This is a genomic window from Thioalkalivibrio sp. ALJ4, assembly GCF_000377225.1.
In the GTDB taxonomy this organism is placed as follows: Bacteria; Pseudomonadota; Gammaproteobacteria; order Ectothiorhodospirales; family Ectothiorhodospiraceae; genus Thioalkalivibrio.
In genome coordinates this window covers 618416-675266 of the sequence record NZ_KB897917.1, presented here as the reverse complement: position 1 = coordinate 675266, position 56851 = coordinate 618416, and the positions used below count along the sequence as shown (strand labels likewise).

The 56851-nt window shown below is 65.8% G+C and carries 51 protein-coding genes and 1 tRNA gene (2 of these 52 cut by a window edge); 19 read left to right on the top strand and 33 right to left on the bottom strand.

Annotated features, from left to right (window positions below; genetic code table 11):
- The 4 genes from C936_RS0103225 to folB form a co-directional block, all read right to left on the bottom strand.
- On the bottom strand, nt 1-1045 hold the 5' portion of the coding sequence (locus C936_RS0103225; protein WP_018138249.1) for an ammonium transporter. Its footprint begins 209 nt before the window's first position; only the first 1045 of its 1254 coding nucleotides appear in the window; it begins with the start codon at nt 1043-1045; its stop codon lies off the left edge, out of view.
- 37 nt (nt 1046-1082) lie between these two features.
- Complete coding sequence (locus tag C936_RS0103220) at nt 1083-1421, bottom strand: P-II family nitrogen regulator (RefSeq protein ID WP_012981610.1); 339 nt, start codon at nt 1419-1421, stop codon at nt 1083-1085.
- 65 nt (nt 1422-1486) lie between these two features.
- Nucleotides 1487-2200, bottom strand: coding sequence for a TorF family putative porin (locus C936_RS0103215; protein WP_018175165.1), 714 nt, complete (start codon nt 2198-2200; stop codon nt 1487-1489).
- A 254-nt stretch (nt 2201-2454) separates the two neighbouring features.
- Nucleotides 2455-2820, bottom strand: coding sequence for a dihydroneopterin aldolase (gene folB, locus C936_RS0103210; RefSeq protein ID WP_018138247.1), 366 nt, complete (start codon nt 2818-2820; stop codon nt 2455-2457).
- Nucleotides 2821-2931: 111 nt separating this feature from the next.
- Here folB and C936_RS0103205 point away from each other — a divergent pair, with 111 nt between their 5' ends.
- Nucleotides 2932-3924, top strand: coding sequence for an amidoligase family protein (locus C936_RS0103205; protein WP_018175164.1), 993 nt, complete (start codon nt 2932-2934; stop codon nt 3922-3924).
- A 10-nt stretch (nt 3925-3934) separates the two neighbouring features.
- Nucleotides 3935-4744: a gamma-glutamyl-gamma-aminobutyrate hydrolase family protein gene (locus C936_RS0103200; RefSeq protein ID WP_018175163.1), complete on the top strand. Its 810-nt coding sequence runs from the start codon at nt 3935-3937 to the stop codon at nt 4742-4744.
- On the opposite strand, the gene C936_RS0103195 is transcribed toward C936_RS0103200, so the two are convergent.
- Genes C936_RS0103195 through C936_RS0103180 form a run of 4 tightly spaced genes read right to left on the bottom strand, consistent with a single transcriptional unit; the run spans nt 4684 to nt 7908 of the window.
- Nucleotides 4684-5331, bottom strand: a complete 648-nt coding sequence (locus C936_RS0103195) for a hypothetical protein (protein ID WP_018175162.1) — start codon at nt 5329-5331, stop codon at nt 4684-4686. The two genes, C936_RS0103200 and C936_RS0103195, sit on opposite strands and share 61 nt — an antisense overlap.
- A complete protein-coding gene (locus C936_RS0103190; protein ID WP_018175161.1) occupies nt 5331-5942 on the bottom strand; it encodes an SCO family protein in 612 nt (203 codons plus the stop codon). Before C936_RS0103190 ends, C936_RS0103195 begins: the two co-directional genes overlap by 1 nt.
- Nucleotides 5932-7383 (bottom strand): cbb3-type cytochrome c oxidase subunit I, encoded by a 1452-nt coding sequence (locus C936_RS0103185; protein ID WP_018175160.1) that lies wholly within the window; start codon nt 7381-7383, stop codon nt 5932-5934. The genes C936_RS0103190 and C936_RS0103185 overlap by 11 nt, the downstream gene beginning before the upstream one ends.
- 6 nt (nt 7384-7389) lie before the next feature.
- Nucleotides 7390-7908, bottom strand: a complete 519-nt coding sequence (locus C936_RS0103180) for a hypothetical protein (protein ID WP_018175159.1) — start codon at nt 7906-7908, stop codon at nt 7390-7392.
- 160 nt (nt 7909-8068) lie between these two features.
- Here C936_RS0103180 and argB point away from each other — a divergent pair, with 160 nt between their 5' ends.
- Nucleotides 8069-8947: an acetylglutamate kinase gene (gene argB, locus C936_RS0103175; RefSeq protein ID WP_018175158.1), complete on the top strand. Its 879-nt coding sequence runs from the start codon at nt 8069-8071 to the stop codon at nt 8945-8947.
- A 24-nt stretch (nt 8948-8971) separates the two neighbouring features.
- Here argB and C936_RS0103170 read toward each other — a convergent pair whose 3' ends face one another.
- Nucleotides 8972-9628: a DUF4124 domain-containing protein gene (locus tag C936_RS0103170; protein ID WP_038038475.1), complete on the bottom strand. Its 657-nt coding sequence runs from the start codon at nt 9626-9628 to the stop codon at nt 8972-8974.
- Between C936_RS0103170 and C936_RS0103165 the strand changes: the two genes are divergently transcribed.
- Complete coding sequence (locus tag C936_RS0103165) at nt 9621-10382, top strand: sulfite exporter TauE/SafE family protein (protein WP_018138241.1); 762 nt, start codon at nt 9621-9623, stop codon at nt 10380-10382. The two genes, C936_RS0103170 and C936_RS0103165, sit on opposite strands and share 8 nt — an antisense overlap.
- 75 nt (nt 10383-10457) lie before the next feature.
- On the opposite strand, the gene metH is transcribed toward C936_RS0103165, so the two are convergent.
- Nucleotides 10458-14249, bottom strand: coding sequence for a methionine synthase (gene metH / locus C936_RS0103160; RefSeq protein WP_018175156.1), 3792 nt, complete (start codon nt 14247-14249; stop codon nt 10458-10460).
- A 151-nt stretch (nt 14250-14400) separates the two neighbouring features.
- Here metH and C936_RS0103155 point away from each other — a divergent pair, with 151 nt between their 5' ends.
- Nucleotides 14401-15141, top strand: a complete 741-nt coding sequence (locus C936_RS0103155) for an arginyltransferase (RefSeq protein WP_018175155.1) — start codon at nt 14401-14403, stop codon at nt 15139-15141.
- Nucleotides 15142-15166: 25 nt separating this feature from the next.
- Here the strand turns inward: C936_RS0103155 and C936_RS0103150 are convergent, their stop codons facing one another.
- Complete coding sequence (locus C936_RS0103150) at nt 15167-16015, bottom strand: methyltransferase domain-containing protein (protein ID WP_018175154.1); 849 nt, start codon at nt 16013-16015, stop codon at nt 15167-15169.
- Nucleotides 16012-16830, bottom strand: coding sequence for a class I SAM-dependent methyltransferase (locus C936_RS0103145; protein WP_018862865.1), 819 nt, complete (start codon nt 16828-16830; stop codon nt 16012-16014). Before C936_RS0103145 ends, C936_RS0103150 begins: the two co-directional genes overlap by 4 nt.
- Nucleotides 16831-17326: 496 nt before the next feature.
- Here C936_RS0103145 and purH point away from each other — a divergent pair, with 496 nt between their 5' ends.
- The 3 genes from purH (at nt 17327) to C936_RS0103130 (ending at nt 22988) form a co-directional block, all read left to right on the top strand.
- The gene (gene purH / locus C936_RS0103140; RefSeq protein WP_018175152.1) at nt 17327-18892 is read left to right on the top strand and encodes a bifunctional phosphoribosylaminoimidazolecarboxamide formyltransferase/IMP cyclohydrolase; all 1566 of its coding nucleotides are present in this window, start codon (nt 17327-17329) and stop codon (nt 18890-18892) included.
- Between the two features lie 8 nt (nt 18893-18900).
- Nucleotides 18901-20190, top strand: a complete 1290-nt coding sequence (gene purD / locus C936_RS0103135) for a phosphoribosylamine--glycine ligase (protein ID WP_018138235.1) — start codon at nt 18901-18903, stop codon at nt 20188-20190.
- A gap of 311 nt (nt 20191-20501) precedes the next feature.
- Entirely contained in the window at nt 20502-22988 is a 2487-nt protein-coding gene (locus tag C936_RS0103130; protein ID WP_018862864.1) for a glycogen/starch/alpha-glucan phosphorylase, read from the top strand.
- A gap of 4 nt (nt 22989-22992) precedes the next feature.
- On the opposite strand, the gene C936_RS0103125 is transcribed toward C936_RS0103130, so the two are convergent.
- The 5 genes from C936_RS0103125 to C936_RS0103105 all read right to left on the bottom strand — a co-directional run bounded on the left by C936_RS0103125 (nt 22993) and on the right by C936_RS0103105 (nt 29009).
- Nucleotides 22993-23874 carry an NAD(P)-dependent oxidoreductase gene (locus tag C936_RS0103125; RefSeq protein WP_018175150.1) on the bottom strand — a complete coding sequence of 294 codons (882 nt, stop codon included), beginning with the start codon at nt 23872-23874 and terminating at the stop codon, nt 22993-22995.
- A gap of 9 nt (nt 23875-23883) precedes the next feature.
- Complete coding sequence (locus C936_RS0103120) at nt 23884-25509, bottom strand: BCCT family transporter (protein ID WP_018138232.1); 1626 nt, start codon at nt 25507-25509, stop codon at nt 23884-23886.
- 182 nt (nt 25510-25691) lie between these two features.
- Nucleotides 25692-26303: a 16S rRNA (guanine(966)-N(2))-methyltransferase RsmD gene (gene rsmD / locus C936_RS0103115; RefSeq protein WP_255325690.1), complete on the bottom strand. Its 612-nt coding sequence runs from the start codon at nt 26301-26303 to the stop codon at nt 25692-25694.
- The gene (locus C936_RS0103110) at nt 26287-27621 is read right to left on the bottom strand and encodes a pitrilysin family protein (protein ID WP_018175148.1); all 1335 of its coding nucleotides are present in this window, start codon (nt 27619-27621) and stop codon (nt 26287-26289) included. The genes rsmD and C936_RS0103110 overlap by 17 nt, the downstream gene beginning before the upstream one ends.
- The gene (locus C936_RS0103105; protein WP_018138229.1) at nt 27621-29009 is read right to left on the bottom strand and encodes a pitrilysin family protein; all 1389 of its coding nucleotides are present in this window, start codon (nt 29007-29009) and stop codon (nt 27621-27623) included. The genes C936_RS0103110 and C936_RS0103105 overlap by 1 nt, the downstream gene beginning before the upstream one ends.
- 89 nt (nt 29010-29098) lie before the next feature.
- On the opposite strand from C936_RS0103105, the gene ftsY reads away from it, so the two are divergent.
- The 4 genes from ftsY to rpoH all read left to right on the top strand — a co-directional run bounded on the left by ftsY (nt 29099) and on the right by rpoH (nt 32718).
- Entirely contained in the window at nt 29099-30142 is a 1044-nt protein-coding gene (gene ftsY, locus C936_RS0103100) for a signal recognition particle-docking protein FtsY (protein ID WP_018138228.1), read from the top strand.
- Nucleotides 30143-30147: 5 nt separating this feature from the next.
- Nucleotides 30148-30819, top strand: coding sequence for a cell division ATP-binding protein FtsE (gene ftsE / locus C936_RS0103095; RefSeq protein ID WP_018138227.1), 672 nt, complete (start codon nt 30148-30150; stop codon nt 30817-30819).
- Entirely contained in the window at nt 30816-31745 is a 930-nt protein-coding gene (locus C936_RS0103090; RefSeq protein WP_018138226.1) for an ABC transporter permease, read from the top strand. Before ftsE ends, C936_RS0103090 begins: the two co-directional genes overlap by 4 nt.
- Before the next feature lie 103 nt (nt 31746-31848).
- A complete protein-coding gene (gene rpoH, locus C936_RS0103085; protein WP_018138225.1) occupies nt 31849-32718 on the top strand; it encodes an RNA polymerase sigma factor RpoH in 870 nt (289 codons plus the stop codon).
- A 291-nt stretch (nt 32719-33009) separates the two neighbouring features.
- On the opposite strand, the gene ccoS is transcribed toward rpoH, so the two are convergent.
- The 10 genes from ccoS to C936_RS0103030 all read right to left on the bottom strand — a co-directional run bounded on the left by ccoS (nt 33010) and on the right by C936_RS0103030 (nt 43749).
- The gene (gene ccoS / locus C936_RS0103075) at nt 33010-33231 is read right to left on the bottom strand and encodes a cbb3-type cytochrome oxidase assembly protein CcoS (RefSeq protein WP_018138224.1); all 222 of its coding nucleotides are present in this window, start codon (nt 33229-33231) and stop codon (nt 33010-33012) included.
- A gap of 31 nt (nt 33232-33262) precedes the next feature.
- Entirely contained in the window at nt 33263-35824 is a 2562-nt protein-coding gene (locus tag C936_RS0103070; protein WP_018175147.1) for a heavy metal translocating P-type ATPase, read from the bottom strand.
- A 15-nt stretch (nt 35825-35839) separates the two neighbouring features.
- Nucleotides 35840-36667, bottom strand: coding sequence for a FixH family protein (locus tag C936_RS0103065; RefSeq protein ID WP_018138222.1), 828 nt, complete (start codon nt 36665-36667; stop codon nt 35840-35842).
- A gap of 276 nt (nt 36668-36943) precedes the next feature.
- Nucleotides 36944-38344 carry a cytochrome c oxidase accessory protein CcoG gene (gene ccoG / locus C936_RS0103060; RefSeq protein ID WP_018175146.1) on the bottom strand — a complete coding sequence of 467 codons (1401 nt, stop codon included), beginning with the start codon at nt 38342-38344 and terminating at the stop codon, nt 36944-36946.
- Between the two features lie 160 nt (nt 38345-38504).
- Nucleotides 38505-39428, bottom strand: a complete 924-nt coding sequence (gene ccoP, locus C936_RS0103055; protein WP_018138220.1) for a cytochrome-c oxidase, cbb3-type subunit III — start codon at nt 39426-39428, stop codon at nt 38505-38507.
- The gene (locus tag C936_RS0103050) at nt 39425-39643 is read right to left on the bottom strand and encodes a cbb3-type cytochrome c oxidase subunit 3 (protein ID WP_018138219.1); all 219 of its coding nucleotides are present in this window, start codon (nt 39641-39643) and stop codon (nt 39425-39427) included. Before C936_RS0103050 ends, ccoP begins: the two co-directional genes overlap by 4 nt.
- Nucleotides 39644-39672: 29 nt before the next feature.
- Nucleotides 39673-40407: a cytochrome-c oxidase, cbb3-type subunit II gene (ccoO, locus tag C936_RS0103045; RefSeq protein WP_018138218.1), complete on the bottom strand. Its 735-nt coding sequence runs from the start codon at nt 40405-40407 to the stop codon at nt 39673-39675.
- An 18-nt stretch (nt 40408-40425) separates the two neighbouring features.
- Entirely contained in the window at nt 40426-41913 is a 1488-nt protein-coding gene (gene ccoN, locus C936_RS0103040) for a cytochrome-c oxidase, cbb3-type subunit I (protein WP_018138217.1), read from the bottom strand.
- A 206-nt stretch (nt 41914-42119) separates the two neighbouring features.
- Entirely contained in the window at nt 42120-42992 is an 873-nt protein-coding gene (gene bioC / locus C936_RS0103035) for a malonyl-ACP O-methyltransferase BioC (protein ID WP_018138216.1), read from the bottom strand.
- A 10-nt stretch (nt 42993-43002) separates the two neighbouring features.
- A complete protein-coding gene (locus C936_RS0103030) occupies nt 43003-43749 on the bottom strand; it encodes an alpha/beta fold hydrolase (RefSeq protein WP_018175145.1) in 747 nt (248 codons plus the stop codon).
- 105 nt (nt 43750-43854) lie between these two features.
- On the opposite strand from C936_RS0103030, the gene plsY reads away from it, so the two are divergent.
- Nucleotides 43855-44475, top strand: a complete 621-nt coding sequence (gene plsY / locus C936_RS0103025) for a glycerol-3-phosphate 1-O-acyltransferase PlsY (RefSeq protein ID WP_018175144.1) — start codon at nt 43855-43857, stop codon at nt 44473-44475.
- Nucleotides 44476-44484: 9 nt separating this feature from the next.
- On the opposite strand, the gene tsaD is transcribed toward plsY, so the two are convergent.
- Both tsaD and C936_RS0103015 read right to left on the bottom strand, forming a co-directional pair.
- Complete coding sequence (tsaD, locus tag C936_RS0103020; protein ID WP_018138213.1) at nt 44485-45495, bottom strand: tRNA (adenosine(37)-N6)-threonylcarbamoyltransferase complex transferase subunit TsaD; 1011 nt, start codon at nt 45493-45495, stop codon at nt 44485-44487.
- Nucleotides 45496-45565: 70 nt separating this feature from the next.
- Nucleotides 45566-46699, bottom strand: a complete 1134-nt coding sequence (locus C936_RS0103015) for a class I SAM-dependent methyltransferase (RefSeq protein ID WP_018175143.1) — start codon at nt 46697-46699, stop codon at nt 45566-45568.
- Between the two features lie 133 nt (nt 46700-46832).
- On the opposite strand from C936_RS0103015, the gene C936_RS0103010 reads away from it, so the two are divergent.
- The 3 genes from C936_RS0103010 to C936_RS0103000 are packed head-to-tail and all read left to right on the top strand — an operon-like array spanning nt 46833 to nt 49433.
- Complete coding sequence (locus C936_RS0103010; protein ID WP_018138211.1) at nt 46833-47555, top strand: pteridine reductase; 723 nt, start codon at nt 46833-46835, stop codon at nt 47553-47555.
- A 58-nt stretch (nt 47556-47613) separates the two neighbouring features.
- Nucleotides 47614-47868 carry an accessory factor UbiK family protein gene (locus C936_RS0103005; RefSeq protein ID WP_012981566.1) on the top strand — a complete coding sequence of 85 codons (255 nt, stop codon included), beginning with the start codon at nt 47614-47616 and terminating at the stop codon, nt 47866-47868.
- A gap of 59 nt (nt 47869-47927) precedes the next feature.
- Complete coding sequence (locus tag C936_RS0103000) at nt 47928-49433, top strand: YifB family Mg chelatase-like AAA ATPase (RefSeq protein ID WP_012981565.1); 1506 nt, start codon at nt 47928-47930, stop codon at nt 49431-49433.
- Nucleotides 49434-49497: 64 nt separating this feature from the next.
- Here the strand turns inward: C936_RS0103000 and C936_RS0102995 are convergent, their stop codons facing one another.
- Nucleotides 49498-50361: a c-type cytochrome gene (locus tag C936_RS0102995; protein WP_012981564.1), complete on the bottom strand. Its 864-nt coding sequence runs from the start codon at nt 50359-50361 to the stop codon at nt 49498-49500.
- 190 nt (nt 50362-50551) lie between these two features.
- Between C936_RS0102995 and C936_RS0102990 the strand changes: the two genes are divergently transcribed.
- Together C936_RS0102990 and C936_RS15175 are read left to right on the top strand one after the other, a co-directional pair.
- Nucleotides 50552-50628 (top strand) — tRNA-Arg (locus C936_RS0102990).
- 636 nt (nt 50629-51264) lie between these two features.
- Complete coding sequence (locus C936_RS15175; protein WP_012981562.1) at nt 51265-51399, top strand: hypothetical protein; 135 nt, start codon at nt 51265-51267, stop codon at nt 51397-51399.
- 136 nt (nt 51400-51535) lie between these two features.
- On the opposite strand, the gene C936_RS0102980 is transcribed toward C936_RS15175, so the two are convergent.
- The 3 genes from C936_RS0102980 to C936_RS0102970 all read right to left on the bottom strand — a co-directional run bounded on the left by C936_RS0102980 (nt 51536) and on the right by C936_RS0102970 (nt 56280).
- Nucleotides 51536-52585 carry a DmsC/YnfH family molybdoenzyme membrane anchor subunit gene (locus C936_RS0102980; protein ID WP_012981561.1) on the bottom strand — a complete coding sequence of 350 codons (1050 nt, stop codon included), beginning with the start codon at nt 52583-52585 and terminating at the stop codon, nt 51536-51538.
- Between the two features lie 25 nt (nt 52586-52610).
- Nucleotides 52611-53306 (bottom strand): 4Fe-4S dicluster domain-containing protein, encoded by a 696-nt coding sequence (locus tag C936_RS0102975; protein ID WP_018175142.1) that lies wholly within the window; start codon nt 53304-53306, stop codon nt 52611-52613.
- 67 nt (nt 53307-53373) lie between these two features.
- Nucleotides 53374-56280 carry a molybdopterin oxidoreductase family protein gene (locus C936_RS0102970; protein WP_018175141.1) on the bottom strand — a complete coding sequence of 969 codons (2907 nt, stop codon included), beginning with the start codon at nt 56278-56280 and terminating at the stop codon, nt 53374-53376.
- Between the two features lie 229 nt (nt 56281-56509).
- Here C936_RS0102970 and moaA point away from each other — a divergent pair, with 229 nt between their 5' ends.
- A protein-coding gene (gene moaA / locus C936_RS0102965) for a GTP 3',8-cyclase MoaA (RefSeq protein WP_018175140.1) crosses the window boundary here: on the top strand, nt 56510-56851 show its beginning. It continues 663 nt past the right edge of the window; 342 of the gene's 1005 nt are visible here — the first part of the coding sequence; its start codon is at nt 56510-56512; its stop codon lies off the right edge, out of view.

Below are 56851 nucleotides of genomic sequence, written 5' to 3'. Positions count from 1 at the left end.
CTGCCATCACACCCCAGATACCGGCGGTACCGTGCGCGGAGATCGCCCCGACCGGGTCGTCGATCTTCAGCTTGTCCAGCGCGACGATCGAGAAGACCACGATCACGCCACCAATGGCACCGATGATCATCGCCAGGAACGGGCTGGGCATCAGCGGCTCGGCGGTGATGGACACCAGGCCCGCGACCGCGCCGTTCAGCGCCATGGTCAGATCGGCCTTGCCGAACACCAGACGAGTGGTGATCAGGGCAGCGATCACACCCCCGGCCGCGGCCAGGTTGGTGTTGGCGAACACGGCGGCCACGGCGTTGGCGGATTCGATGTCCGAGACCTTCAGCTCGGAGCCGCCATTGAAGCCGAACCAGCCCAACCACAGGATCAGCACGCCCAGAGTGGCCAACGGCATGTTGGAGCCCGGGATCGCGTTGATCTGGCCGTCCTTGCCGTACTTGCCCTTGCGCGCCCCAAGGAGCAGCACACCGGCCAGCGCCGCAGCGGCACCCGTGAAGTGGACGATGCCGGAACCGGCGTAGTCGAGGTAGCCGATCTGGTCGAGGAAGCCTTCGCCCCAGCTCCAGAAGCCCTGGATCGGGTAGATGAAGCCGGTCAGCACGACCGCAAAGGCGAGGAAGGCCCACAGCTTCATCCGTTCGGCTACGGCACCCGAGACGATGGACATCGCGGTCGCCACGAACACGACCTGGAAGAAGAAGTCGGCACGATCGGAGTAGTAGATGTCGCCATCACTACCCAGCACGTCACCCACGGCGTTGTCGCCCGTGATCAGGAAGCCCAGGCTCGGGATCACGGAGCTCAGGCCATCGCCGTACATAATGTTGTAGCCGATCAGCATGTACATGATGCTGGCGATCGAATACAGGGCGATATTCTTGGTCGCGATTTCGGCGACACTCTTGGTGCGCACCATCCCGGCCTCGAGCATGGTAAAGCCCGCGGCCATCCACATCACCAGTGCACCGGCCACCAGAAAATAAAAGGTGTCCATCGCATAGGCGAGTTCGACAACTTGTTGTTCAATTTCCATGATTGAAATTCCTCATTCGATGGAAGAGGGAAAACCCTTAAAGGGCTTCCGGGCCGGTCTCGCCCGTGCGAATACGCACGACCTGCTCCACCGGGGTGATAAAGATCTTGCCGTCGCCGATCTTGCCCGTACTGGCAGACTTGGAAATGGCCTCGACCACCTGATCGACCAGGTTTTCGTCGACAGCCACTTCCAGTTTCACCTTGGGCAGAAAATCGACCACGTACTCGGCGCCGCGATAGAGCTCGGTATGGCCGCGCTGACGACCAAAACCCTTTACTTCGGTCATGGTCATTCCTTGCACGCCGATCTCCGAGATCGCCTCGCGGACATCATCAAGCTTGAACGGCTTGATCACGGCGGTAATCATCTTCATGTCGGACTCCTTGAGCGGGGCCGCCTGAGGGCGGACCCGCAGTTACTTGAGTGGAAAAGCCGGGTTTAGAACGTCTTGGTCCAGCCCACCCAGGCGCCAACGTCCTCGTCGGACTCGTCGACGTATTCAAGGTTGAAGCTGAACTCGCCCCAGTCGCCCGCATCGCGGGTGAGGCTCGCGGTGTAGTGGGTGTAGTTGTCGAGATCGGAGTCATCGAAGTTGGTGCGGCCCACGAGGAAGCCAGCGCTATAGACATCCATGAACGGGATATCCAAGCCGGCGTAGTAGTACATATCCTTTTTCTCGAGCGCGGAATCACTGCTGTCGTTCACGACATAGGCCATACCGGCGTACAAACCAACGGGCCCGGTATCGAACGAAACTTCACCGTAGACTTCGCCGAAGTCGGCGCTCAGGGAACCGCTGTCATCGCGCGCATCGGGGTAGGCGTAATACAGATACCCAACATCGTAGCCAAAGCCATTGTCGAACTCGTCGGCAAAGCCGAGATAAAGATCCATTTCGTAGCTGGTGTCGTCGCCAAAGTCGACGTTGGAGAGCCAGGTGCCGACGTAGAAGCCGGATTCGTGCTCATAGTCGATACCGCCCTGAATTGCGGCGCCATCATCGGTTTCGGAAAAGCCGCGGAAGTAGTAGTTGGAAACCGCCCCAATGTTCACGGAAAGCTCCGCGGTGGCAGCAGAGGTAAAGGCCACACCACCGGTGGAGCCGACAGTGACGATGGCGGCGGCCAGCGCGGAACGAGTGAACTTCTTCATATTGTGTTCTCCCAGTTGTGCAATCGAGTGTCGCGTAGTCGACACCCGGTCCTTGCACAGGCCGTGCCATATCGGGAAAACGGAGCCAGATCGGCTTTTCACAACACCTGTTGCAGGTGAACGACGCCAGCACGCACAAAAGCGGTGCGCACTAAAAGTGCACACGCACCATATTGGGTCAAGGAATGATAAATCTGTGACCGGCCGCACGGCCGGGGTCGAGGCGAACTAGGACAGGAACCGACGCAAAGGGATCAGGTGGAGGCTGGCAGGGTGCCGCGTTCGACCACGATGCCGACCTCGGCCACACCGGCGACCGCGCCGGGCTTGCCCAGCTCGATGCGCACCCACGGGGTGCGAAACTCGGCCATCAGGGCCTCCGCGATCTCCTCGGCCAGGGATTCCAGCAGCGCGTGGGGTTCGCGCGTGACGATCGCGCGCACGGCATTGGCCACCGCCTCGTAATCGACCGTGTCCGTGATCTCGCCCGAGTGCGCGGCGATGCGCGTGTCGGTAGCTAGCTGGATATCAAAGCGCAGGGGGCGCTGGATGCGCTGCTCCCAATCATAGACGCCGACGACGGCATCAATGCGCAGATCCTTGAGGTAGATTCGATCCATCCCGTACCTTTGCGGTCCGGCCCTGGCGGCCGGCGCCTATCGTACTGGCTTGCCCACAGCAGGTACACCGAACCGGTATCATGGCGCGGCAGCTTCCCAAGGACATTCCTGATGCCCGAGCGCTTTCACGATCTGCCCTGGCCAGACAATCCGGAAGGGTCACCCCGAAAGGTCGGCGTGGAGATCGAGATGGCCGGCGTCTCGCTCGAACGCATGGCCGAGGCCATCCGCGCCGAGTTCGGCGGGCAGGTCCGCTGTGAAAGCCCGTTCGTCGCCCGGGTCTGCGATACGGACCAGGGTGATTTCCAGGTGGAGCTGGATGCCCGGGTACTGAAGGACCGGGCGTATCGCAGCCACCTGCGGCGGCTGGGCATAGAGCTCGACGACACCGACGAGGCGGCGCTCGACCGCTGGCTGGCCGATGCCGCCGGGCGCCTGGTACCGCACGAGATCGTCGCACCACCGATACCGGCCTCGGCGCTTCCCCGGCTGGATCGCGTTCGGGCCGCACTGCAGGAAGACGGTGCCCTTGGGACCGAGCGTTCGCTGCTCTACGCGTTCGGGCTGCAGCTCAATATCGAGGTCCACAGCACCGATGCCGCCTGGATCCTCGATGTCCTGCGGGCCTTCCTGCTGCTGTACGAGATGCTGACGAACGCGGGCGAGATCGACCTGGCCAGACGCCTGTCGCCCTACATCCGCGCATTCCCCGGCACCTTCGTCCGCGAGACCCTGAACCCGGACTTCCAGCCGGACCAGGGGGAACTGATCGACCATCACCTCGCGCACAACACCACGCGTAATCGGCCGCTGGACATGCTGCCGCTGTTTGCCGAACTGGATCAGGAGCGGATCGACGCGGCCCCGGTCGAACATGAGCTGGTCAAGGCCCGGCCCGCGTTCCACTATCGTCTGCCCAACTGCGAGATCGACGATCCCGAATGGAGCCTGGCCCACCCCTTTAACGGCTGGGTCGAAGTGGAACGGCTCGCCGCGGACCGGGAACGCCTGCAGCGGATGAGCCGTGAATACCTGGAACGCCCCACCCAGGCACTGGGTCGCTGGGCCGACGACTGGGCCAGGAAGCTGCGTGGCTGGTTCTGAGTACGACACCATGAGCAACGCCGGACCGGCGCGGCGTCCGGTGGTCGCGATCACCGGACCCGACCAGGGCGGAGGCCCCGCCTGGCTGTTCACCGCGCTGGCCGTCTGGCGCGCCGGCGGTCGACCCCTGCGCGTACGCCCCGGCAAGCCGCGCCCCCATCAATCGTTCGACGCACTGGTGGTCGGGGGCGGTGCGGATGTCGATCCCGAACTGTACGGGGAGTCGCTGCCTCAGGGCCCGAACCCCGAGGCCATTCGCGGCGCGGAACGGCGCCTGTCGCAGCGGCTGATCGGGTACCTTTTCTATCCCGCGCTCTGGCTGCTGCGGCGGCTGTTCCAGTCGCATGGCGGCGTGCTGGATGTGGAACGTGACCGGCTGGAGAAGGCGCTGATCCATCGCGCGCTGGACGAGCACCGTCCTGTACTGGGGATCTGTCGCGGGATGCAGCTGGTCAACGTGGTGCGCGGCGGGACGCTACAGCAGGATCTGGCCGAGTTCTATGTCGAGACCCCGCAAGCGCGCAGTCTGCTGCCGGTCAAGCCGGTCTTGCTCGATGGCCGCAGCCATCTGGCCGAGATACTGGGCGCGGGCACGATCCATGTGAACGCGCTGCACAATCAGGCGGTGGACCAACTGGGCCAGGGGATGCGCATCGTCGGACGCGAGGAGACAGGTGTCGTCCAGGCGATCGAGGCCGAACACGGCTGGTGTATCGGCGTACAGTGGCACCCCGAATACCTGCCGCAAAAACGCCGCCATCAGCGCCTGTTCCGGGCGCTGGTGGCGGCAGCGAAGGAAATCGCCACCTCGCGACGCTGACCGACACCCTCAGCGGCCACCCGCCGGTGCCGCTCTGGCGGCCCCAGCAACAGCAGCGCCAGGATCGCGATGAGGCTGATCGCCCCCAGCCCCAGCATGATGTTGCCCAGCATCAACTGCTCGCCCAGGAGATACGCATTGCACAGCCTGTCCGGGGCCTCGCGGTAGAGCCAGCCCATCACGAAGAACATGGCCGTACCCTTGACCCACAGCACGCCCCGCACCAGTAATGGGAGCCGGTGTGCCGTCAACCCCAGCGGTATCCCGGCCAGCAGCACGAGTGTCACGATCTTCATCCAGCCCGCCCCGGCCTCGAGTACGGCCGCATCCAGGTTGCGGGGCAACAGCCAGTAGACAACAACGAAGAGCGCCAGAAGCAGTCCCAGCACCCCGTACGCATCCAGGCGCGCAGCCCGGATGCGCCAGGCCTCCGGCAGCGACCGGGCGATCAGCGCACCCGCCAGCACCAGCAGCGGGATCTGCACCAGCATGTGTCCGATCAGGCTGGCCTCCAGCCAGGGCCGCAGCGGCGTCAGGACGAGTACTGCCAGCAATGCCGGCCCCGCCCAGACGGTGGACGGCCGCATCACCAACGCGGCTCCAGGTAGGCCAGCACGTCGTCCACCGCATCGATGTCGTGAATCCCGGCCACGCGTGCGTCTGGCTCCACCACGTAAATGGCACCGTTGTGCACGAAGTCCTCGCCGTCCGGGATCACCACCACCTGGAAGTGGCGCAGTAGGCGATCCAGGTCCTCTCGGGTTTTCGGGCGTGCGAGATGCCAGGCCTCGGGGTTAGCCGAGAAGCGCTCGCCATACTCGAGCAGGCGCGCGGCATCGTCGTTCTCGAGATCGAAGGTGATGCTGAGCAAGGCTACGCGCTCGCCCAACACATCCTCCGGCAGCGCCTCCTGGATGCGGTGGAAGCTTGCCCCCAGCGTGGTGCAGGCGTGGTGGCAGCCGGTGTAGATGAAGTCCAGTACCACATACCGATCGCCCAGCTCGGCCAGGTCCAACTCCCCACCCCGCGCATCCTCCAGCGTCATCGCAGGCACCGGCGCCGGATTCTCGCGGGCGGCGAGGCGGCGCGCCTCCTCCGCAGTAAAGGCACGAAAGCCGTCGGTGGCCAGGGACAGGGTGGTAAAACCACCCAGCCCGAGGGCGATGATGGTCAGCCCGTAGATCGCATTACGCCACATTCTTCGCCACCCGCTTCAGTCCGAGGAAGAAACGCAACGCCAGCAACAGCGTTCCAAGGATCACCAGAGCCGCGGCAACCGAACCCAGCTGGGCATAGGCCGCCCATTCGGGCAGGTGCTCGGCGAAACGTCGCGGCACACTGGACGCGCCGCTGTAGAGGAACACGGCCACCAGGGCCAGGCCGCCACCGGTAAAGGTCCAGAACCCCAACCGGTCGAAGAAGCCATCGCCCTCCGCCTGCGAACGGGTCAGCCACGCCATGAAGCCGAACATCATCGCGACCACACCCAGCAGCAGATAGAAGTGGAAGTGGCCCGGGACCCAGAGGGTGTTGTGCATCACCGTGTTGACCACGATGGTCGCGTCGATGATGGCCGGGATCACGCCGGCCGCCCAGCCGAACACACCGAGGAAGACGAAGCCGGAGGCGATATCCCAGCGGATGCCCGAGCGGTAGACGTTGGTCAGCGCGCCCCAGGCCGTCACCAGCAGTACCGGCAGACCACTCGTGTAGGAGATCACCTGCCCCAGCACGTGCAGCGAGGTCGGCTGCGAGAAGTCCATCAGCAGGTGGTGCGGGTAGACCAGCAGCACCATCACGGTAGAAGCCGCCCATGCCGCCAGGAACACCCGCGACACCTTCCAGGGACGCCCGGTGTAACGGGGCAGGATTTCGTAGACCCCGATGACCGCCATGTAGATCGTGGCGTTGATGAACACGTGGCCGAAGAAGTAGGTCAGGTTCTTCGCCCACAACGAATCAATCTCGAACCCCGGCTGGTAGAGGTTGATCAGGCTCATGCTCAGAATCGCCGCGCCTGCCACGATGCCGAGGGTGTTCACGATCAGCACCATGGTGCTGGCCACCACTGCGGGCGGCGGCGGATCACCCGCCCGACCGAACAGCTGCGGAAGACCGAGCGAGCGGCCCAGCCCGCCATAGTTCGTGATCAGCGACCGCGCGATATCGATGTACAGCAGCAAGAAGCCGACGCCGATTGCCAGCAGCCCGAGGAAGAACGACGCCGCGGCGGCCTGCGTCCACAGGCCCATCGGGGTCTGCGGCAGCGGGTAGAGGAAGGTCCAGGCGCCGGCAAAGCCGCCAATGAAGATGCCGCCCAGGATCAGGACGGCACCCAGCAGGAACAGCGCCAGATTGAGCAGGAACACGCCGGTGGACAACTCCACATGACGACGCAGGAAATACCACATCACCGCGCTCGAACCGAGGGCCACCGCCCCGACCATGCCGGCGCCATGCGCCGTCAGCACCTGGTAGAAGCCGGCGGCTCCCATCAGGTCCATGCCCGCCTGTTCCAGACGCATCAGCAGCCCAAAGACCATCATCAGCAGCAGCACGACCACCGTGGTCGCCAGGTAGGTAATCACCGCGTTGCGTGCGCCGCGCGGCACGGCCGGTTCCATCGTCGTATCACTCATGACCGTTTACTCCGTGACGGTGAGTTCGGCGACCATCGCATGATGCGCGACGCCGCAGTATTCAAGGCACAGGACCTGGTACGTACCCGGCTGCTCGAAGGTGTACTCGAGGATGTTCGTGTAGCCCGGCATCGCCTGAGTCTGGGTCAGCAGGGTCATGTCCTCGTCGTAGATGGCGAACCCGTGGTTCACGTCCTGGCTGGTGACGCGGAACTGCACCGGCTCACCGACGCGAAATTCGTCCTGCGACAGCTCCCAGCGCCACATGTGGCCGGTCACGTTGACCGTCTGAACCCCTTCGGCCTCCGCGTCGGCGGCGTAGGGCATCAAGGTCAGGGTGTAGAGAAACACCGGCGTGACCACGGCCAGCAGAACCCAGAAGCTCCAGTCACGCAGGCGATAGGAACGGGCCGCCAGCTCACCGGCATCGACCGGGGTCGGCCGCGAAAAGGCGGCCCAGAGGAAGACGGCCGTAACCGGGACAACCAGCAGGATCGTCAGCAACAACGAGACGGATTGCAGCATCGCAAGCTCCCTTTTGTTATAGATACAATGCAGCTTTATACCGGGGCGCCACTGAATCGTCAAACGATGTATATGCTATACATGTTCATGGCGGTGGCCGCACGAAAGGCGATTGGCAGTGGTAAACTGCGCCCCCTATTGCGCGGACCACCGAAACGCCATGGATACCCAGACGGCCCATTCCGTAGCCCATGTCCTGATCGAGGCGCTGCCCTATATCCAGCGCTTCGCGGGCAAGACGATCGTGATCAAGTACGGCGGCAACGCCATGACCGAGGACCACCTGAAGGCCTCGTTCGCGCGCGACATCGTGCTGCTCAAGCAGGTGGGTGTGAATCCGGTGGTGGTGCATGGCGGGGGGCCGCAGATCGGCCAGCTACTGGAACGGCTGGGCAAGCAGACAGAGTTCGTCAACGGCCTGCGCGTGACCGACCGCGAGACCATGGACGTGGTGCAGATGGTGCTCGGCGGGATCGTGAATCAGGAGATCGTCTCGCTGATCAACCGCTTCGGCGGGCGCGCGGTGGGCCTGACCGGCAAGGACGGCCAGATGATCCGCGCAAACCCGCTGCGCGACTACGGCGCGTCCGAGGGTCAGCCGACCGTGGACCTGGGGCACGTGGGCGAGGTCGAGGGCGTGGACCCGGCGATCGTGCATACACTGGATGACAGCGACTTCATCCCGGTGATCGCGCCAATCGGCTTCGATCGAGAGGGCAAGGCCTACAACATCAATGCCGACACGGCGGCCGAGAAGCTCGCAGTGGTGCTGGACGCGGAAAAGCTGTTCCTGCTGACCAACACCCCGGGGGTACTGGACGGCAACGGGGAACTACTGCCCAAGCTGTCGGCCCCGCAGGTGGACGAGATGATCCGCGACGGGACGATCCACGGCGGGATGATCCCGAAGATCCGCTGCGCGCTGGATGCGGTGCGCAGCGGCGTCAATGCCACGCATATCGTCGATGGCCGCGTGGAACACGCGGTGCTGCTGGAGCTTCTGACCGACGAGGGCGTGGGCACCCTGATCAGTCGCTAGACCGACGGACGTTTACGGGCGTTTCTAGCCTTCGCCGTTGCCGACCAGGCGCTGATAGTCCTCACGGTCCAGATCCAGCCTCTGCTGGATGGCGGCAAGGCGGTCTTCCTGCCCCCGGCGGTACGCGCGCTCGCGGTCAATACGCGCCTCCAGATCCTCCAGCTGCACCTCGAACCGTGCGCGCGCCGAAGCCGACTCGCTGGATTCATACTGACGACGAATACGTTCGCGCTCGCGCAAGAGCGTGATCTCCTGCGCCTCGGAGCGCGCGATATCCCCGCCAATGGCCGCCACACGGCGCGCGCGCAGCTCTTCGATCTCGTCCAGATTCTCGTAGGCCTGACGCAGCTGACGCTCGCGCGCCGCCTGGTCGGCCCGCGCCTGGCGCGCGGCCTCCAACTCCTGCTGCGCACGTTCCTGTTCGGCCCGGGCCTCCTCACGCTCCTCGGCGGTAGGGGGAGCGGGTATGATCTCCCGCATCAGGCCACGGGAATCAAACACGCGGCGCTCGCGCTGGCTGGCCTCGGGCTGTGGGGTGTTCGAGTAATGCACGGTGCCGTCATCATCGACCCAACGATAAATATCCGCGTGCGCCGGCAGCGCCAGCACCAGTGCCAGCACCCCCCAAAAAACGCCGCGCCACCACACGGAACCGCGCTTTCTGCCCCCTGACATGACCATACTCGAACACCTCGGCCTGCTCTTCATCGCCATCCTGGCGAATGGATTCTCCGCCCTTGCGGGCGGCGGGGCCGGCCTGTTGCAGTTGCCGGTCCTCATTTTTCTGGGACTCCCCTATCCCGTTGCCCTGGCCACACACAAGATCGCCACCGTCGCGCTGGGCGCCGGGGCCAGTCTGCGGCACCTCAAGCAAAGCACATTCGAACCGGCGCGCCTAGCCGTCATTCTCGCGGCCGGTCTTCCCGGGGTGCTGATCGGTGCCTGGCTGGTATTGGGAATCCCTCCACGGGCCGGCGAGATCGCCCTGGGCCTGCTGACAATTGCCCTGGGCTGGTACTCCTGGCGCCGGCCGCAACTAGGGCAGGCCGTGCGCGAGACCGACAAGACCCTGCAGCACGCCGTGATCGGCGCACTGGGGCTGTTCATCATCGGCATCCTGAACGGCTCGCTGGCCTCCGGCACCGGACTGATGGTGACGCTCTGGCTGGTGAGCTGGTACGGGATGAGCTACACCCAAGCGGTTGGATACACCATGGTGCTGGTGGGACTGGTCTGGAATGGCGCCGGGGCCCTGTTGCTCGGCTCCTTCGGCACCGTCCAGTGGGATTGGCTGCCGGCGCTGCTGGTCGGCAGTTTCATTGGCGGCTATCTGGGGGCGGCCCTGGCCCACCGCTACGGCAATCGACTGGTCAAGCGGACGTTCGAGGTGGTGACCGTGCTGACCGGGATCGCGCTACTGGCCCCGGTGCCCTGATCACGGGCGAACACGCAGACAAAAAGAAGCCCCGCACGAGGCGGGGCTTCCGTTAGCGGCACATCTTGCAGCCGATCAGGCGGACCGGGCCTCGCGCTCGGCCTTGGCTTCCGCCTTGGCCTCGTCGCTGTCGTCGTAGCCGATGTTCGGCGCGAGCCAGCGCTCGGCATCTTCGAACGACATGCCCTTGCGCTTGGCGTAGTCCTCGACCTGGTCGCGGTTGACCTTGCCCAGACCGAAGTAGCGCGACTCCGGATGGGCGAAGTACCAACCGGACACGGCCGAGACCGGCAGCATCGCGTAGCTCTCGGTGAGCGTCATGTCCGCGTGCTCTTCGGGCTGCAGAAGCTCCCAGAGCGTGCCCTTCTCAGTGTGCTCGGGGCAAGCCGGGTAGCCCGGGGCCGGGCGAATGCCCTGGTACTTCTCGTCGATCAGGTCCTCGTTCGGCAGCGCCTCGTCCGGGACATAGCCCCAGTAGTGCTTGCGCACGTACTGGTGCATGCACTCGGCAAAGGCCTCGGCCAGGCGGTCCGCCAGGCTCTTCACGAGAATCGCGTGATAGTCGTCGTTGGCCTTCTCGTATTCTTCGGCCTTCGCGTCGACATCGCCACCGGCGCTGACCGCAAACGCACCCAGGTAGTCCGGGCCACCGGCCTCCTTCGGCATCAGGAAGTCGGCCAGCGAGTGGCTCGGCTGACCGCGGCGCTTCTCGGTCTGCTGACGCAGGTGGTGCAGCTTCTTCAGCACCTTCGAGCGGCTTTCGTCGGTATAGACCTCGATGTCGTCGTCATTAACGGTGTTCGCCGGGAAGAAGCCGACCACACCACGCAGGGTGACCCACTTCTCCTCGATCATGCGATCGAGCATCTCCTGGCCATCCTTGAACAGCTTGCGCGCCTCTTCGCCCACCTTCTCGTCATCGAGGATGCGCGGGTAGGCGGCGTGCAGCTGCCAGGAGTGGAAGAACGGCGTCCAGTCGATGAAGTTCTTCACCTCGTTCAGGTCGAAGTCATCGAAGCGCAGCAGCACGGAGCCGTCGCCATGCGGGTGCAGCAGCTTCGGCTCGCCCGGCAGCTTGTCGGTCTCCAGCGCCTTCGGCTTGGTCGGGGTGTAGCTCGACCAGTCGATCTGCGGCTTGTTGGAACGCGCCTTCTCCAGGGTGACCCACTGGGTCTTCTTCTTGCGCCCGGCGTTCTGCACGCGCAGTTTTTCGTATTCCTCGCGAATCTCGGCGGCGTAGTTCTCGCGCAGTTCGGGGCTGATCAGGCTCTGGGCCACGCCCACGGCACGCGAGGCGTCCTTCACCCAGACCACCGGGCCGGAGTAGTTCGGCTCGATCTTGACCGCGGTATGGGCGCGCGAGGTGGTGGCACCGCCAATCATCAGCGGTGTACTCATGCCTTCGCGCTCGAGATCAGCGGCGAAGTTGGCCATCTCCTCCAGCGACGGGGTGATCAGGCCGGACAGGCCGATGACGTCCACATCGTGTTCCTTGGCGGCCTTCAGGATCTCGGCACCCGGCTGCATCACGCCGATGTCGATGACCTCGAAGTTGTTGCACTGCAGCACGACGCCGACGATGTTCTTGCCGATGTCGTGGACGTCGCCCTTCACCGTGGCCATCAGGATCTTGCCGTTGTTCTCGGTGCCGGTCTTCTCGGCCTCGATGTACGGGATCAGGTGGGCCACGGCCTTCTTCATCACGCGCGCGGACTTGACCACCTGCGGCAGGAACATCTTGCCCTCGCCAAACAGGTCGCCGACCACGTTCATGCCGTCCATCAGCGGGCCCTCGATCACCTGGATCGGGCGGTCGTACTGCTGGCGTGCCTCTTCGGTATCCTCGACCACGTAGGTGTCGATGCCCTTGACCAGGGAGTGCTCGAGGCGCTTGGTGACTTCCCATTCACGCCACTCGAGGTTCTCTTCCTTCTTGCCGCCGCCCTGGCCCTTGTACTCCTCGGACAGGTCAAGCAGCCGCTCGGTCGCGTCATCGCGACGGTTCAGGACCACGTCCTCGACCGCTTCCTTCAGCTTCTCATCGATGTCGTCGTAGACCGCCAGCTGGCCGGCGTTGACGATCCCCATGTCCATACCCGCCTTGATGGCGTGGTACAGGAACACCGCGTGGATCGCCTCGCGCACCGGCTCGTTGCCGCGGAAGGAGAACGACACGTTGGACACGCCGCCGGAGACCAGCGCGTGCGGCAGGTCCTGCTTGATGCGACGGGTGGCCTCGATGAAGTCCACGCCGTAGTTGTTGTGCTCCTCGATACCGGTCGCGACCGCGAAGATGTTGGGGTCGAAGATGATGTCCTCGGCCGGGAAGCCGACCTTCTCGGTCAGCAGCTTGTAGGCGCGGGTGCAGATCTCGACACGGCGGTCCTCGTTATCGGCCTGGCCGTCCTCGTCGAAGGCCATGACCACGATCGCGGCGCCGTAGCGACGGCACAGCTGGGCCTGCTTGATGAAGTTTTCCTCGCCCTCCTTCATGGAGATCGAGTTGACCACCGGCTTGCCCTGAACACACTTCAGGCCGGCCTCGATGATCTCGAACTTGGAGGAGTCGATCATCACCGGCACGCGGGCGATGTCCGGCTCGCCGGCCAGGAGGTTCAGGAAGCGCACCATCGCGTCCTGAGACTCCAGCATCCCCTCGTCCATGTTGATGTCGATGATCTGGGCGCCGCCCTCGACCTGGTTCAGCGCGACTTCCAGCGCGACGTCGAATTCCTCGTTCTGGATCAGACGCAGGAACTTGCGCGAGCCGGTCACGTTGGTGCGCTCGCCGACGTTCACGAACAGCGAGTCGTCGGTGATGTTGCACGGCTCGAGGCCGGACAGGCGGCAGGCCGGGGCAATCTCCGGCACCTTGCGCGGGGCGTGCTTCTCGACCGCCTCGCGCATCGCGCGGATGTGCTCCGGCAGCGTGCCGCAGCAGCCGCCGATGATGTTCAGCATGCCCTGCTCGGCCCAGGGGCCGACGTCCTCGGCCATCTGCTCCGGGGACTCGTCGTAGTCACCGAACTCGTTCGGCAGACCGGCGTTGGGGTGCGCGGACACGTGGGTGTCGGCGATGCGCGACAGCTCTTCCACGTACTGGCGCATTTCCTTCGCGCCCAGCGCGCAGTTCAGGCCGATGGAGACCGGGTTCGCGTGACGCACCGAGTTCCAGAAGGCCTCGGTGGTCTGCCCGGACAGAGTACGGCCGGAGGCGTCGGTGATCGTCCCGGAGATCATGATCGGGAGTTCCTTCCCGAGCTCGTCTTCCAGGGTCTTCACCGCAAAGATCGCGGCCTTGGCGTTCAGGGTGTCGAACACCGTCTCGATCAGCAGCAGGTCCACGCCGCCCTCGACCAGGGCCTCGGCAGCCTCCTTGTAGGAATCGACCAGGGTGTCGAAGTCGACGTTACGCGCACCCGGGTCGTTCACGTCCGGCGAGATCGACGCGGTGCGGTTGGTCGGCCCGAGGATGCCGGCGACAAAGCGCGGCTTGTCCGGGGTCTTCTCCGTCCAGGCATCAGCGGCCTTGCGCGCGAGCTTCGCGGATTCGCGGTTCAGCTCGGGGACCAGGTCCTCCATGTGGTAGTCCGCCATCGCGATGCGGGTACCGTTGAAGGTGTTGGCCTCGATGATGTCGGCGCCGGCCTCGAGATAGTCGTTGTGGATCTGCTCGATGATGTCCGGACGGGTCAGCGACAGCAGGTCGTTGTTGCCCTTCAGATCGGACTCCCAGTCCTTGAAGCGCTCGCCGCGGTAGTCGGCCTCCTCCAGCTTGTACAGCTGGATGGTCGTGCCCATCCCGCCGTCCAGAATCAGGATGCGCTCTTTCAGCGCTTTCTCGATGTCGTTTCGCGTTGCCGTCATGTGCGGTACACCATTGTGTTGAATGGATTCATGGTCATGGCCGGGCGTCCCGGCCCGGCGGGAACCCGCCTTTGGGGCGGTGTTCCGGATATTGATGCACGGGCCCGGTCTCCTCTTTTGCGCCCGTCGCGAGTCGTGTCACGATAGCCGTATGCAGGAGCACCCGATCCGTTGGTTTGTTACGGCCCCACAGGCCTGTCCCTATCTGGACGACCGCGAGATGCAGAGCCTGCTGGTCGACCCCGCGGTCAGCCTGGGCGGGGCGCGCTATGGGCAACTGCTCGCCGAGGGCTTTCGCCGCAGCGGCCAGTTCGTCTATCGCCACCACTGCCCGACGTGCTCGGCCTGCGTTCCGGTGCGGATCCCGGTTGCGGATTTCGCACCCAGCCGCAGTCAGCGCCGCTGCCTGAAACGCAATCATGATCTCGCGGTCACAATTACGCGCCCTCCGGACCAGCCCGGGCATACGCCCTGCGCGGATCTCGACGAGCACATGCCGCTGTTCTCACGCTATCTCGCCCACCGCCATACCGGCGGCGGCATGGAACGCATGGGGCGCGACGATTACGCGGGCATGCTTAGCCACCGCAACGGTCCGGTGGATATCCTCGAATTCCGCCGGGACCACAACCTGGTGGCCGTTGCGCTCACCGACCGCACCCCACAGGGGCTGTCGGCCATGTACAGCTTTTTCGATCCGGAGACCCCGGATCGCGGCCTGGGCACCCTCGCCGTGCTTACGCAGATCGCGCATGCCCGGCGGCTGCGCCTGCCGCATGTGTATCTCGGGTACTGGATCGACCAGGCCCCGAAGATGGCCTACAAGACCCGCTTCCGGCCCATCGAGGGCCGGGTGAACGGGGTCTGGAAGCGGCTGACGACCCACCCGTAGCGGCCGCCAGCCCTCCCCGGTCGACTTACTCGGCCGGCTTGCGGAAGCGGAAGATGCCCCAGGTCAGATAACCCGACTGGCCGCCATCCACCCAGTGCTGCAGACCCTGCTTCATGCGGTCGATGTAGTCCTGGGAGATATAGCCACGCAGCTCCTCTTCGCGCGACTCCAGTTCCTGCTTCACACGACCATAATGCGTCGCGATCTGGTTGGAGTGCTCCTCGAAGCTGACCTCGTAGAGCCCCGCTTCCTTGGCCGCCTCGCGATAGAGCGAGGGGCTGGCCAGCGAGTCGAGGTGGATGCGGGCCAGGATCGGATCGAGCACGCCATCCGGGCAGTTGTCGGTCTGCATCGGATCGGTGAAGATCAGCCAGCCACCCGGCTTCAACACGCGCGCGGCCTCCTTGATCACTTCCTTTTTCTTGTCGTTCTGGCTGTGCAGGAACGAGTCCTCCGACCAGACGACATCGTAGGAGGCATCCGGCTCGTCGACCTTCTCGAAGGAGCCGTCGACCACGGTGATCTTGTGGTCGAGATGACGCGCCTTGTTGATCTCGCGATCACGCTCGTTCTCCTTCTCGGAGAGATTGAGCGCGGTCACGTCACAGCCGTAGTTCTCGACCAGGTAGCGGGCCACGCCGCCATACCCGGCACCCATGTCGAGCACGCGCCATTCCGGCTGCGGCTCGCCGAGCAGGTCGGACATATGGGCGACGGTGCGCCGGCTGGCGTCACCGATCGGCTCACCCTGGTACTCGTACATGCCGATGTGCAGGTCTTCGCCACCCCACACCAGCTTGTAGAAGGTATCGGCGTCTTCGCTGTTGTAGTAGTCGCGCGCCGTCTCGACGACGTCGGAATACTGGTTGCTCATCGGTTCTCGTCCTCGATGTAACGCTTGTCGGCGACGTGAATGAAGAAGTCCGGATCCGTCTCGCGGTAGGTTTCCTGGAAATCGCCGTAGGTCTCGATCTGCTGGAAGCCGACCTCGCGCATCAGGCGACGCACATAGGCCTTGCGCAGCGGGAACATGTTCAGGAAGTACTCGGAGCCATCCGGGAAGCGGTACTGGAAGCGGGCCAGCCCCTCATCCACATGCGCCGGCTGCACCTGGACGTCGTCGCCGCAGTAGTAGTACGTATGCTTGGACGAGTAGCCGTGATCCATGATGGTGTCGTAGTTGCGCTGATCGAGGATCAGCACGCCATCGTGGTTCAGGGCGGAGTAGAACTCGGCCAGGGCCTTGCGGCGGTCGTGTTCGTTGAACAGGTGGGTAAAGGAGTTACCCAGGCAGACCACCGCGTCGTAGCGGCCGTAGATGTCGCGATTCAGCATGCGCCAGTCGGCCTGCACGGTGCGCAGGATGTGACCCCGCTTGCGACCGTTTTCGAAGGCCTTGGCCAGCATCTCCGGGGCACCATCGGCGGTCACCACATCGAAACCGGCCTCACGCAGCTGCGCAGAATGGAAGCCGGTCCCGGCCGCCACATCCAGCACGCGTTTGGCGCCACGCTTTTTCAGCTCTTCGATGAAGAAGGTGCCTTCGCTCTTGGCACGGTTATCCCAATCGATCAGGTCGTCCCACTTGTCGACAAAACCGGTGGTGTATTCGTTGAGATAGTTCTCGGTATCGCGACGTTCGGTCGGCTTCTCGCCGAAATCCTGATCATTCTTGATGTTCGCGGACATGCTGATTCCTCTTGGCTGTACTGCGTTATTCACGCGGTCCAGCCGACCTTCGGCCGGACCGCCGGAACCAAGCCCACCGGACGCCGTCGCGTACCTCGCTCGGGCGGCACATCGACGATGATCCGGACCGGGCTGACTGCGCCCGGCGATCAGGCGTCCTCTCCCGCAAGCGCGTTGTCGGGCAGCGCCTGCGGCCGGCCTAGGCCGGTTTTCCCTCGCATCCGGAAGGGCAATCGGGCCCGGATGCCGAACCGTGGTCTGGCGGGCCCACCCGCCTGGTTCGGGGAAACGGTAACGGCGCCTCGCAACGCGTCGGGTCGCGGGCGATTTGGTTCCGAAATCGTTTTAATACCCTGAAGGTTTTGCACAAAAATTACAAGTTGTTTTGCGCAAAAGTACGAGCGAGCGGCCGCCACGGGGGCCTCGAACACGGACCACCCCTCCCGACGAGCTTCGCTATAATGGGGGCTTTTGATCCTTTCCCAGAGGCCCCCGAATGACCGCCAGCCGCCCCGTCCGTCGCGCCCTGTTATCCGTATCCGAAAAGACCGGCGTAGCGGAGCTCGCGCGCGCCCTGCACGAACGGGGCGTCGAACTCCTGTCCACCGGCGGCACCGCCCGCCTGCTGGCCGAGGAAGGCCTGCCGGTGACCGAAGTCTCGCAGCACACAGGCTTCCCCGAAATCATGGATGGCCGGGTGAAGACCCTGCACCCGCGCATCCACGGCGGGCTGCTCGGGCGGCGCGATATCGACGCCGACGTGATGGTCGAGCAGGACATCCCGCCGATCGACCTGCTGGTCGTGAACCTCTATCCGTTCGAGGCGACGGTCGCGCGGCCCGGCTGCACGCTGGAGGAGGCGATCGAAAACATCGACATCGGCGGGCCGGCGATGCTGCGCGCGGCGGCCAAGAACTATCGCGACGTGGCCGTCGCCACCAGCCCGGACCAGTACGGCGCCATCGTCGATACCCTGACCGAGCACGGCGAGGTCCCGGCGCCCCTGCGCTTTCGCCTGTCGGTGGCGGCCTTCGACCATGTCGCCCGCTATGACGCGGCGATCAGCAACTACCTCTCGGCGCTGGACGAGGACGGCGAGGCGGAACCCTTCCCGGGCCAGCTTAATGCCACCTTCGAGCGTGTCGAGGCGCTGCGCTACGGCGAGAACCCGCACCAGCGCGCCGCGTTCTATCGCGATCCCGCACCGGCACCCGGCTCGCTGGCCAGCTACCGCCAGCACCAGGGCAAGTCCCTGTCCTACAACAACCTGGCCGATGCCGACGCGGCCTGGGAATGCGTGCGCCAGTTCGAGGCCGGGGCCTGCGTGATCGTGAAACACGCGAACCCCTGCGGCGTGGCCGTCGCCCCGACCCAGCTGATGGCCTACGAACGCGCCTTCCAGACCGACCCCACCTCGGCCTTCGGCGGCATCATCGCCTTCAACCGCCCGCTGGATGGCGATACCGCACACGCAATCGTCAGCCGCCAGTTCGTGGAGGTCGTGATCGCCCCGGAAATCACCCCGGGCGCGCTGCGCGCCCTCGCCACCAAGAAGAACGTCCGGGCACTGGAGATCCCGCCGGCCGCCACGGCCCCGGGGCTCGACTACAAGCGGATTGGGGGCGGACTGCTGGTACAGGACGCCGATCGTGGCTCGCTCGCGGATGCGGAACTGAAGACCGTGACCGCGCGGGCCCCTTCCGAGCAGGAGACCCGGGACCTGTGCTTCGCCTGGCAGGTCGCGAAGTACGTGAAGTCGAATGCCATCGTCTACGCGCGTGACGAACAGACCATCGGGGTTGGCGCCGGCCAGATGAGCCGAGTCTATTCCGCGCGGATCGCAGGCATCAAGGCGGCGGACGAGGGCCTGCAGGTCGCCGGTTCGGTGATGGCCTCGGACGCCTTCTTCCCATTCCGCGACGGCATCGACGCAGCCGCCGAGGCCGGCATCACCGCCGTGATCCAGCCGGGCGGCTCGATGCGCGACGATGAGGTAATCGCCGCCGCCAACGAACACGACATCGCGATGCTGTTCACCGGCATGCGCCACTTCCGCCACTGAGGTCCGTGATGAACGTACTCGTTATTGGGAACGGCGGCCGCGAGCATGCCCTGGCCTGGAAACTGGCCCAGTCCTCGCGCGTACAGCGCGTGCTGGTCGCCCCCGGCAATGCCGGCACCGCGCGCACGGACAAGTGCGAGAACCACGCGGTGGACGTCACCGACATCGATGGCCTGCTGGCCCTGGCCGAGCGCGAAGACATTGCATTCACGGTAGTCGGCCCGGAGGCGCCGCTGGTTGCCGGCGTGGTGGATGCCTTCCGCGCCGCGGGCCGGCGCTGCTTCGGCCCGACGGCGAAGGCCGCGCAGCTCGAGGGCTCCAAGAGCTTCGCCAAGGACTTCATGCAGCGCCACGGCATCCCCACCGCCGCCTACGGCAGTTTCGAGGACGAGGCGGCCGCGCTGGACTTCATCAAGACCCACGGGGCCCCGATCGTGGTCAAGGCCGACGGGCTGGCCGCCGGCAAGGGCGTGATCCTCGCGCAGACCGAGGACGAGGCCTGCGCCGCGGTGCGCGACATGCTGGCCGGCAACGCCTTTGGCGAAGCGGGTCATCGTGTGGTGATCGAGGAATTCCTGCGCGGCGAGGAGGCCAGCTTCATCTGCATGGTGGACGGCGAGCATGTGCTGCCGCTGGCCTCCTCACAGGACCACAAGGCACGCGACGATGGAGACCAGGGGCCGAACACCGGCGGCATGGGCGCCTACTCGCCGGCCCCGGTGGTCACAGACGCGCTGCACGCGCGTATCCTGCGCGAGGTCATCGAACCGACCGTGCGCGGTATGGCCGCCGATGGCGAACGCTATAGCGGCTTTCTCTACGCCGGCGTGATGATCGACGCCGAGGGCAATCCGAAGGTGCTGGAGTTCAACTGCCGCTTCGGCGACCCGGAGACCCAGCCGATCCTGAGTCGCCTGGAGTCGGACCTGACCGATCTGGTCGAGGCCGCGCTGGACGGGCGCCTGGACCAGATCGAGGCACACTGGGATGCCCGCGTCGCCCTCGGCGTGGTACTGGCCGCCGGAGGATACCCGGGCGCCTACCGCAAGGGCGACGCGATCACCGGGCTCGAAGCGGTGGAGAATGACCCCGAGGCCTACGTATTTCATGCCGGGACCGCAACGCGCGAAGATGGCGCGGTCGTGACCGCCGGGGGCCGCGTGCTTTGCGTCGTGGGCCTTGGAAGGGACGTGAGATCCGCCCAAAAAAAGGCCTACGAGGCCGTGCACCGGATCCACTTCGAGGATATATACTGCCGGACAGATATCGGCTATCGCGCCGTCGCTCGCGAGGGGTAACCCAAGGCGGCGGCCCACACCCCAGGGAAACACTGATCAATGTACACGCTCGCGTTGGTACCCCAGGTTTTCCGAGGCCAGGCGCGTCGTGCAGCGGGCAGTGGTTCTACCCGCAAGCGGCGCAACGCAGGATCGGGGAACCTGGGGTGCCAACCCCGAAGGGGCCCGGCCGCTTCTGCGCGCGCACGGCGTTGCGGCCCCCTTGTGCAGAATGACTGCACGGCAGTCACCGCGCCTTGTTCGCACGCAAAAGCGACTCGAGCGCGAGCGTGTACATTGATCAGTGTTTCCCTAGTTCTGGAGACCATCTGATGGCCGCCCCCGAAGTAACGCACCTGCCTCACCTCCCCAATGACGTGGAGGGCCTGCGGCAATCGATTCGCGATGCCATCGTCCGCGTGGTGGGTGAAGACCCGCGCAAAGCCACCCACCGCGACTGGCTCGAGGCCCTGGCCTTCGCCATCCGCGGGCGCATGGTGGAACGCCGCCTGCTGACCCGCCGCCAGTTCGCCGAAGAAGACGTCAAGCGCGTCTACTACCTGTCGATGGAGTACCTGATCGGGCGCATGCTCGAGGCGAATCTGCGCAACATGGGCATCCTCGACGAGGCGCGCCAGGCAATGAGTGACCTCGGCGTGGATCTCGACCAGATCGTGGATCTCGAGGACGACGCGGCCCTGGGCAACGGCGGCCTCGGTCGACTCGCGGCCTGCATCCTGGAGTCACTGGCCACCCAGGGCTATCCCGGCTATGGCTATGGCATCCGCTACGAGTACGGCATGTTCCGCCAGGAGTTTGAGCCCCACCGCCAGGTCGAACACCCGGACAACTGGCTGCGTTACGGCAACCCCTGGGAGTTCCCGCGCTCGGATCGCAAGTACTCGATCCACTTCTACGGCTACGTGGTCGAGCACCATCATCCGAACGGCGAGACCCGTTACACCTGGGAAGATGGCGAGGAAGTCCTGGCCATGGCCTACGACTATCCGACCGCGGGCTACGGGCGGCGCAACGTGAACAACCTGCGCCTGTGGGCCGCCAAGGCGACCCGCGACTTCGACCTGCGCTACTTCAACGAAGGGGATTACATCCGGGCGGTCGCGGACAAGAACGAGTCCGAGACCATCTCCATGGTGTTGTACCCGAACGACGCCACCGCGATCGGCAAGGAACTGCGCCTGAAGCAGGAATACTTCTTTGTTTCTGCCTCGCTACAGGACGCCCTCGAACGCCACCTGGGGCTGGGCTACCCGCTGGATGCCCTGCCGGACAAGGCCGCGATCCAGCTGAACGACACCCACCCTGCAATCGCCGTGGCCGAACTGATGCGGCTGCTGGTCGACCACCACGAAGTGCCCTGGGATCGCGCCTGGGATCTGACCCGGCGGACCTTCGCCTACACCAACCACACCCTGATGCCCGAGGCGCTGGAGACCTGGTCGGTCCCGCTGATGCAGCACGTGCTGCCGCGCCACATGGGCATCATCTACCAGATCAACCACGAGTTCCTGGAAGAGGTCCGGCATCGCTACCCGGGGGACAATGACCGCCTGGCGCGCCTGTCGATCATCGACGAGGAAGGCGAGCGCCGGGTCCGCATGGCGCACCTGGCGGTGGTCGGCTCGCACCACATCAATGGCGTCGCCGCACTGCATACGCGCCTGCTGCAGGAGACCCTGTTCGAGGAGTTTTTTGAGCTCTGGCCGGAACGCTTCGTCAACGTGACCAACGGCGTGACGCCACGGCTGTGGATGATCCAGTCCAACCCGGCCCTGACCGAGCTCCTGGGCCGACGTATCGGCAACGACTGGCAATACGACCTGGAGCGCCTGCGCGCACTGGAACCCTACGCCACCGATCCGGAATTGCAGCGCGAATTCATGGCGGTGAAGCGCGCCAACAAGGCCCGGCTCGCGGACCTTGTGCGCGAACGCACCGGCGTGGAGCTGAACCCGGACGTGCTGTTTGACGTTCAGGTGAAGCGCATCCACGAGTACAAGCGCCAGCTGCTGAAGCTGCTGCACGTAGTGGACCTCTACCGTCGCATCCGCGCCGGCGAAGACATCCCGCCGCGCGTGGTGCTGTTCGGCGGCAAGGCCGCACCGGGCTACGCCCGCGCCAAGGCGATCATCCAGGTGATCAACGAGGTGGCCGACATCGTGAACCACGACCCGGCCGTTGGCGATCGCCTGAAGTGCGTGTTCTTCCCGAACTACGAGGTCAGCTCCGCCAGCATCATCATCCCGGCCGCGGACATCTCCGAGCAGATCTCCACCGCCGGCTTCGAGGCCTCCGGCACCGGCAACATGAAACTGGCGCTGAACGGGGCCCTGACCATCGGCACGCTGGATGGCGCCAACATCGAGATCCGCGATGCGGTTGGCGACGAGAACGTCTTCATCTTCGGGATGACCGCCGAAGAAGTGGTCGAGCACCGCGCCCGTGGCGAACAACCATCCGCCATCCTGAAGCGCACACCCGACCTGGCAGCCGCGGTGGACATGATCGAGTCGGGGTTCTTTACCTGCAACGACGCGGATACCCACCGCGAACTGGGGCGCTACCTGCGCGAAGACGATCCGTTCTTCGTACTGGCCGACTACTCGGCCTACGCGGAGGCCTGTGATCGGGCCGATGCCCTGTACGCGGACCCGGCCGCCTGGGCCGAGGCGGCGATCCACAATGTCGCTCGCATGGGCTTTTTCTCCATCGACCGCACGGTGCGCGACTACGCCAACCAGATCTGGGACGTCACCCCGGAGCCGGTTGCCCCCTCCAAGACCAACGGGGCCGCTTGACGGGTCAGTGTGCCGAGGGCTCGGGGGCGATCGCGCTGTAGATCGCGGAGTAGTCGGCGTTCGCCAGCCCGCGATCCTGCGCCTGCTCCAGTAGCTCCGCCAGCAGTGGGAGCCACGGGCCGATCAGTTGCGCGTCCTCTGCGGCGCGCTCGGCCAGGCGCACGTCCTTCAGCAGGTGCTTGACCGGGAAGTTCGCGGTACCGAAGTCACCGGAGAGCATCTTGTCCAGCTTCTTGTCGAAGGTCGGCGCATACAGCGCCGACTCGCGCAGGATATCCATGAAGGTATCAACGTTCGCCCCTTCACGGCGGACCAGCCCCAGGCTCAGGGAAAAGGCGGCGGTCAGACTGGCGATCAGCTGGTTGAATGCGAGCTTCAGGGCCGCGCCCTGCCCCACCGGACCGACATGCCGCGGGTTCTCGCCCAGCGCCGCGAGGACCGGACGCGCGCGATCGAAATCCGCCTCCGTATCGGCGCCGGCCATGACCAGCAAGCGGCCCTCGCGCGCTTCCGGGATCGACCCCAGTACTGGCGCCTCGACATAACAGGCCCCAGAGCGGCGCAGGTGCTCGGCCAGCTGGCGGCTCTCGGCCGGCAGGATCGTCGCCATCTGGATCACGCAACGCCCGTTCAGCGCGCCTTCCGGCAACGCCCTCAGCACCGCCTGGATCGCGGCGGCATCCGAGAGCATCAGCACCAGGGTATCGGCTCCGGCGACGGCCGCCGCCGGCTCGGTGTGTACCGTCACCCCCTCGCTGGCCAGGTCGCTGGCACGCTCCGGGGTGCGGTTGTAGGCCTCGACGGAAAAACCGGCGCGCAAAAGACGCAGGCCCATGGGTTGCCCCATGAGCCCGCAGCCCAGCAGCGCCACGCGGGACGCAGCCATAGTGACCTCCTACTTGATCTTGTCGTCCAGGTCCTCCGTATACCCCAGCAGGGTATGCGGCGGTGGCGCCTCTTTCTGGTACTTGGTGGGCGTCACGGCCTCGGTGGAATGCAGGCTCTTCCACAGCCCGACCACCATCACGAGCATCACCACCGAGAACGGCAGGCCGACGCTGATCGCCGCCGCCTGCAGGGCGGCAAGCCCCCCCGCCAGCAGCAGGATCGACGCCACGATCCCCTCGAGGATCGCCCAGTAGACCCGCTGGGTCACGGTCGGATTGCGCACGTCACCCGAGGCCAGGGTGTCGATCACCAGCGAGCCGGAGTCCGAGGAGGTGACGAAGAAGGTGACGATCAGCACCGTGGCCGCGGCCATGGCCAGCACCGCCAGCCAATCCCACAGCGGCATGGCCTCGATGGTCGCGAACAACGCGGTGGACACGCTCTCCTCGACCGCGCCGGAGATATTGGCCACGCCACCCACCTCGTAGCCCATCGCGGTACCGCCGAACACCGAAAGCCAGACGAAGGCAGCGGCCGTCGGCGCCAGCAGCACGCCGGCCACGAATTCACGGATCGTGCGCCCGCGCGAGACACGGGCGATGAACATGCCGACATACGGGGCCCAGGAGATCCACCAGCCCCAATAGAAGATGGTCCAGGCGGTGGCCCAGCCAGTCTCGTCGATGGTATCGGCCCACAGACTCATCTCGGGCAGGTGCTGCACGTAAACACCGGTCGACTCCACCAGCAAGCGCAGGATGAACAGTGTCGGCCCCATGATCAGCAACAGCGCGAGCAGGATCACCGCCAGCCCGATATTGAAATTGGAAAGCCGTTTGATGCCGCGATCTACCCCGAGGGCGACCGAGCCCACTGCGATCAGGGTGATGATCGCGACCAGGATGATCTGCATGGCCGTGGATTCCTCGATCCCGAACACGTAGTTCAGACCCGAGTTGATCTGCATGACCCCGAGGCCCAGCGAGGTGGCCACCCCGAACATGGTCCCGAACAGGGCCACGATGTCGATCAGGTGCCCCCAGGGGCCATAGATGCGGTCCCCGATGAACGGATAAAGCGAGGAGCGAATCAGCAGGGGCAGGTTATGCCGGTAGGCATAGTAGGCCAGCGACAGCCCAACGACGATGTAGATCGCCCAGGCATGCAGCCCCCAGTGGAAGAAGGTGTAACGCATCGCTTCGGCCGCGGCCGCGCTGGTCTCGCCATCGGCATGCGGCGGATCCAGGTAGTGGTACATCGGCTCGGCAATGCTCCAGAACAGCAGCCCGATCCCCATGCCTGCGGAGAAGAGCATCGCGAACCACGCGGCGTAGCTGAAACGCGGCGCCTCGAACTGGTCTCCGAGCCGTATGCCCCCGTAGCGCGAGAACATCAGGTACACGGAAAAGACCAGGAAGACCGTCACGACCAGCACGTAGTACCAGCCGAGATACTCGGAGATACCGGTCTGCAGCTTCTCGAAGATGCGCTCCGCCGTGTCCGGGAAGATCGCCCCGAACAGGACGAATGCCGCGATCACGGCACTGGAGATCCAGAACACCGGGCTGCAAATGATGCCGAAGCCGGCGATCCGGGTCTGGTTCAGCCCCGGGCTTGAAGACGGTTCTTCCATGCTTGGCTCCCCTATTCTTGTGTTGCGTTCAAACGCCGCACCGGCGTGTTGGGCACACCTCGGGACCTTGCATCCCGAGCCTTCCCGTGCACCTGACGTTCGGGGACGCGCTCAGCCGGCGAAACAGGGCCGGCGGACGACGTTCCTACCGTAGCCAATGACCCGGCAAACTGCAAAACACTTCACGACTCGTCCTCGGCGCGACTGCGCGCAAGCAGGAGGCCCCGCGCCTGCCCGCAAACGCGTTCGCGCTCGATGTCCCAGCCGCCCTCCTGCACACAGCCCGGATCGGCCTCCGACTCCAGTTCGGCGTAGACGCGTGCGCCGGGGCTCAGCCAGCCCTGGGCGGCCAGCGCGGCCAGCGTCGGTGCCACCCGGCCCTGACCAAAGGGAGGGTCGAGAAACACGACATCGAAGGGGCCCGCCTCCGGGGGCTGTCCCAGCAGGCGGGCCACATCATCACGCCGGATGTGCACCTGGGTAGCCCCCAGGCGTTCACGGTTGGCCTCGAGCTGGGCCGCCGCCCGCGCGTCGCGCTCGACCAGCCAGACTTCACGCGCACCCCGCGAGGCGGCCTCGAAGCCCAGGGCGCCGGTGCCGGCATACAGGTCCAGTACTCGCGCACCCGGCAGCTGCGGCTGCAGCCAGTTGAACAGGGTCTCGCGCTGGGCATCCGCGGTCGGACGCAGCCCCCCGACGGATGGCACCGGCAACCACTGGCGGCGCCAGGCACCCCCAATGATGCGGACGCGGGCGCTGCGCCCTGGCGGGCCGCGCCTAGTCTTCCTGGCCACCGACAATGACCGTGACCAGGGCCTCGGGGTTGAGCCGGTCGGCCAGCTGGGCGTTCATGGTCTCCAGCTCCACCGCCTGCATGCGCTCGACATAGCGCTCCAGATAGTCATCGGACAGTCCGTAGAAACCGATCATGCCGAGCAGGCTGACGATGTCGCTGTTGGAGGCCAGCGACAATGGGAACGAGTTGATCACGTTCTCGCGCGAGGCCTCCATCTCTTCAGGATCCACACCCTCGGCGTGCCAGCGCAGGACCTGCTCGCGCAGGACCTCGACGGCATCGTCCGCCTGGTCCACGCCCGTCTGCATATTGATCACGAACGGGCCTTCGACCGCCATCGGCTGGAAGCGGCTGTGCACCGAGTAGGCCAGCCCGCGGGCGCTGCGCACCTCCTGGAACAGGCGCGAGGTAAATCCGCCCCCGCCCAGGGCATGATTGGCCAGCGTCAGGGCGAAGTGCGCCTCGTCGCCGCGGCGCAGGGCCGGGGCCCCCATAAAGATGTGCGCCTGCTCCGACGGGAACGCGATGCGCTCCTCCACCGGCTCCTCGCGCAATGGCACCGGCGGCAACGGGTCAACTGCATCGCCACGGGGCAGCGCGGCCGAGATCCGGGCGGCCAGCTCCTCGGCCTGCTCGCGGCTTACCCCGCCGGTGATCGCCAGCGAGCCGTTCCCCGCCGCGTAGTGACGCTCGAAGAAGGCCCGGGCATCATCGCGCGTGATCGCCTCCAGCGTATCGACCTCGCCGCCCGGCCAGCTGCCATAGGGGTGGTCTTCATACATCAGCTCGTAGAATCGCCGGCTGGCCACCACGGCCGGTTCCTGGCGCTCGCGCTGCAGGGATTGCAGGGCCTGGCGGCGGCTGCGCTCGAAATCGGCCTCGGGGAAGGCGGGGGCGGACAGTACGTCGGCCAGGGTGCCGACCGCTGTCTCCATCCAGTCCGGTTCGGTCAGCGTGCGCAGGCTGACGATCGCCATATCCCGCAGGGAGCTGGTACCGAAGCGGGCGCCGACCGACTCGAAGCGTTCGGCCAGTTCGGAGGCATCCATGTCCTCGGTGCCGTGGCGCAGACCACGGGAGGTCATCATCGCCAGCCCGGGCAGATCACCGTCGCGCGCCGCGCCACCATCGAAGGTCAGGCGCAGATCCACCATCGGCAGGTCCGGCGCCTCGACATACAGGACGCGCAGACCCTCGTCGGTTTCCCAGCGATCAATCTCCACCGCCTGCACCGGCATCACCAGCAGGGTCAGCGGGACCAGGGCCAGCGCCGCCAACCGGGAACGACGCGAGAGTTTCTTGAGTGCGTGCAGCATTAGTGATCCCCCTCCGGATAGCCGCCATCGAGATCCGGGGCGCCGTAAGGCCCGGGTGCCGGGGCCTCTTCGTCATCCATCGGCTGCGGGTCGAGGATCCCGACCGTGCGCCGCTCGGGCACCAGGTACTCGCGCACCACGCGCTGGACATCTTCGGCCGTCACCTCGCGTACCCGCTCCAGGAAACGATCGTTCTCCCGCCAGCCAACGCCAACAGTCTCGAGCATGCCCAGCTGGAAGGCCTGGGCACGCACGGAATCGCGTTCAAAGACCTCCGAGGCGATCACCCGCGCCTGCACGCGCTCCAGTTCGCGATCATCCACGGGTTCCTCGGCCAGGCGATCGATCTCGTCCAGCAGGGCCCGCTCCAGGGTCTCGACATCCGTGTCCGAGGTCGGCACGGCGGCGACCATGAACAGGTCGTCCAGCCGTGCGAACGGGCTGTAGCGCGCCGAGGTGGCGCTCGCCAGCTCCTGCCCCCGGACCAGCTCGCGCGCGAAGCGCGAGGCCTCGCCCGAATCCAGGATCCCGGCAGCCACCAGCAGAGCGTAGGCGTCCTCGTGCGAGTCCAGTGTATTCAGCACCGGGGTCTTCCAGCCCATCATCAGAAACGGGACCTGGGCCGGGGCCTGCACCGTAATCCGGCGTTCCCCGGCCTGCGGGGTCTCCCGGCGCGGCTTGGCCTCGGGCACATTGCCGCTGGGGATGGCACCGAAGTGCTTCTCGGCAGCCGCGATGACCTCGTCGGCATCGACATCGCCGACGACGACGACCACCGCGTTGCTGGGGTGGTAGTAGCGGTCATACCAGTCCTGCAGATCTTCCAGGGTGTAGGCCTCGATGTCGGTCATCCAGCCGATCACGGGCTGGCCGTACGGGTGGTTGAAGAAGGCCGTCGCCATCAACTGCTCGCGCAGCAGAGAATTCGGCTGATCCTCCACACGCAGGCGCCGCTCCTCCTGCACGACCCGCAGCTCCGGACGGAACTCGTCTTCCTGCAGCTTCAGGTGCCGCATGCGCTCGGCCTCCATGGCCATCACGGTCTCCCAGTGGTCGGAGCCGATCACCTGGTGGTAGCCGGTATAGTCGCGCCCGGTAAAGGCGTTCTCGCGCCCGCCCAGGCGCGCAACGATCCGCGAGAACTCGCCCGGCTCGTACTTCTCCGAACCGCGGAACATCATGTGTTCCAGCATGTGCGAGATACCGGTGATGCCGCTGTGTTCATCGGCGGAGCCGACGCGGTACCAGACCATGTTGGCCACCACCGGTGCACGCCGGTCCTCCAGGACCAGCACGGTCAGACCGTTGTCGAGCGTGGCTTCCACCACATCCGATTCGATCTCCAACTCCCCGGCCACGACACTGGCACTGATCAGCCAGACGGCCATCCATCCAACGAGACTTCCGAGCACTGCTCTACGCATTGCAATACGATCCCCGTGCTAGCATGAACACTTTCTACTGGACCACCTGAAACATGTTCGGTTTCCGCAAGAAGAAATCCGAAGAATCCGCCACGCCCAGCCCGGATACCACGCCGGAGGCCCCGCCGGAAACCGCGGCGGCACCCGAGCCGGAACCCGACGCGCAACCGGCCCGTGGCGGCTGGTTCCAGCGCCTGCGCCAGGGCCTGGCCAAGACCGGCCAGGCCCTCGGCGGCGACCTCAAGAGCCTGTTCCGGCGCAAGATCGACGACGAGCTGTTCGAGGAACTGGAAGAGCGCCTGCTCCTGGCCGATGTCGGCCTGGATGCGACCCAGCGGATCATGGATCGTATCACCCGCGAGGTAAAACGGCGCGAGCTGGACAACGCCGACGCGCTGATGGACGCGCTCGAGACCGCGATGGTGGAGATCCTGGAACCGGTCTCGCGGCCGCTGGATATCCCGCAGGCCGAGCGGCCGTTTTCGATCCTGGTGGTCGGCATCAACGGTGCTGGCAAGACCACCACGATCGGCAAACTGGCGCATCGCTTCAAGGACGAGGGCCGCTCGGTGCTGCTGGCCGCCGGGGACACCTTCCGCGCGGCCGCGGTGGAACAGCTGCAGACCTGGGGCGAACGCAATGGCGTCCCGGTGATCGCCCAGGGGACCGGGGCCGACTCGGCCTCCGTGGTCTACGACGGCCTCCAGGCCGCCCAGGCGCGCAAGACCGAAATCCTGATCGCCGATACCGCAGGACGCCTGCACACCCAGACCAACCTGATGGACGAAGTGCGCAAGGTGAAGCGCGTGATGGGCCGGCTGGACGAAAGCGCCCCGGACGAGGTGCTGCTGGTGGTCGACGGCGGCACCGGCCAGAACGCGCTGAGCCAGGCACGGCAGTTCCACGAGGCCCTGGGGCTGACCGGGATCGTGGTCACCAAGCTGGACGGTACCGCCAAGGGCGGCGTTCTGTTCGCGCTGGCCGAGCAACTGGGGGTACCGGTGCGCTTTATCGGCGTGGGCGAGAAGGCCGAAGACCTGCAGCGCTTTGATGCCCGCGCGTTCGTCCGGGCACTGCTGGGTCGCGAGGAAAACTAGCCGGCATGATCCAGTTGCAGCGCGTAACCAAGCGCTTTGGCAGCGCGGCCGATGCGCTGTCCAATGTCAGCCTGCGCGTGGATGCCGGCGCGATGGCCTTTGTCACCGGCCCGTCCGGGGCCGGCAAGAGTACGCTGCTGCGCCTGATCGCCGGTCTGGAACGCCCGACCCGCGGCCGCATCCGCGTGAACGGGCACGAACTGGACCGCCTGTCGGCTCGGGCCATCCCGCGCTTTCGCCGCAGCATCGGCCTGGTCTTCCAGGACCATCGCCTGCTGTTCGACCGCCCCGTGTTCGACAACGTCGCCCTGCCGCTGGAGATCCTGGCCTACCGTCGCCCGGAGATGCGCAAGCGGGTGCGCGCGGCGCTGGACAAGGTCGGGTTGCTGCACAAGGAGACGGTCAACCCGCGCACCCTGTCCGCAGGGGAGCAGCAACGCGTCGGCATCGCCCGGGCCATCGTGCACCGGCCGGTACTGCTGCTTGCGGACGAGCCGACCGGCAACCTGGACCCGGCCCTTTCGGAGGAGATCCTCGCGCTGTTCGACGACTTCAACCGCGTCGGCATGACCGCCCTGATCGCGAGCCATGACCAGGAACTGATCGGCCGCATGGGCAAACCGGTGCTGCACCTGGAAAATGGCCGCATCGAGGCTCGCGGCGGGGCGAGCGCATGAGACCCGGGCGCCGCCTGATTGATGCCCTACCGGCCTGGCTGGACAGCCACCGCGATGCCGCCCGGCGCAGTCTTGGCCGGCGACTGCAGGCCCCGGTCCTGAGCCTGATCACCATCGCGGTACTGGGCTTCATCCTCGCGCTCCCTGCCTATCTCTGGGTCCTGCTGGACAACGCGCGCGCCCTGTCAGCGCATGTCGACCACGACCCGCGCATCGCGCTCTATCTCGATCATGTCGACGAAGAGACGGCCGGGCGGCTCGAGGATGCGCTGGACGATGACGAACGTGTTGCTCGCTGGGAGCGCATCGACGCCGACACCGCACTGGGCGCCTACCGCGACAGCCTGCCGGACCCGGAACTGCTCGACTGGCTGGAGGACAACCCGTTACCGGACGTGATTGACGTCGTTCCCGCCAGCACCCAGCCGGATACGGTGGCGGCGTTGCGTGACGACCTGCGGGCGTTAGCGCCCGAGGCCGGGGTAGTCGCCGACGACGAGTGGGTGCGCCAACTCAACAGCCTGCACGAGCTGGGCCTGCGCATCCTGTCCGTGGTTGCCGCGCTGCTGGGGCTCGGCGCCGTACTGATCCTGGCGCTCGCCACCGCCTCGGAACTGCGCGAGCGCCAGGAAGAAATCGCGATCTCGCGCATCAGTGGCGCCACCCACCGGTTTCTGCGCCGTCCGTCGCTGTACGGGGGTGTGCTGACCGGGTTCGGTGGGGGTGTTTTCAGCGTTATCCTGCTGCTGGTGGGGGTCGCGCTGAGCCGCGAACCGCTGACCGAGGCGGCTGCCGCATTCGACCTGGAGTTCACCCTGCGCCTGCCGCATGCAGGAGATCTTCTGGGCCTGATCGTGGTGGGCCTGATACTGGGCTGGCTGGGTGCCCGACTGGGCAGCGGCCACGCGCTGCGCGACGCGCCTTGAGCGCATGCGAAACAGCAATAACTCCCGGAACTTTCAGCGGGTTTAGCACTCTACTGACACGAGTGCTAATCTCTGGCTTTATTCTCAGGAGGCATCCATCACGATGAACAGCAAGGCCCTGGCAACCGTGCATGCAGACCTGCCCGTTCCCGTCGGGAACCTGGACCATTACATGCAGGCGGTCAGCCGGATCGAGGTTCTGGACCCGGAACACGAGCGCGAACTCGCCCGGTCGCTGCAAGAACGCAGCGACCTGGACGCGGCGCGCCAGCTGATCCTGCACAACCTGCGCTTCGTCGTGCATGTGGCCCGCGGCTACCAGGGCTACGGCCTGCCCCTGGGCGACCTGATCCAGGAAGGTAACGTCGGCCTGATGAAGGCCGTGCGGCGCTTCGACCCGAACCAGGGGGTGCGCCTGGTCTCGTTCGCGGTGCACTGGATCCGCGCCGAGATCCACGAGTTCATCCTGCGCAACTGGCGCATTGTGAAGGTGGCAACGACCAAGGCGCAGCGCAAGCTGTTCTTCAACCTGCGCAGCGCCAAGCAGCGCCTCGGCTGGATGTCGAACGACGAGGTCTCGGCCGTCGCCCGCGACCTCGGGGTCTCCGAGAATGACGTCTGGGAGATGGAGCGGCGCCTGTCCAGTCAGGACGCAAGCTTTGATCCCGCGCCCGACAGCGACGACGAGCACAGCTACCTGGCCCCGGCGCAGCGCCTGAGCCTCGAGGACATGAGCGACGACCCGGCGCAGGTGGCCGAGGACGAGGACTGGGACCGCCATTACCAGGAGCGGCTGGCAAGCACCCTGGGCGAGCTGGACGAACGCTCCCGCGACATCCTGGCGCGCCGCTACATGAGCGAGCCCAAAGCGACGTTGCATGAACTGGCGGCCGAGTATGGCGTCTCCGCCGAGCGCATCCGACAGATCGAGAACAACGCGATCAAGCGCATCCGCACCGCCTTCGCCGACTGATTCGCTACCCAGGCAACCCCCCAACGAAAAAGGCCCCGACCGCTTATGCGATCGGGGCCTTTTTGATGGCTTCCGGCGCCGCTCACGCGGCGCGCGGGAATCCCTGGCTCAGCCGCCGAACAGGATCACCGAGAAGAAGCTGATCCAGGACCAGATGATCAGGGCGGCAGTGAACGTCAACGGGAAGTTCGCAAAGGTAAACCACTCACGCATAGCCAAAGCCCTCAACACACATCGATTTAAGAATGGGTAAAGGTTAAGCGGCAGGAGGCCCCGGCGCAAGTTTCCGGATCAGCGCGGTCGGTCTTCCGGGCGCTGCGTCTCCCTGGAAGTCTGGTCCTTCTCGTCGTCTTCGGTAGTCGGGATCCGCGGATCATCGTCATCCATCAGGATACGGTGCGCCGGACCCTCGAGGTCATCGTACTGACCCGACCGTATCGCCCACAGCAGGACCATCCCCACGACCAGGGCAAACAGCATCGCCAGCGGGATCAACAGGTAAAGAATCGACATGGCGACCAGTCTACTCGTCCTGCGCCGAGCCTCAACCCGGGGGCGAGGCAGACGCCTCGGCAGGCGCACGACTGGCGTGCTCGCGCGGAGCGGCCACACGGTCGCGCCCCGGACGCAGACGCAGGGCATTGCCCACCACCAGCAGGGAACTCATCGACATCCCCAACGCGGCCAGCCAGGGCGTGAGCAGGCCGGCAGCGGCAAACGGCAGGGCGACTGCATTGTAGCCGATGGCCCAGGCAATGTTCTGGCGCACGATTCGCGTCGTGCGGCGGGCCTGATCCAGTGCTTCCGGCAACCGATCCAGGCGGTCGGAAGTTAGCACGAGATCGGCCTGGGTCTGCGCCAGACGGGTACCACCACCCATGGCCAGGGAGACATCCGCCCCCGCGAGCACCGGCGCGTCGTTGATTCCCTCCCCGGCCATCAGCACGGTGCGGCCCTCAGCCTGGAGGTCGCGTACATGGCGCAGCTTGTCCTCCGGCGTCAGGCCGCCATGGAACCGGTCGATACCCAGGTGCTCAGCGAAGCGCTGCCCCGCCTCCGGACGGTCGCCGGTCAGGAGTATCACCTCGAGCCCGCGCGCGCGCAGCGTCGCGACCGTCTCGGCCGCCTCGGGTCGTGGTGTGTCGGCGAGCCAGAAGGTCGCAACCGGCTGACCATCCACCACCAGCCAGACCGGCGAGGCGAACGGACTATCCGCCGGGGCCTCGGCGGCCGGAGGGCCCGCTTGCGACAGCATTCCACGCCCCCCGATCGCCACCTCGCGCCCGTCAATCTGGCCGACCAGTCCACTGCCCGGCTCGTTATGGACGGCCCGGGCAGCCACGCCGGGGGCGGGCACGGCCTCACGGAAGGCCCGCGATAGAGGGTGTTCCGAATGGGCCTCCAGCGCCGCGGCCCACGTGCGCCAGTCCTGCCCTGGTGGCGGCGCCACATGATCCTGCTGTGCCACGAGGCGCGGGCGGCCCTCGGTCAGGGTGCCCGTCTTGTCGAGGCAGACGGTATCGACACGCGCCAGGGCCTCCAGGGTGCGGCCGCGCGTTACCAGGAGCCCCAGGCGTGACAGCGTGCCCGTGGTCGCGGTGAGCGCGACGGGTGTTGCCAGCGCCAATGCGCAGGGACAGGTGGCGACCAGCATCGCCACCATCACCCACAGCGCCCGGCTGGGGTCGATCCAGGCATACCAGACGAGGCCTGCGAGGGCGGTCAGGAGCAGGACCGCCCCGACAAACCAGCCGGTCCCGGTCTCGGCGAGACGGGCGATCCGGGGTTTCTCGCTCTGCGCGCGATCGAGCAGGCGCTGGATCGCGGCCAGCGTGGTCTCGGCGCCGACGCGGCGGACCTCCACGACCAGCGGCCCATCGACATTGACGGTGCCGCCCACGACTTCGTCGCCCGCGGCAACCGGCTCGGGATCCGGTTCGCCAGTCAGCAAGGCACGGTTAATGGTGGAACGCCCCTGGGCGACCACGCCATCGGCCGGGACCGACTCTCCGGGCCGGACGCGTACACGGTCGCCGGGGCTCAGGTCGCCAAGGGCCACGGGCTCCTCCTGGCCGCCGGCATCCAGTCGATGGGCCAGGGCCGGCACCAGTCGATCCAGGCGATCGATGGCCTGGCTCGCATGCTGTCGCGCGATCAACTCGAGGTAGCGACTGGTCAGCAGGAAGAAGACAAACATGACGACCGACTCGAAGTAGACATGCTCGCCGGTCCCGAGCAGGACCGCGTAAAGACTGGCCAAGTAGGTCACGATGATCGCCAGGCTCACCGGAACATCCATGCCGAGCCTTCGCTGGCGCAGATCGCGCCATGCGCTCTGGTAGAACGGGATAGCCGAGTAGAAGACCACAGGGGTAGTCAGGGCCGCTGCCACCCAGCGCATGAACTGCATCAGGTCGGCGTGCTGGGCGTCGTCCTCGCCCAGCCAGATGGCCAGGGCCAGCATCATCACCTGCATCATGCCGAGCGCGGCCACCCCGATCCGGCGCAGCGCCACACCGCGTTCGCGGGCGATCGCCTTCTCGCGGGTGCCCGGATCGTACGGGTGGGCGTGGTAACCGATATCGCGGATCGCCTTGAGGATCGCGGACAGGGCGATGCGCTCCGGGTCCCAGACCAGGCGGGCGCGATGGGTCGAGTAGTTGATGCTGAAGGCGATCACGCCCGGCAGGGACTGCACATGGCGCTCGTTCAACCAGACGCAGGCGGCGCAGGTGATCCCCTCGAGGATCAGTGCGGCCTCGAGCCGGGGGCCGCCGCTGGTGGCGGCGTCTGATGCCGGTGTCACGAACGAGCGCTGGACGGCCTCGGTATCGAAGAGTTCGAGCTCCCGCAGCTCGTCGGGGACCAGGGGTTCGCCGGCCTGCCCGGGCGGCGCCGGACGATGGTGATAGTAAGCGCCCAGGCCGCGCTCGATGATCGCGCCGGCGACGGCCTGGCAGCCGGGACAGCAGGTTGACTGCTCGCGTCCCTCGAACAGGACCGGGTAATGCGCACCGCCCGGAATCGGCAGACCACAGTGAAAACAGCCACCACCCGTGTCAGCGGGCGTGGCCGTGGAATCGGGCTCGGGGCGTGATCCGCTCACCGGCGGTCGGCGAGATTAGCTGGACTGGCCGCGAACGCGGGTGCGCGCCTGCTGTTCGACCAGCTGGCCGTCGTGTTCGATATGGAAGCGCAGGTCCCAGCGCCCCGGCGATGGCAGTGACAGCTCGACCTGATAGAGCCCTTCACCGATCGACTGCATCTCGAAGGCCTGGTCGCGGCGTTCGTCGGCGACCCACATGAACAGGCCACTGATATCGGCATCGGAGATCGGACGCCCCTCGGCATCCAGGACTTCCACCTGGAAGGTGGCGCTCTCCCCTTCGACCGGGGTTTCCACCCAGCCCTGGCGCACCTGCCAGCCCAGTTCGCGCTGTTCCTGGAGCCGCGTCATGCGGTGCACGGCGAGGGCCTCGTCGCGCTCCTGGATGCCGCCGACCGTCCCGGGGAAGGCCGAGGTCACGCGCTCGGCCGGCGTCTCGGGCTCGGGCAGCAGGGTGCCGATAAAGCGCTCCGGCATGCCGTTGTGGGCGAGCGTGATCAGGACCGCCTGGACCGACGCGATGATCGTAAAAAAGCCGACAATCACCAGCGGGGCCCAGTGCAGGCTGAACGATCCCTTCTGTCCGTCCTCGGCTTCCGCCTCCTTCTGGGTGAGGATGATGCCCAGCCCGTAGGGCACGATGATGTACAGCGCGAGATGGATCGCGAACACATCCGCGCCCTGCCAGGTGAGGATGGAGGTCGGGATGAACACGAACAGCATGATCGCCACCACCACGGCGGCCGTGTTGTAGGCGCGCAGACGGGTGAACTTGTAGATCAGCGCAAACAGCAGCGCGAGCGCGGCGCTGCCCAGTCCAAGGGAGATGACGAGATTGCTCATGATGTCTTCATCGTGTCGTTCCGGCGCAGCAGGGTATCACTCGGTTGGCGGCGCGCCAGTTTCGCCAGCCGGATTGTCGTAACTTACAAAAGCGCCGAATAAAGCCGTCCTGGCTTTCAGAGCCGCACGCGGCGCTTCACAGTCTTTCTGCCTTTGCACGAGCAAAGGGATTTGCAGCTTGCTTCGGCATCAACCACCTGCGGTGGTCGATTTCCGGCGGCACGTCCATGTGCCGCAGGGAAACGCCGATAATTCAGCGTTTCCCTGGCCGCGCGGTCAGCGGTGGCTGAAGCGGGCATCGGCCTCGACCGGGTCGATCCGTCCCTCGCGATCGCGGATCACGAAATAGAAGCGGAGCGGCGAATCCGCCCCGGCCTCCACGTCGTGGCGTATGCGGGCCAGTACGGTCAGCCGCTGGCCGGGTTCAAGCCGGATCTGCTCGACCTGGCCCAGGTCGAGCGTCGCGCCCTCGAGCCCATCGATATCGAGCGTAAAATCGAGCTCCTGGTCGGAGACGTTGTTCAGGCGCAATTCGTAGCTGTTCTGCACCCGACCGTCGGACATCTGCACGAATAGCGGCTGTCGCACCTGGTTGACGTTCACATCGACTGGCGGGCGCTCGAGGATGCTGAAGACCAGCGCGCCGATGACCACCAGCACCGCCGCCCCGTATCCCAGGGTCTTGCCCTTCAGCCAGCGGGTCTTGCCGCCTTCGAGCTCGCGCTCCGACGAATAGCCGATCAAGCCGCGGGGCCAGCCCTGTTTGTCCATGATGGTGTCGCAGGCATCAATGCACAGGGCACAGTGGATACACGAGACCTGCAGCCCATCGCGGATGTCGATCCCTGTAGGACACACCTGGACGCAGTACCCGCAATCGATGCAGTCACCGACCCCGGCCGCCTGTCGCTCCTCTCGGGTCTTCAGGCCCGCTTTCACCTTCGCGCGACCCGCTGAGCCCTCGCCGCGGTTCTGGTCATAGGAAACGATCAGGGTATCGCGATCAAACATCACGCTCTGGAATCGGGCGTACGGACAGATGAAGGTACAAACCTGTTCGCGCGCCAGCCCGGCAAAGGTGTACGTGGTGGCGGTCAGGAGTCCCGCAGTCACGTACGCGGCGAACCGGGCATCACCGCTGAAGAAGTCGCGTGCGAGAGTCGGGGCATCAGCCCAGTACAGTACGAAGCCGAGCCCCGTGGCAAAGGCGACGAGGAGCCAGGAGAGGTGCGTCGCGCCCAGTTTCCAGAGCTTCTCGACATTCCAGGGCTGCTTGGACAGGCGGAGACGGGCCGGCCGCTCGCCCTGGATCTTGCGCTCCAGGTACATGAACACGTCGGTCCAAAGCGTCTGGAAGCAGAAATAGCCACAGAAGACCCGACCCAGCACGCCGGTGACGAAGAACAGCAATAGCGCCGCGACGACCAGGAAGCCCGCCAGCCAGAAGATGTCCTGGGCGTAGACGACCAGATCAAACAGGAAGAACTGTCGGTTGGGGATATCGAACAGCACCGCCTGGCTCGGACCGTAGTCTCGGTCCCAGCGCAGCCAGGGGAGGCCAAAGAACACCCCGTAGGCCAGGAGAAGGATCCCGGTCTTGAGGTTGCGAAAACGGCCCTTGACCGATCGCGGGTGGATCGGAATGCGAGCCTCGTAGATTGGCTGGCCTTGCGCCATGAATCCTCCCGGGAATGAACCCGGCGTGCGCACACCACCATGTGCGAGGGAGTGTCTCCCCAACGGAAGCAGGGGCCCGGACGGCCGTCAAGAAACCCGTGCGGAACCCCTGTAGTGCGAACCGGGATTCACCCGCTGGTGAACCCCGGGCGCAATGCGTTTACTGACCGCCGCCCAGCGAATGGACGTACGCCGTCAGCATCTTGATCTCGTCGTCCGACAGGCGGTCGGCAAATCCCGGCATCTCGCGCTGGATGCCATCACGGACGAAGTTGGCCACCAGGCGCAGGCGCTCGGAGTCACTCTCCGCACCCTGCACGTCGATAAGGCCCCAGATGTTGTTGGTCAGATTCGGCGCGCCCTGTGAGGCCAGGCCCTGGCCATCCTCACCGTGGCACTGGAAGCAGCCGCCTTCCATGCCGGCGAAAATCCGCTCGCCGGCATCGGACATGTCGGAGTCAACGTCGTAATCATTCAGCGACAGGACGTAGGCCGCCACTTCGTTCATCTGATCGCGGGTCAGCGTGTCGCGATACCCCGGCATGTAGCCCAGACGACCTTCACGGATGGTGTGCTCGATCTGCTCGACCGTGCCGCCCCACTTCCAGTGGTCGTTGCGCAGGTTCGGATACTGCCCGATCACACCCGCGCCGCCGACCTGGTGACAGGCCGCACACCAGGTCCCGAAGGAACCCTGGGCGTACGCGTTGACGAAGCTCATGGAGTCGGCATCGGCCAGGATCGTCTCGTAGTCCTGGCTGGCGACCTGCTCCAGCATCTCGCGCTGGCGCACCGCGTACTCGCCGGTCTGCATGTCGCGCGCCAGCAGGGCACGGGTGTTCCAGTGCGTGGTGCGCTCTTCGCCGTTCACCTCGTAGGTGATGGTGGCAAAGCCCTTGGTGAAGCTGTCGCCGATAGGCCAGGCCGGATAGATCAGCCAGTAGACCAGCGCGAACACGACCGTGGCGTAGAAGCCCCACAGCCACCAGCGCGGGAGCGGGTTGTTGTATTCCTGAAGGTCCCCGTCCCAGACGTGCCCGGTGGTCTCGACCTGGTTCTTATCGCGGTTGTCCTGTGTGCTCATTGCTTTTCGCTCTCGGTTTTGTCGCGCCGGGCCGTGGGCTCCAGGTGCGAATCATCTTCTTCCAGAGGAATGTAGCGATACGTCTCGAACTTCTTGGCCCGGCTCGGCTTGGCGAACAGGTAAATCACGATCCCGATGAACGTGCTCATGAACAGCACCAGCGCAAACATCTTGCTGTTGCCGAGATCCGTAATCCATTCCCAGGCTGCTGCCATGTCTCCCAACCTTGGCCGGGCCGAATTCCCTAACGGAATTCGGCGAAGTGGCCGTCGTCGTATTCGCTGAAATCAACCATGGTGCCGAGCACCTGCAGGTAGGCCACCATGGCATCCATCTCGGAGATGAACGAGGAGTCGCCGTCAAAGTTCTCGGCCTGCGCCTGCTCGATCAGCATCTCTTCGGCGTTGTTGATGTCGAACATCCGGGCGTGTTGTTCGCCGAACTTCTCGACATTGGCCTCGTACTCTTCCTCGGTAATCGAGTACGGAACGCCGACGCGCTTCAGGGCACGCATGCGCGCCGCGACATCGGAGTAGTCCAGCGGCGTGGTCGCCAGCCAAGGATAACCGGGCATGATCGACTCGGGCACCAGCGACTGCGGGTCAATCAGATGCTGGACCTGCCATTCGTTGGAGTACTTGCCACCGACGCGCGCCAGGTCCGGCCCGGTACGCTTGGAGCCCCACTGGAACGGATGGTCGTACTTGGACTCCGCCGCCAGCGAGTAGTGGCCGTAGCGCAGCATCTCGTCACGGAACGGGCGCACCATCTGCGAGTGGCAGGTGTAGCAGCCCTCGCGGACAAAGATGTCACGCCCGCGCTGCTCCAGCGGGGTGTACGGGCGCACGCCGTCTACTTCTTCGATCGTATCGTCGATGTAGAACAGCGGGACAATCTCGACCAGGCCGCCCACACTGATCACCGCGAGCGTCAGGATGATCAGCAGGCCGGCATTGGTTTCAACGCTTTCGTGCTTCATGGATCTAGTCTCTCCCTATCAGGCCGTGCGGGCTTCGGCCGCGCGGGCTTCTTCACGCTCGCGAGCTTCGGACTTGATGCCCATGCGGACAGTCATGGCGACGTTCCAGGCCATGATCAGCATGCCGGCGAGGAAGAACCCGCCACCAATGGCACGCACCACATACGGACGATGCAGGAACACCACCGACTCGGTGAAGGTGTAGGCAAGGTTCCCGTACTGGTCGAAGGCACGCAGCATCAGGCCCTGACCGATACCGGCCACCCACATCGCGGTGATGTACAGCACGATCCCGATGGTCGCCAGGAAGAAGTGCACGTACACAAGCTTGAGGCTGTACAGGTTGACGCCCCACAGACGCGGGATCAGGTGGTACAGCGAACCGAAGGTGATCATCGCCACCCAGCCCAGCGCACCGGAGTGCACGTGGCCGACGGTCCAGTCGGTGTAGTGCGACAGCGCGTTCACGCTCTTCAGCGACATCATCGGACCTTCGAAGGTCGACATGCCGTAGAACGACAGCGCGGTGATCAGGAACAGCATGATCGGGTCGGTGCGCAGCTTATCCCAGGCCCCCGACAGGGTCATGATGCCGTTGATCATGCCACCCCAGGAGGGCAGCAGCAGCAGGATGGAGAAGGTCGCCGCCAGGGTGGAGACCCAGTCCGGCAGGGCGGTCCAGTGCAGGTGGTGCGCGCCCACCCACATGTACAGGAACACCAGCGCCCAGAAGTGGATGATCGACAGCTTGTACGAGTAGATCGGTCGACCGGCCTGCTTGGGCACGAAGTAGTACATCATCCCGAGGAAGGCCGCGGTCAGGAAGAAGCCCACCGCGTTATGGCCGTACCACCACTGACGCATCGCATCCTGCACGCCGGAGAACAGCGGGTAGGAGTGCGAGTGGAAGATGCCGACCGGCACTTCCAGGTTATTGAAGATGTGCAGCAGGGCTGTCGCCAGGATGAACGACATGAAGAACCAGTTCGCCACATAGATGTGCGGCTGGGTCCGGCGCAGCAGGGTCTGCAGGTAGATCCAGAAGTAGACCACCCACACGACCAGGATGATCAGGTCGATCTGCCAGTTGAACTCGGCGTATTCGCGACCCTGGGTGATCCCCATGGTGTAGGTGATCACGCCGAGGATCAGTGCCAGGTTCCACCCGTAGAAGGTGAAGCTCGCCAGCGAATCACCGTACAGCCGTGTCTGACAGGTGCGCTGGACGACATAGTACGACGTCGCAAACAGGGCATTACCACCAAAACCAAAGATGACCGCCGTGGTATGTACCGGACGGAATCGGCCAAAGGTGATCTGGGCGATATCGAAATTCAGGAACGGGAACGCGAGCTGCGAGGCAATCCAGACCCCGGCCGCCATGCCAAACACGCCCCAGAGGACGGCGGCAATCGCGAAACGCTTGACGATCGCGTAGTTGTACTGCTCGGTTGAAGCGACTGACGTTGCGGGTACGGAACCCGCCGTAGTGGCTGCTTGCGACATGACTTTTTCCACCTTGCTGCGGGGAACACGGATGTCCCGATGGTTTCGGGGGGCGTGAACTTTACCCCATTCCAGACGCACAAAAAACCAATACCGCCTGTAACACTCGGAATTAGCCCCAAGTCAGGCGGAACTTTCAGCGCCAGAGAGAATACATCTTTATGGCCTTGCTCTGCGAGGGGCCAATCGCCCCGGGTTGATCTGGATCAAGAGACGGGCCGAACGGGAATCACCCGGCCTTGCGGCTTCGAGGGCGGCGGAGCCTCCGGCACCCAGGCATGGCCGTACACAATCTCCCAGGTCGCCGGCAGTCGACCCTCGACCGCAAACGCCCGCGCATAGGCCTCGGCCACGGCCTGCAGCCGACGCGGACCCAGCAGCCCGCGCCCACGCCCAGCCAGCGCATTGCGCACCCCCACCCCACGCAGATCACGCAACAGAGTGTCGAAATCGCCATAGGTGAGCGTCAGGCTCTCCTGATCCATCACCGGGTCCGCGAACCCCGCACGCACCAGGGCATCACCGATGTCGTGCATATCGACAAAGGCATTCACGTGTTGCGCGTTCCCGCCGTCGACCTCGGCAAAGGCCGCGCGCAGCTCACGCAGGGTATCCGGGCCGAAGGTGGAAAAGGTCCACAGCGCCCCCGGCGCCAGCACACGCCGCACCTCGGAAAAGGCCTGATCGAGGCTGGAACACCACTGCAACGCCGCACTGGAGATCGCCAGATCGTAGTGCGCCTCCGGCAGGGGCAAAGCCTCGATGTCCGCACACACGGCCAGCGGCCGTCGCCACCAGCGGCCGCGGCGCTGCACCGCCGCGACCATCCCCGGGGCAAAGTCGACACCGGTCAGTTCGGCCTTGCGGTAGCGCCGCCGCAGGAGATCCAGCGCCTCCCCGGTCCCGCAACCCAGATCGAGCACGCGGGCCGGTTGCAGCTTGACCAGATCGAGTCGCTCGAGCAGCCGTCCTTGGACCTCGCGCTGCAGCACCGCATGGGCCTCGTAGCCCGCAGCCGCCCGCCCGAAGGCCTCGCGTACGCGCGCCTTGTCCAGTGCGTATTCATCCGCCCCCGTCATGGATCGCCGATCACTCCAGTGCCGCTAGAAACTCGTTTATAAAGGCCGCCACGGGCGCCGGGTCCTGCCACCACTGCGCATGGCCCCCGGGCCGCACGACCAGCCGGGCGTCCGGGCGCAGGCCGCGCAGGTCATCCGCCACGGTGGACGGTACCAGCGCGTCTCCCTCGGCGAGACAGGCCCCGAGCGGCACCGAACTGGATTGCCAGTAGACGCGCTGGTCACACTCCATCAGGCAGGCCAGCCCGGCCGCGAGGCCCTGGTCGGTCGCCGGGGCACCCTCCAGCTCGCTCGTCAGATCGGCGGCCAGCGAGGCCGCTTCCGGCGAGCCCCTGGCGCAGAGCATGGCCAGTCGCCGGTGCAGTCGCCGCCGGGGCCCCTCGAGGGCCAACTGAAAGTCCGCAAGCTCCGCGGCCGGCAGCGCATGGCCCCAGTCCGGGGCCGCTGCAAAACGCGGCGTGGAATTGAGCAGCACGAGCCCCCGGGTATCCGGTATCTGGCGCGCCAGCTCCAGCGCAACCAGCCCGCCGAGCGACCAGCCCAGCCAGATGGGGCGCGACAGCGGGCGCGGCAGCTGAGCCCGGATGGCCTCGCAGGTAGCCACAGGATCGCCCAGGGCCTCTCCACCAGCGAGTTCCCCGTGCCCCGGCAGGGCCGGCGCGTAGATCTCGAACCCGGGCAGCGCGGCACGCAAAGGCGCCCAGACTGCCGGGGAGAACCCCCAGCCGTGCAGCAGCACAAGGGTCGGGCGCGTCATCGCGGGCCAACCCGCCGCCACCCTGAACGCAGCGCCCCGGCTTGCGTATCATGGGCGCCGTTTCGCGCCACACCCCACCCAACCGAATCTTCAGGTCGAGTTTGCATGGACATCGTACTGGGCATTGTCATCGCGTATCTGCTGGGATCGCTTTCCACGGCCATCGTCGTGAGCAAGTTGCTGCGGCTGCCGGACCCACGTCACACAGGCTCGGGCAACCCCGGTGCGACCAACGTACTGCGCTACGGAGGCAAGAAGGCGGCCATCATCACGTTGATCGGGGATGTCGGCAAGGGCTGGCTGCCGGTGTTCGTCGCCGCCCAGCTCGGCATCTTTCCGACCTGGGCCCTCGGCCTGATCGGCCTGGCCGCCTTCCTCGGACATGTGTTTCCCGTGTACTACGGCTTTCGCGGCGGCAAGGGCGTGGCCACCGCGCTGGGCGTGCTTCTGGCACTCAACCCGCTGGTCGGCGGGCTCACGCTGCTGACCTGGCTCGTGGTCGCCGCGATCTGGCGCTACTCCTCGCTGTCGGCCCTGGTCGCGGCGACGCTGGCACCCGTTTACTTCGTGTTCCTGGAACCGGATTTCTGGCTCGCGCTGATCGTGGCGGCCATGGCGGTGGTGCTGTTCATCCGCCACGACACCAACATCCGCCGCCTGATGCGCGGGGAGGAAGGGAAGATCGGCTACAAGAAGGACGAGGCGGCAGAACCGCCGCGAGACTAGCGATCTGCCTCAGGCGGAGAGCTCCGCCAGCGGCCAGCGGGCACGCGCCGTGATCGCCGGGGCCTGGTCGTCGGGCGCCCAGCCCGCCTGCAGGCGGCGCAGCCCGGCGAGCGCGATCATCGCCCCGTTGTCCGTGCAGAACTCGATCCGCGGGAAATACACCGGCACCCCCTGTTGCGCGGCCATCGCCTGCAGTCCCGCGCGCAGCCGGGTGTTCGCGGCCACCCCGCCGGCGACCACCAGCGCCGGGGCCTGACTCTGCTCCAGCGCCCTCCGGGTCTTCTCCACCAGGGTCTCGCTGACCGCCTCCTCGAATGCGCGCGCGACATCCTGCGGGCGGTATTCCTGCTTGTTCAGGGCAGTCAGCACGGCCGTCTTCAGGCCGGAAAAGCTCATGTCCAGCCCCGGCCGGTCGAGCATCGGGCGCGGCAGACGCAGGGCATCGCTCACCCCCTGCTCGGCCAGGCGCGACAGGGCGGGACCACCAGGATAGCCCAGCCCCAGCAGCTTGGCGGTCTTGTCGAAGGCCTCTCCAGCGGCGTCGTCGATACTCTCGCCCAGCAGCTCGTAGTCGCCCAGGGAACGGGCATGGATCAGCTGCGTGTGCCCGCCGGAGACCAGCAGCACCAGGAACGGGAAATCCAGCCCGGCGTCTTCCAGGAACGGGGCCAGCAGGTGACCTTCGAGGTGGTGCACCGGCATCGCCGGCACGCCCCAGCCCCAAGCGAGCGAGCGCGCGACCGAGGCCCCCGTCAGCAGGGCCCCCAGCAGTCCCGGCCCGCCGGTATAGGCGATTGCATCCAGCTCGGGCCCCTTCACGCCCGCCTCGTCCAGCACCGCCCGCAGCAGCGGCAGCAGGCGCCGGATGTGATCGCGCGAAGCAAGCTCCGGTACCACGCCGCCGTAGACCGCATGCAGGTCGGTCTGGCTGTACAGCCGGTGCGCGAGCAGGCCGCGCTGATCATCGATCAGCGCCACGCCCGTCTCGTCGCAGGAGGTCTCGATACCCAGGACTTTCATAGGAGCAGCATGCCTCGGGGCGCGGGTACGGGGAAGGATTCCGGGCGAACCGGACGGGATTGCGAGTCCCTCACAGGCGGCCGCGCCGATCGGGGATCGCGGAGAAGTCGAGCGCAGCACAGGCGCGACCCAGGGTCATCACCTGAAAGCGCTCGCCCATCTCTCCGGGCAGGGTCAGCATGCGCACGGCCTGGGCGGCCTGCATGGTCTTGCGGGCATCCTCGCCACTGCCGACGCGCGCCTCGAAGCGCTCCGCCAGGCCCGCACCCAGCAGGAACTCGCCCTGCGCGGCATAACCGAGCACATCGAGCCCCGCCACATCCGCGGCCTCGGCCACCGCAGTGAAATCGACGCTGGCCGTCAGGTCCATCAGCCCGGGCTGCGCCAGGGGGTCCAGCATCATCTGCTGACGGTAATAGCCAACCAGCGTGCCCTGGTGGCGCTCCGCGGCGTAATACGCGGCCCGCGGAAACCCGTAGTCGACCAGCAACGCTACACCCTGCTCCAGACAAGCGGCCACGCTCGCAACCCAGGCCGCCTGAGCCGGACGCCACTCGGAGGTGTATCCGTCGGGCCAGGGGCCGTGTGCCGCCTGCAGCTCGCGCACGACGTCCGCCAGTGGCTCGGGGGCCGGCTGTTCCGCCAGCACCAGCCTGCCGTCGCCATCCACTGTGACACCCATCTGCCAGGGCTGGCCCTCGCGCCAGCGAAAGAGCTCCACCGGCAGTGCGTCGAGCACCTCGTTCGCCAGCACCACACCCCGGATCGGCTCCTCGGGCAGGGTATCGAGCCATTCCACCCGGGCGTACTCCTCCGGCTCCAGGCGTTCCGCCAGGTGCTCCTGCTGCATGGCCCGCAGGTCCGGGCTGACCTCGATGATCTTGTAGCACTGCCAGCCCACGCCCAGCTCGCGCAGCGTCACAAGCACATCGCCGGCCAGCCGGCCGCTGCCCGCGCCAAACTCCAGCAACTGCCCGCCGCCCGCCAGTTCGTCGCGCAGCAGCGGGGCCAGCCAGCTGGCCAGGGTCTCGCCGAAGAGCGGGGACAGCTCCGGCGCGGTCACGAAATCACCGCCCGCGCCCAACTTGCGCGCCCCGTTCACGTAATAGCCGAGCCCCGGCGCATACAGCGCCTGGTGCATGTAATCGACAAACGGGAGGAACCCGCCGTGCGCGGCGATACTCTGTTGCAGGGAGTCGTGCATCTGCCGCGCGATGGCGGCAGCCGGGTCGTCCGGCGTGGGTGTGCTAGGTTTCGGCGGCAGCATGGCGACAAATGGTACCAAGGCGAGGCATGACGTGACGGAACACACACAGGGAGAGCGATCGGAAACCGGCGTGGTGCTGGTCACCGGATCCGCGCGCCGGGTCGGCGCGACCATCGTGCGCTGGCTGCACGGCGAGGGCCTGCGCGTGCTCATTCACTATCGAGGGTCGCGCGACGACGCTGCCGCCCTGGCCGACTCGCTGAATGCCCGGCGCGAGGACAGCGCGCGCATCCTGCAAGCCGACCTGCTGAACCTGAACGACATCCAGCGCCTGGCACGCGAGGCGGAAGAGGCCTGGGGGCGGCTGGATTACCTGGTCAACAATGCCTCGACCTTCTACGCGACCCCGGTCGGCGCGATCGATACGCAGGCATGGGATGACCTGGTCGGGTCCAACCTGAAGGCCCCCACATTTCTGACCCAGGCCTGTGCGCCGGCGCTCGCGCGCACCCGGGGCGCAGTGGTCAACATCGTGGACATTCATGCCCTGCGCCCGCTGAAGGGTTACCCCGTGTATTCCGCGGCGAAGGCGGGACTCTGGGCCCTGACCCAGGCCTATGCCCGCGAACTGGGCCCGGACGTGCGTGTTAACGGCGTCGCACCCGGCGCAATCCTCTCGCCCGAGGATCCGAACAATGCCGGGACGCACGAAGCGATGGTCGAGCGCACCGCCCTCAAACGCGAGGGCCACCCCGACGACATCGCCCGTACGGTACGCTTTCTGCTGCTGGATGCGCCCTACATCACCGGACAGGTGATCCCGGTGGATGGCGGGCGCTCCGCCTCGCAGTAACGATCCGCGCGACGCGCTACACTAAATACATCCTCGAATCAAAAGAAGAGAACGGCCCATGATCGACCCCAAACGCTTTGACGATCTCGCGCGCCGGATCACCGAGAGCCTGCCGGAGTCGGTGCGCCATATGCAGGAGGATGTCCAGCGTCAGGTCCGCTCGTCGCTGCAGCACGGCTTCGAGCGCATGGACCTGGTCACCCGCGAGGACTTCGACGTCCAGGTTGCGCTGCTGGAACGCACCCGCGAACGCCTGGCCGAGCTGGAAGCCCGCGTGGAGGCCCTCGAGGCCGAACGCAAGACCGCGGAGTAACACACTCCCCATAGAACCACCGGGCACGGAGGCCCGGACCCGCAACAGGGAGGGCAAGGATGCCCATTGCCATCAGCCATGCCCGTGCGGTCGCCGGGATCCAGGCACCGCTGGTCACCATCGAGACTCACCTGGCCAACGGCCTGCCGTCATTCCAGATTGTCGGCCTGCCGGAGGCGGCCGTGCGCGAGAGCCGCGACCGCGTCCGCGCGGCCATCCAGACCAGCGGCTTCGACTTTCCCCGCCGCCGCATCACCGTCAACCTGGCCCCGGCCGACCTGCCGAAGGATGGCGGGCGTTTCGACCTCGGCATCGCATTGGGCATCCTCGCCGCCAGCCAGCAGATCCCGGGCAGCGCCCTCGAAGGGCGCGAGTTTCTGGGCGAACTGGGACTGGACGGGACCCTGCGGCCGGTCGGCGGGACGCTGGCCGCCGCACTGGCAGCCGCTAATGAGGCGCGCGAGCTGATCGTGAACCCCGAGGACGGGGCCGAGGCGGCACTGGCCAGCGCCGCGCGGGTGCGCACCGCCGACCACCTGATCGCGGTCTGCGCCGGGCTGCAGGGTCAAGGGGAGCTGGACGAGGGCCGACCCGTCGAAGCGGAACCGGATCGCTACCCCGACCTGGCCGATGTGCGCGGTCAGCACCAGGCACGTCGCGCACTGGAGATCGCGGCCGCGGGTGGCCACCACCTGTTAATGGTCGGCCCGCCCGGCAGCGGCAAGTCCATGCTGGCCGCACGCATACCAGGCATCCTGCCACCGATGTCCGAGGCGGAAGCACTGGAGACCGCCGCGATCCACAGTCTGCGCGACACCGGCCACCTGCAGCGCGACTGGCGCGCCCGACCGTTCCGCTCGCCCCACCACACGGCCTCGGGGGTCGCACTGGTCGGTGGTGGCTCCACACCACGCCCGGGCGAGATCTCGCTGGCGCATCACGGCGTGCTGTTTCTGGACGAGCTGACCGAATTCCAGCGCAGTGTGCTCGATGTCCTGCGCGAGCCGCTTGAGACCGGGACGATTCATATCGCCCGAGCCGCCCGGCAGGCCGAGTTTCCCGCCCGGTTCCAGCTGGTAGCGGCGATGAACCCCTGTCCACAGGGCTTCGACTGCGACCTCGGGGCGCGCTGCCAGTGCTCCCCGGAACAGATGGCGCGCCACCGGCGACGCCTGTCCGCGCCGCTACTGGACCGCATCGACCTGGCGATCGAGGTCCCGCGCATCCCGCCGCCCGAACTGGCCTCGCATGGCGAACCCGGCGAAGACTCCAGGACCGTCGCGCAACGCGTCGCCCTGGCGCAGGAACGCCAGCGGCAACGCCAGGGCTCCCTCAATCGCGAACTGGCGGGCCAGATGCTGGACCAGCACGCCACCCTGGAGGCAGGCGACCGCGCCCTGCTGGACCGCGCTGCGGAGCGCTTTCGCCTGTCGGCACGCGCCTACCACCGCATCCTGCGCCTCGCGCGGACGATCGCCGACCTCGAACCCAGCGACCCGATCACGACCGGTCACCTGACCGAGGCGCTCAGCTATCGCGCGCTGGATCACTGGCGCACCCAGTAACCAGGCAAAGAAAAGGCCTGCACGGCAGCTGCCGACGCGGGCCTTGAGATCGGATCGAAACCGATCAGTCTTCGAAGGTCGCGACGTACACCGCCAGGTCGGCAATGTCCTGGTCCGACAGGCGGGCCGCATTCGGCGCCATCAGGGCCGTGCGGTCACCCACGGTCTCGCCGGCACGGTAGCGCACGAGCTTGTCGGCGGTGTACTCGGCGGTCTGGCCGGCAATCTTCGGGAACGCGGGGGAACCCTGACCCTGGGCACCATGGCAAGCGATGCAGGTGCTGTACAGGGACTCGCCACGACTCACGTCACCGGTATCCAGGGCAATCCCTTCCAGTGCTTCGTCGTCCTCGACAGCGGCATCGTCATCTTCGGTCACGGCCTCGCCGTTACCGTTTTCGTCACCATTGCCGTTCTCATCGCCGTTAGCGTCTTCGGGCTCCCAGCCGTGATCAATACCGGCTTCGTCCAGCATGTAGACCACCACCAGCTTCACTTCCTCGTCACTCAGGCTGGAATCACCGCCGCGAGCCGGCATCGCACCTATGCCGTTGATGGAGTTGTCGAACACCTCGTCCAGGCTGCGCTCGTCGAGGCGGGCGGCCCAGGCGTCGGAGTCGCCCTTGATCGGGGCATCGGAGGCCCCGGTGTCGTGACAGGCCGCACAGACATTGCTGTAGATGTCACCCGGACTCAGGTCGGCGGTCTCTTCCTCCATATCGACCGGACCGGAGGCCACGCGACCGATCGGCTGGATGCGTTCGACGATCCGATCGCGCTCGGCCTCACTGGGCTCGCCTAGCTGGAGCCCTCCCATGAAGTTCGCCAACTGGATCAACAGGTAGATCACAGTGGCGAGCAGCGCCACGGATGCGATGAACATCAACACCTTGTTACCGGTGTCCATCTTGATCGGTTGATTCGCCACTTGCTCTCCCTCCGAAAGGTGCGGGCCGCGCGCGGCCGTAATGGTTCCTAGCCCAAGTATTCCCACGCGCCAGGCGCGCAAATCGGGCGCCGAGTATAGGGCATCGTCCCTCTCGAGACCACAAACCCAGTAGGGCAGTCAAAAATGCGCTGGACGGACCCGTTCAGCGCCCCGTATCATTACTCGTCTTGCGCCCGTAGCTCAGCTGGATAGAGCGCTGCCCTCCGGAGGCAGAGGTCAGAGGTTCGAATCCTCTCGGGCGCGCCATCATAAAGAAGAAGGGCCCCTAGCGGGCCCTTCTTCTTTATGGGGGTGTGCCCCGAGGGCCCGATGAGAACCTCCGTTCGAGCCGAGGCCCGCGCAGCGGGCCGACGCGCGGTACCGCCGCAGGCGGTGCCGGCCCGAAGGGCCAAGCGACCGCAGGTCGCGCAGCCATCCTCTCGGGCGCGACGTTTAAACGCCCTCGGAGCCAACCCCGCGAACCTCCGTTCGAATCGAGGCCCGCGAAGCGGGCCGACATCGCGGTGCAGCCAACGGCTGCACCGGTCCGAAGGACCGAGCCGCCAAAGGCGGCGAAGCCATCCTCTCGGGCGCGCCGCCTGAACACCCCCGAGCCCAACGCCGCGCCCCCGTCGAATCAAGGCCTGCGCAGCGGCACGGCATCGCAAGTCACCCCCTCGGCGACAGCCTCGGGGCGTTCGCCGGCGCGAAGCCGTGCTTCGCGAAACCCCGGCTCACCCTCTCGGGCGCAACATCAGTTCCGCTTCCAACATGCCCTGGCCCGGCCAGCGCGGCGATCCGGCATCCTGACCGGCAAATGCCGCCACTCCCTTGATCCAGATCAAATCGAAGCCCCGGCAGCAGCGCTAGCTTGAAGGTGACCACTGCAACCGGGAGTGCGTGATGTTGACTGAAATCATGTTTCAATCGCCCATCGGGATCCTGACGATCCTGACCCTGGTGGGCATCGTGGCGTTCTTCGTGTACGTCGGCTACTTCATCCTTCATGGCATGCACGAGGACGACAAGGCGAAATAACCCGCCTTGGGGAAACCAGGCACCATAAAAAAACGGGCCAGCATGCTGGCCCGTTTTAGTTGGGTATTCCCTGACGAGCCCCCCCTCGGTGGTCACCCGGCAACTGCGCCCGGCAACCGCCGAAGGCCGGCTGACATCAGGAGCCGGAGCCCCCGGGGGTATCCCCCAGCTCCCAGCGGCGCGCGTCGGTCGGGTCCGTGACCGGCGCGACCGAGGTACGGCCGCGAGCGGGCTCGGCCAGGGAGTTGGTGCAGGTCTGGGCACCGTGGTACAGGCGCACGACGTGCTTGGCCTCGGCGAAGAACAGCCACCGCTCCATGCCGATACCGATCAGGCTCGAGACAGCGGCCAGCCAGGCGATGCCGGCCGGGGCGCCTGACAGGATCGACGCGAACACCAGGACTGGGGCCACAAAGCCGAGCAGGAAGACGCCCATCTTCACGTTGTCGATGGTGTCCTTGCGCGGGTCGTAGCCGAACTCGTCGGTCAGGAAGGTGCCGGCGGTGTGGCCGGTATCCAGCAGGCGCACGGTCGCACGGTTGAAGGTGGTGGCGGTATTGATCGTCGGGCCATTCACGCGCGAGATCCAGAAGTAGTAGATCGCCTTCAGCACGGCGGCAGCAACCAGCGCGACCATCGCGACACCCGCATGCATCGCCGTGGCATTGCCGAACACGGTGGCAATGGCGGCAAACAGCGTGGTGCCGGTCGCGATGCCCAGCATGATGTAGTTGGCCGGGGTCAGCGCGGTGTTCCACTGGCGGATGGTCTTCAGACAACCGTAGATCATCCCCGTGGAGAACAGGGTGATCACGGCCAGCACGGCGGCGATCACGCCGGCCAGCGCCGGCAACGGCCCGATGGCCGCGCCCTGCAGCAGGACGCCCAGGCCATAGATCCCGGCGAAGGGATAGAACAGCACCGCGAACACGGCCTCGCGCGACAGCCAGGAGGTCTTGAAGCGCATGAACGAGCGCCAGGCGTTCTTCTTGTTCGCCAGGTGGCCGGTGGAAAGCATCAGCCCCAGGGTGATCATCCCCAGCGAGACCGCGCCGTGTGCCAGCAGCTCGCCGTGGCTCATGGCCGGACCGATGCCCGCGAGGTGGAAGGCCGCCAGCAGGATGAACAGGCCGTAGCCCGCACCGGAGATGACGGTAAACAGGATGACGGAAAATGCCGGATGCATATGAATTCTCCCGATCGGGCCGCGCCTAGCGCGCGACCATCTTGTTGACCCAGTCCTTCACCGAGCTGACCAGACGGTTGGCCCGCACGTCGTCGATGGGGATGGGACGGGTGATACGCGGGGGCAGATAGGTGTTGACCGGCTTGTAGCCCAGCTCCGGCATCTGCTTCACGCCGCCACGCTCGCGCACCAGGCGGCTGACCTCGGAGTTGTCGTCGTCGAAGTCACCGAAGAACCGGGCATGGGCCGGGCAGGTGATCACGCAGGCCGGCTGGCGTTCTTCCGGCGGCAGGGCCTCGTCGTAGATGCGGTCCACGCACAGCGTGCACTTCTTCATCACGCCGTCTTCGCGGTCCAGCTCGCGCGCACCGTAGGGGCAGGCCCAGGCACAGTAGTTACAGCCCATGCACTTGTCCTGGTCGACCAGCACGATGCCGTCTTCCGGACGCTTGTAGGAAGCGCCGGTCGGGCAGACATTCACGCAGTCGGCATGCTGGCAGTGCATGCAGGACATCGGGATGTTGACGGTCTTGTTGTTGGGGTAGTCCCCGACCTCGTAGTGGCGCACGCGGTTGAACCAGACGCCGCTCGGGTCCTCGCCGTACGGGCGATAGTCGGTCAGCGCACCGGTGGTGCCGCTGGTGTTCCACTGCTTGCAGGCCACCGCACAGGCGTGACAGCCCACGCAGGTGTCCATGTCGATTACGAGTCCAAGTCGCATACAACTACTCCTCAAATTTCCTCGGGCCGCCGGCCGGGGCCGGCGGCATGGCCCGGATCCGTGATGCCTAGCGGTCTTCGTCCAGCGAGCCGCGGGTCAGCACGTCACGGATGGAACGATTCAGGTGCACCGGCTTGTGCGCGGCGTAGCGCAGCTGATCCGGGGCCTCGGACATGCCGGGGGCCGGCTTGACCGTGTCGAAGTCGGGCCAGGTGCTGGCCTCTTCCGGATCGGCCGGGGTGATCTTGACCTTCAGGTCGTACCACGCGGCCTGGCCGGTTACTGGGTCGGAGTTGGTGATGTTGTCCACCGGATCGCCCTTCTTCGGCAGCAGCTCGCTGATCAGGTGGTTCATCAGGAAGCCCTTGTTGGACTCGTTCGCGTCCGGCTTCAGGCCCCAGGCGCCCTTCTGCTTGCCGATCGCGTTCCAGGTCCAGACGGTGCTCGGCTCGCAGCCCTCGATCAGCTTGACCTGCACACGGACCTTGCCGTTGTGCGATTCCATCCACACCCAGGACAGGTCCTCGATGCCCATGGACTCGGCCTTGCTGCGGTTCATGTACAGGTAGTTCTGGGCGCAGATCTGACGCAGCCAGGCGTTCTGCGAGTCCCAGGAGTGGTACATGAACATCGGGCGCTGGTTGACCGCGTAGAACGGGTACTCGTCCTCGTCGATACGGGTCTGCTCCAGCGGCTTGTGCCAGATCGGCAGCGGATCGAAGAACTGGGTCAGGCGATCCTTGTGCTCCTGCTTGGTCGGCTGCGGACCGTCATACAGGCCCTGGCCGGCCAGCTTGAAGCGCTGCTGGGTCTCGGAATAGAGCTCGATCGTGATCGGATCGGTCTTGCCCACCCAGCCGGCGTGCTTGGCCAGCTCCAAGTACTCCTTGTTCGCGTAGCGGTAGAACTGCTGGTTCGGCGCCAGGTGATGCACGAAGAACCCCTGGTTCTCGATGTACGCCTCCCACTGCTTCGGGTTCGGCTCGCCACGCAGGTGGGTCTGGCCGTCCTTGCCGCGGTAGCCGGACAAAAAGCCGATCCCCGGCTCCTTCTCGAAGTTGACGATGAAGTCCTTGTAATCGTCGAACTTGCGGCTGCCGTCGTCGTTGGTGAACGCCGGGAACTTCAGACGACCGGCCAGCTCGACCATGACCTCCTGCCAGGGACGCACGTCGCGGTCGACCTCGAGGATCGGGTGGCGGATGGAGTCCGCCGCCGCGGCCGGCTCGGAGATCGGGCGGTCCAGCATGGAGATCGTGTCGTAACGCTCCAGATAGGTCGTGTCCGGGAGCACCAGATCGGCAAAGTTGACCGTCTCCGAGTGGAACGCGTCCGCGACCACCAGGAACGGGATCTTGTACTCGCCGCTGTCGTCCTTCGCCCGCAGCATGTCCATCACCTCGGCGGTATTCATCGAGGAGTTCCAGGACATGTTCGCCATGAAGAAGATCAGCGTGTCGATCGGGTAGGGATCGCCGTTGACCGCGTTGGTCACCACCATGTGCATCAGGCCATGGTTGGAGATCGGGGCATCCCAAGAGAAGGCCTTGTCGATGCGCAGCGGGTTGCCGTCGTCATCGATGACCAGGTCCTCCGGCGCGGTCGGGAAACCGAGCGGCGGGCTCTTCAGCGGGGTGTTCGGCGCGCATTCCTTGGCCGGCTTGATGCCCGGCGGGACGTGCTTGGGGTACGGCGGCTTGGCCAGGTGACCACCAGGGCAGTCCACCGAGCCCAGCATGATCTGCAGCAGATGGATCGCGCGGCAGGTCTGGAAGCCGTTGGAGTGCGCGGAGATGCCGCGCATCGCGTGCATGGAGACCGGACGGCCGAACACCTTGTCGTGCTTGCGGCCCCAGGAGTCGGTCCACTCGATGTCGAGCTCGATCGTCTCCTTGAACGCGACGTGCGCCATCTCCAGCGCCAGACGCTCGGTCTGGTCGGCCGGCACGCCAGTGATCTTGGCGGTATTTTCCGGGGAATACTCCTCCGACAGATAGCGCTCGGCCAGCAGCGTCATCACGGTCTTGACCGGGCGGCCATCGGGCGCGGTGTACTCGCCGAACAGCGCCGGCTTGATATCGACTTGGGTGCCGTCGACGAACGCTTCCTGCTCCAGTTCCCAGACCAGCGGGTTGCCGGCCTCGTCACGCAGGATCAGGCCATCGCCCTTCTGCCCCGGGGTCTGCACGACCAGCTGGGTGGCGTTGGTGTAGCGCACCAGGAAATCCCAGTCGAACTGATCGTTCTTCAGCAGCACGTGCAGCATCGACAGCGCGAACAGGCCGTCGGTACCGGGCTTGATGCCCACCCACTCGTCGGCGATCGCCTGGTAGCCGGTGCGCACCGGGTTGATGGCGACAAACTTGCCGCCGCGGCGCTTGAGCTTCTCCAGCCCGATCTTGATCGGGTTGGAGGCATGGTCTTCCGCCACGCCCCAGAGCATGTGGTACTTGGTGCGGTCCCAGTCGGGGTCGCCGAATTCCCAGAACGCGAAACCGGTGGTGTACAGGCCGCCGGTGGCCATGTTGACCGAGCAGAAGCCGCCGTGGGCCGCCCAGTTGTAGGTACCGAACTGGGTCGCCCACAGGCCGGTCAGGGCCTGCATCTGGTCGCGGCCGGTAAAGAACGCCAGCTTGCGCGGGTCGGTCTCGCGGATCTTCTGCAGACGCGTGGACAGCATGTCCAGGGCCTCGTCCCAGGAGATCGGCTCGAACTCGCCGGCGCCGCGCTCGGTACCCGGCTTGCGGCGCATCGGCTGGTGCAGGCGCGCCGGGGACTGTTGCTTCATGATGCCGGCGTTGCCCTTGGCACACAGCACACCCTTGTTGATCGGGTGGTGCCGGTTGCCCTGGATATAGCGGACCTTGTTGTTCTGGACCGTAACCTTGATGCCGCAGCGGCAGGCACACATGTAGCAGGTGGTGTACTTGATCTCCTGCTCGCTGTGGTTCTCGAACTCGGGTAAGGCACTCATTCAGGCGACCCCATAGATTATGGTTTGCTTATTCACGCTGGGCATATTGGCCATAAAGAAGCCTTTTGGCTAACGAAAAGTTCTTATCTAGGAATAAGCAGAAATAATCTGCGAGAGAATTTATTTATTGCCGCATCGAATCTGGGGCCTTGTTGTGGCAATCACGGAAAAGTGGTCTACGATGTGTACCATGAAACATATCGCCCCCAGCGGCAGGACGGGACACCGTATGCAACACGCCCTCAAGGACGAGAACGCCCTGGTCGACGCCTTCGGCCGCCGCATCGAATATGTCCGTCTCTCGGTTACCGACCGCTGCGATCTGCGCTGCTTCTACTGCATGCCCAAGGGCTTTCGTGACTTCGAGGAGCCGGAGCACTGGCTGAGCTTCGAGGAGATCGAGCGCGTGATGGGGGCCTTCGGGCGACTCGGCACCCGCCGCGTGCGCCTGACCGGCGGCGAGCCGCTGGTGCGCAAGAACCTCCCGGATCTGGCCGCGCGCCTGAACGCCCTGCCCGGCATCAACGACATCTCGCTGTCCACGAATGCCACGCGCATGGCGCGCCATGCC

Bases quoted from the DNA above. Each gene is read 5' to 3' on its own strand.
- C936_RS0103220 (WP_012981610.1), bottom strand. From the start codon at position 1,421: ATGAAGATGATTACCGCCGTGATCAAGCCGTTCAAGCTTGATGATGTC.
- C936_RS0103215 (WP_018175165.1), bottom strand. From the start codon at position 2,200: ATGAAGAAGTTCACTCGTTCCGCGCTGGCCGCCGCCATCGTCACTGTC.
- folB (WP_018138247.1), bottom strand. From the start codon at position 2,820: ATGGATCGAATCTACCTCAAGGATCTGCGCATTGATGCCGTCGTCGGC.
- C936_RS0103205 (WP_018175164.1), top strand. From the start codon at position 2,932: ATGCCCGAGCGCTTTCACGATCTGCCCTGGCCAGACAATCCGGAAGGG.
- C936_RS0103200 (WP_018175163.1), top strand. From the start codon at position 3,935: ATGAGCAACGCCGGACCGGCGCGGCGTCCGGTGGTCGCGATCACCGGA.
- C936_RS0103195 (WP_018175162.1), bottom strand. From the start codon at position 5,331: ATGCGGCCGTCCACCGTCTGGGCGGGGCCGGCATTGCTGGCAGTACTC.
- C936_RS0103190 (WP_018175161.1), bottom strand. From the start codon at position 5,942: ATGTGGCGTAATGCGATCTACGGGCTGACCATCATCGCCCTCGGGCTG.
- C936_RS0103185 (WP_018175160.1), bottom strand. From the start codon at position 7,383: ATGAGTGATACGACGATGGAACCGGCCGTGCCGCGCGGCGCACGCAAC.
- C936_RS0103180 (WP_018175159.1), bottom strand. From the start codon at position 7,908: ATGCTGCAATCCGTCTCGTTGTTGCTGACGATCCTGCTGGTTGTCCCG.
- argB (WP_018175158.1), top strand. From the start codon at position 8,069: ATGGATACCCAGACGGCCCATTCCGTAGCCCATGTCCTGATCGAGGCG.
- C936_RS0103165 (WP_018138241.1), top strand. From the start codon at position 9,621: ATGACCATACTCGAACACCTCGGCCTGCTCTTCATCGCCATCCTGGCG.
- C936_RS0103170 (WP_038038475.1), bottom strand. From the start codon at position 9,628: ATGGTCATGTCAGGGGGCAGAAAGCGCGGTTCCGTGTGGTGGCGCGGC.
- metH (WP_018175156.1), bottom strand. From the start codon at position 14,249: ATGACGGCAACGCGAAACGACATCGAGAAAGCGCTGAAAGAGCGCATC.
- C936_RS0103155 (WP_018175155.1), top strand. From the start codon at position 14,401: ATGCAGGAGCACCCGATCCGTTGGTTTGTTACGGCCCCACAGGCCTGT.
- C936_RS0103150 (WP_018175154.1), bottom strand. From the start codon at position 16,015: ATGAGCAACCAGTATTCCGACGTCGTCGAGACGGCGCGCGACTACTAC.
- C936_RS0103145 (WP_018862865.1), bottom strand. From the start codon at position 16,830: ATGTCCGCGAACATCAAGAATGATCAGGATTTCGGCGAGAAGCCGACC.
- purH (WP_018175152.1), top strand. From the start codon at position 17,327: ATGACCGCCAGCCGCCCCGTCCGTCGCGCCCTGTTATCCGTATCCGAA.
- purD (WP_018138235.1), top strand. From the start codon at position 18,901: ATGAACGTACTCGTTATTGGGAACGGCGGCCGCGAGCATGCCCTGGCC.
- C936_RS0103130 (WP_018862864.1), top strand. From the start codon at position 20,502: ATGGCCGCCCCCGAAGTAACGCACCTGCCTCACCTCCCCAATGACGTG.
- C936_RS0103125 (WP_018175150.1), bottom strand. From the start codon at position 23,874: ATGGCTGCGTCCCGCGTGGCGCTGCTGGGCTGCGGGCTCATGGGGCAA.
- C936_RS0103120 (WP_018138232.1), bottom strand. From the start codon at position 25,509: ATGGAAGAACCGTCTTCAAGCCCGGGGCTGAACCAGACCCGGATCGCC.
- C936_RS0103110 (WP_018175148.1), bottom strand. From the start codon at position 27,621: ATGCTGCACGCACTCAAGAAACTCTCGCGTCGTTCCCGGTTGGCGGCG.
- C936_RS0103105 (WP_018138229.1), bottom strand. From the start codon at position 29,009: ATGGCCGTCTGGCTGATCAGTGCCAGTGTCGTGGCCGGGGAGTTGGAG.
- ftsY (WP_018138228.1), top strand. From the start codon at position 29,099: ATGTTCGGTTTCCGCAAGAAGAAATCCGAAGAATCCGCCACGCCCAGC.
- ftsE (WP_018138227.1), top strand. From the start codon at position 30,148: ATGATCCAGTTGCAGCGCGTAACCAAGCGCTTTGGCAGCGCGGCCGAT.
- C936_RS0103090 (WP_018138226.1), top strand. From the start codon at position 30,816: ATGAGACCCGGGCGCCGCCTGATTGATGCCCTACCGGCCTGGCTGGAC.
- rpoH (WP_018138225.1), top strand. From the start codon at position 31,849: ATGAACAGCAAGGCCCTGGCAACCGTGCATGCAGACCTGCCCGTTCCC.
- ccoS (WP_018138224.1), bottom strand. From the start codon at position 33,231: ATGTCGATTCTTTACCTGTTGATCCCGCTGGCGATGCTGTTTGCCCTG.
- C936_RS0103065 (WP_018138222.1), bottom strand. From the start codon at position 36,667: ATGAGCAATCTCGTCATCTCCCTTGGACTGGGCAGCGCCGCGCTCGCG.
- ccoG (WP_018175146.1), bottom strand. From the start codon at position 38,344: ATGGCGCAAGGCCAGCCAATCTACGAGGCTCGCATTCCGATCCACCCG.
- ccoP (WP_018138220.1), bottom strand. From the start codon at position 39,428: ATGAGCACACAGGACAACCGCGATAAGAACCAGGTCGAGACCACCGGG.
- C936_RS0103050 (WP_018138219.1), bottom strand. From the start codon at position 39,643: ATGGCAGCAGCCTGGGAATGGATTACGGATCTCGGCAACAGCAAGATG.
- ccoO (WP_018138218.1), bottom strand. From the start codon at position 40,407: ATGAAGCACGAAAGCGTTGAAACCAATGCCGGCCTGCTGATCATCCTG.
- ccoN (WP_018138217.1), bottom strand. From the start codon at position 41,913: ATGTCGCAAGCAGCCACTACGGCGGGTTCCGTACCCGCAACGTCAGTC.
- bioC (WP_018138216.1), bottom strand. From the start codon at position 42,992: ATGACGGGGGCGGATGAATACGCACTGGACAAGGCGCGCGTACGCGAG.
- C936_RS0103030 (WP_018175145.1), bottom strand. From the start codon at position 43,749: ATGACGCGCCCGACCCTTGTGCTGCTGCACGGCTGGGGGTTCTCCCCG.
- plsY (WP_018175144.1), top strand. From the start codon at position 43,855: ATGGACATCGTACTGGGCATTGTCATCGCGTATCTGCTGGGATCGCTT.
- tsaD (WP_018138213.1), bottom strand. From the start codon at position 45,495: ATGAAAGTCCTGGGTATCGAGACCTCCTGCGACGAGACGGGCGTGGCG.
- C936_RS0103015 (WP_018175143.1), bottom strand. From the start codon at position 46,699: ATGCACGACTCCCTGCAACAGAGTATCGCCGCGCACGGCGGGTTCCTC.
- C936_RS0103005 (WP_012981566.1), top strand. From the start codon at position 47,614: ATGATCGACCCCAAACGCTTTGACGATCTCGCGCGCCGGATCACCGAG.
- C936_RS0103000 (WP_012981565.1), top strand. From the start codon at position 47,928: ATGCCCATTGCCATCAGCCATGCCCGTGCGGTCGCCGGGATCCAGGCA.
- C936_RS15175 (WP_012981562.1), top strand. From the start codon at position 51,265: ATGTTGACTGAAATCATGTTTCAATCGCCCATCGGGATCCTGACGATC.
- C936_RS0102980 (WP_012981561.1), bottom strand. From the start codon at position 52,585: ATGCATCCGGCATTTTCCGTCATCCTGTTTACCGTCATCTCCGGTGCG.
- C936_RS0102975 (WP_018175142.1), bottom strand. From the start codon at position 53,306: ATGCGACTTGGACTCGTAATCGACATGGACACCTGCGTGGGCTGTCAC.
- C936_RS0102970 (WP_018175141.1), bottom strand. From the start codon at position 56,280: ATGAGTGCCTTACCCGAGTTCGAGAACCACAGCGAGCAGGAGATCAAG.